General features: G+C 57.3%; 49 protein-coding genes and 1 riboswitch (1 of these 50 only partly in view). Of the genes, 27 read left to right on the top strand and 22 right to left on the bottom strand.

Features of this window, described 5'->3' with window-relative positions; genetic code table 11:
- From GS12_RS00435 to GS12_RS00365, 15 genes are all read left to right on the top strand, one after another.
- Positions 1–546, top strand: the 3' end of a protein-coding gene (locus GS12_RS00435) for a diguanylate cyclase (RefSeq protein ID WP_034943038.1). It extends 2,787 nt beyond the left edge of the window; only the last 546 of its 3,333 coding nucleotides appear in the window; the start codon falls outside the window, past its left edge; it ends in the stop codon at positions 544–546.
- A 62-nt stretch (positions 547–608) separates the two neighbouring features.
- Positions 609–1,961: a molecular chaperone gene (gene yegD / locus GS12_RS00430; protein WP_034943037.1), complete on the top strand. Its 1,353-nt coding sequence runs from the start codon at positions 609–611 to the stop codon at positions 1,959–1,961.
- Between the two features lie 159 nt (positions 1,962–2,120).
- Entirely contained in the window at positions 2,121–3,347 is a 1,227-nt protein-coding gene (locus GS12_RS00425) for an MdtA/MuxA family multidrug efflux RND transporter periplasmic adaptor subunit (protein WP_034915910.1), read from the top strand.
- A complete protein-coding gene (locus GS12_RS00420; RefSeq protein ID WP_034943036.1) occupies positions 3,347–6,457 on the top strand; it encodes an MdtB/MuxB family multidrug efflux RND transporter permease subunit in 3,111 nt (1,036 codons plus the stop codon). Before GS12_RS00425 ends, GS12_RS00420 begins: the two co-directional genes overlap by 1 nt.
- Entirely contained in the window at positions 6,454–9,519 is a 3,066-nt protein-coding gene (mdtC, locus tag GS12_RS00415) for a multidrug efflux RND transporter permease subunit MdtC (RefSeq protein WP_034943034.1), read from the top strand. The genes GS12_RS00420 and mdtC overlap by 4 nt, the downstream gene beginning before the upstream one ends.
- A complete protein-coding gene (mdtD, locus tag GS12_RS00410) occupies positions 9,519–10,919 on the top strand; it encodes a multidrug transporter subunit MdtD (RefSeq protein WP_034943032.1) in 1,401 nt (466 codons plus the stop codon). Before mdtC ends, mdtD begins: the two co-directional genes overlap by 1 nt.
- Positions 10,919–12,304, top strand: coding sequence for an envelope stress sensor histidine kinase BaeS (gene baeS / locus GS12_RS00405; RefSeq protein ID WP_034943031.1), 1,386 nt, complete (start codon positions 10,919–10,921; stop codon positions 12,302–12,304). The genes mdtD and baeS overlap by 1 nt, the downstream gene beginning before the upstream one ends.
- An 11-nt stretch (positions 12,305–12,315) precedes the next feature.
- The gene (baeR, locus tag GS12_RS00400; RefSeq protein ID WP_034915921.1) at positions 12,316–13,020 is read left to right on the top strand and encodes an envelope stress response regulator BaeR; all 705 of its coding nucleotides are present in this window, start codon (positions 12,316–12,318) and stop codon (positions 13,018–13,020) included.
- Positions 13,021–13,096: 76 nt separating this feature from the next.
- Positions 13,097–14,479 (top strand): prephenate-dependent tRNA uridine(34) hydroxylase TrhP, encoded by a 1,383-nt coding sequence (gene trhP / locus GS12_RS00395; protein ID WP_034943030.1) that lies wholly within the window; start codon positions 13,097–13,099, stop codon positions 14,477–14,479.
- Between the two features lie 240 nt (positions 14,480–14,719).
- Positions 14,720–15,622, top strand: coding sequence for a lipid kinase YegS (gene yegS / locus GS12_RS00390; RefSeq protein ID WP_034943029.1), 903 nt, complete (start codon positions 14,720–14,722; stop codon positions 15,620–15,622).
- Between the two features lie 199 nt (positions 15,623–15,821).
- Positions 15,822–17,036: a D-mannonate dehydratase ManD gene (manD, locus tag GS12_RS00385; RefSeq protein WP_034915927.1), complete on the top strand. Its 1,215-nt coding sequence runs from the start codon at positions 15,822–15,824 to the stop codon at positions 17,034–17,036.
- A gap of 18 nt (positions 17,037–17,054) precedes the next feature.
- Complete coding sequence (locus GS12_RS00380; RefSeq protein ID WP_034915928.1) at positions 17,055–18,065, top strand: Zn-dependent oxidoreductase; 1,011 nt, start codon at positions 17,055–17,057, stop codon at positions 18,063–18,065.
- A gap of 69 nt (positions 18,066–18,134) precedes the next feature.
- Positions 18,135–19,418 carry an MFS transporter gene (locus tag GS12_RS00375; protein ID WP_034943027.1) on the top strand — a complete coding sequence of 428 codons (1,284 nt, stop codon included), beginning with the start codon at positions 18,135–18,137 and terminating at the stop codon, positions 19,416–19,418.
- A 48-nt stretch (positions 19,419–19,466) separates the two neighbouring features.
- Positions 19,467–20,927: a mannitol dehydrogenase family protein gene (locus GS12_RS00370; protein WP_034943025.1), complete on the top strand. Its 1,461-nt coding sequence runs from the start codon at positions 19,467–19,469 to the stop codon at positions 20,925–20,927.
- Between the two features lie 98 nt (positions 20,928–21,025).
- Positions 21,026–21,712, top strand: a complete 687-nt coding sequence (locus GS12_RS00365; RefSeq protein ID WP_034915934.1) for a GntR family transcriptional regulator — start codon at positions 21,026–21,028, stop codon at positions 21,710–21,712.
- A gap of 125 nt (positions 21,713–21,837) precedes the next feature.
- Here GS12_RS00365 and thiD read toward each other — a convergent pair whose 3' ends face one another.
- Positions 21,838–22,638 carry a bifunctional hydroxymethylpyrimidine kinase/phosphomethylpyrimidine kinase gene (gene thiD / locus GS12_RS00360; protein WP_034943024.1) on the bottom strand — a complete coding sequence of 267 codons (801 nt, stop codon included), beginning with the start codon at positions 22,636–22,638 and terminating at the stop codon, positions 21,838–21,840.
- Entirely contained in the window at positions 22,635–22,808 is a 174-nt protein-coding gene (locus GS12_RS24565; protein WP_160279900.1) for a hypothetical protein, read from the bottom strand. Before GS12_RS24565 ends, thiD begins: the two co-directional genes overlap by 4 nt.
- 33 nt (positions 22,809–22,841) lie before the next feature.
- Positions 22,842–22,938, bottom strand: a riboswitch (TPP riboswitch).
- Positions 22,939–23,093: 155 nt separating this feature from the next.
- Here GS12_RS24565 and GS12_RS00355 point away from each other — a divergent pair.
- Positions 23,094–23,342, top strand: a complete 249-nt coding sequence (locus GS12_RS00355) for a hypothetical protein (protein WP_034943093.1) — start codon at positions 23,094–23,096, stop codon at positions 23,340–23,342.
- A 3-nt stretch (positions 23,343–23,345) separates the two neighbouring features.
- A complete protein-coding gene (locus tag GS12_RS00350; protein WP_034915938.1) occupies positions 23,346–23,768 on the top strand; it encodes a GNAT family N-acetyltransferase in 423 nt (140 codons plus the stop codon).
- Between the two features lie 8 nt (positions 23,769–23,776).
- Here GS12_RS00350 and pagP read toward each other — a convergent pair whose 3' ends face one another.
- A complete protein-coding gene (gene pagP, locus GS12_RS00345) occupies positions 23,777–24,403 on the bottom strand; it encodes a lipid IV(A) palmitoyltransferase PagP (protein ID WP_084089516.1) in 627 nt (208 codons plus the stop codon).
- Positions 24,404–24,568: 165 nt separating this feature from the next.
- Positions 24,569–25,681 carry an iron-sulfur cluster carrier protein ApbC gene (gene apbC / locus GS12_RS00340; protein WP_034915941.1) on the bottom strand — a complete coding sequence of 371 codons (1,113 nt, stop codon included), beginning with the start codon at positions 25,679–25,681 and terminating at the stop codon, positions 24,569–24,571.
- A gap of 86 nt (positions 25,682–25,767) precedes the next feature.
- Here apbC and metG point away from each other — a divergent pair, with 86 nt between their 5' ends.
- The 6 genes from metG to sanA all read left to right on the top strand — a co-directional run bounded on the left by metG (position 25,768) and on the right by sanA (position 32,786).
- Positions 25,768–27,870 (top strand): methionine--tRNA ligase, encoded by a 2,103-nt coding sequence (gene metG / locus GS12_RS00335; RefSeq protein WP_072016804.1) that lies wholly within the window; start codon positions 25,768–25,770, stop codon positions 27,868–27,870.
- 109 nt (positions 27,871–27,979) lie between these two features.
- Entirely contained in the window at positions 27,980–28,369 is a 390-nt protein-coding gene (locus GS12_RS00330) for a CidA/LrgA family protein (RefSeq protein ID WP_034915945.1), read from the top strand.
- Positions 28,362–29,054, top strand: coding sequence for a CidB/LrgB family autolysis modulator (locus GS12_RS00325; RefSeq protein ID WP_034943020.1), 693 nt, complete (start codon positions 28,362–28,364; stop codon positions 29,052–29,054). Before GS12_RS00330 ends, GS12_RS00325 begins: the two co-directional genes overlap by 8 nt.
- Positions 29,055–29,179: 125 nt before the next feature.
- Positions 29,180–30,064, top strand: a complete 885-nt coding sequence (cdd, locus tag GS12_RS00320; protein WP_034943019.1) for a cytidine deaminase — start codon at positions 29,180–29,182, stop codon at positions 30,062–30,064.
- A gap of 131 nt (positions 30,065–30,195) precedes the next feature.
- The gene (locus GS12_RS00315) at positions 30,196–31,893 is read left to right on the top strand and encodes an NAD-dependent malic enzyme (protein ID WP_034919246.1); all 1,698 of its coding nucleotides are present in this window, start codon (positions 30,196–30,198) and stop codon (positions 31,891–31,893) included.
- 161 nt (positions 31,894–32,054) lie between these two features.
- Complete coding sequence (gene sanA / locus GS12_RS00310; RefSeq protein WP_034915950.1) at positions 32,055–32,786, top strand: outer membrane permeability protein SanA; 732 nt, start codon at positions 32,055–32,057, stop codon at positions 32,784–32,786.
- Between the two features lie 41 nt (positions 32,787–32,827).
- On the opposite strand, the gene mglC is transcribed toward sanA, so the two are convergent.
- The 7 genes from mglC to GS12_RS00275 form a co-directional block, all read right to left on the bottom strand.
- On the bottom strand, positions 32,828–33,838 hold the full coding sequence (gene mglC, locus GS12_RS00305) for a galactose/methyl galactoside ABC transporter permease MglC (RefSeq protein WP_034915953.1): 1,011 nt from the start codon (positions 33,836–33,838) through the stop codon (positions 32,828–32,830).
- 19 nt (positions 33,839–33,857) lie between these two features.
- Positions 33,858–35,378: a galactose/methyl galactoside ABC transporter ATP-binding protein MglA gene (gene mglA, locus GS12_RS00300; RefSeq protein ID WP_034943018.1), complete on the bottom strand. Its 1,521-nt coding sequence runs from the start codon at positions 35,376–35,378 to the stop codon at positions 33,858–33,860.
- Between the two features lie 87 nt (positions 35,379–35,465).
- A complete protein-coding gene (gene mglB, locus GS12_RS00295) occupies positions 35,466–36,461 on the bottom strand; it encodes a galactose/glucose ABC transporter substrate-binding protein MglB (protein WP_034943017.1) in 996 nt (331 codons plus the stop codon).
- 310 nt (positions 36,462–36,771) lie between these two features.
- Entirely contained in the window at positions 36,772–37,812 is a 1,041-nt protein-coding gene (galS, locus tag GS12_RS00290) for an HTH-type transcriptional regulator GalS (protein WP_034943015.1), read from the bottom strand.
- Positions 37,813–37,961: 149 nt separating this feature from the next.
- Positions 37,962–39,125 carry a DUF418 domain-containing protein YeiB gene (gene yeiB, locus GS12_RS00285; protein WP_034943013.1) on the bottom strand — a complete coding sequence of 388 codons (1,164 nt, stop codon included), beginning with the start codon at positions 39,123–39,125 and terminating at the stop codon, positions 37,962–37,964.
- A gap of 9 nt (positions 39,126–39,134) precedes the next feature.
- Positions 39,135–39,800, bottom strand: a complete 666-nt coding sequence (gene folE / locus GS12_RS00280) for a GTP cyclohydrolase I FolE (RefSeq protein ID WP_034919247.1) — start codon at positions 39,798–39,800, stop codon at positions 39,135–39,137.
- 125 nt (positions 39,801–39,925) lie between these two features.
- A complete protein-coding gene (locus GS12_RS00275; RefSeq protein WP_034915961.1) occupies positions 39,926–41,062 on the bottom strand; it encodes a YbfB/YjiJ family MFS transporter in 1,137 nt (378 codons plus the stop codon).
- 117 nt (positions 41,063–41,179) lie between these two features.
- On the opposite strand from GS12_RS00275, the gene ptrR reads away from it, so the two are divergent.
- Genes ptrR through fghA form a run of 3 tightly spaced genes read left to right on the top strand, consistent with a single transcriptional unit; the run spans position 41,180 to position 44,085 of the window.
- Positions 41,180–42,070 (top strand): putrescine utilization regulator PtrR, encoded by an 891-nt coding sequence (gene ptrR / locus GS12_RS00270; protein ID WP_034943010.1) that lies wholly within the window; start codon positions 41,180–41,182, stop codon positions 42,068–42,070.
- A gap of 35 nt (positions 42,071–42,105) precedes the next feature.
- Positions 42,106–43,230 carry an S-(hydroxymethyl)glutathione dehydrogenase/class III alcohol dehydrogenase gene (locus GS12_RS00265; RefSeq protein ID WP_034915966.1) on the top strand — a complete coding sequence of 375 codons (1,125 nt, stop codon included), beginning with the start codon at positions 42,106–42,108 and terminating at the stop codon, positions 43,228–43,230.
- A 12-nt stretch (positions 43,231–43,242) separates the two neighbouring features.
- A complete protein-coding gene (gene fghA, locus GS12_RS00260; RefSeq protein ID WP_034915967.1) occupies positions 43,243–44,085 on the top strand; it encodes an S-formylglutathione hydrolase in 843 nt (280 codons plus the stop codon).
- Positions 44,086–44,117: 32 nt separating this feature from the next.
- On the opposite strand, the gene cirA is transcribed toward fghA, so the two are convergent.
- The 7 genes from cirA to GS12_RS00225 all read right to left on the bottom strand — a co-directional run bounded on the left by cirA (position 44,118) and on the right by GS12_RS00225 (position 52,128).
- On the bottom strand, positions 44,118–46,076 hold the full coding sequence (gene cirA / locus GS12_RS00255; protein ID WP_034943009.1) for a catecholate siderophore receptor CirA: 1,959 nt from the start codon (positions 46,074–46,076) through the stop codon (positions 44,118–44,120).
- 135 nt (positions 46,077–46,211) lie between these two features.
- Positions 46,212–46,988, bottom strand: a complete 777-nt coding sequence (locus tag GS12_RS00250) for an ABC transporter ATP-binding protein (protein ID WP_034943008.1) — start codon at positions 46,986–46,988, stop codon at positions 46,212–46,214.
- Positions 46,988–48,058 carry a FecCD family ABC transporter permease gene (locus GS12_RS00245; RefSeq protein ID WP_034943007.1) on the bottom strand — a complete coding sequence of 357 codons (1,071 nt, stop codon included), beginning with the start codon at positions 48,056–48,058 and terminating at the stop codon, positions 46,988–46,990. The genes GS12_RS00250 and GS12_RS00245 overlap by 1 nt, the downstream gene beginning before the upstream one ends.
- Positions 48,059–48,073: 15 nt before the next feature.
- Entirely contained in the window at positions 48,074–49,183 is a 1,110-nt protein-coding gene (locus GS12_RS00240; RefSeq protein WP_052118306.1) for an ABC transporter substrate-binding protein, read from the bottom strand.
- A 118-nt stretch (positions 49,184–49,301) separates the two neighbouring features.
- Positions 49,302–50,765: an amino acid permease gene (locus GS12_RS00235; RefSeq protein WP_034915975.1), complete on the bottom strand. Its 1,464-nt coding sequence runs from the start codon at positions 50,763–50,765 to the stop codon at positions 49,302–49,304.
- A gap of 124 nt (positions 50,766–50,889) precedes the next feature.
- On the bottom strand, positions 50,890–51,756 hold the full coding sequence (yieE, locus tag GS12_RS00230; RefSeq protein ID WP_034943005.1) for a DNA-binding transcriptional regulator YeiE: 867 nt from the start codon (positions 51,754–51,756) through the stop codon (positions 50,890–50,892).
- Positions 51,757–51,771: 15 nt separating this feature from the next.
- Positions 51,772–52,128: a YkvA family protein gene (locus GS12_RS00225; protein ID WP_231566767.1), complete on the bottom strand. Its 357-nt coding sequence runs from the start codon at positions 52,126–52,128 to the stop codon at positions 51,772–51,774.
- A 203-nt stretch (positions 52,129–52,331) separates the two neighbouring features.
- Between GS12_RS00225 and nfo the strand changes: the two genes are divergently transcribed.
- A complete protein-coding gene (gene nfo, locus GS12_RS00220; RefSeq protein WP_034943003.1) occupies positions 52,332–53,174 on the top strand; it encodes a deoxyribonuclease IV in 843 nt (280 codons plus the stop codon).
- 41 nt (positions 53,175–53,215) lie between these two features.
- Here the strand turns inward: nfo and fruA are convergent, their stop codons facing one another.
- The 4 genes from fruA to GS12_RS00200 all read right to left on the bottom strand — a co-directional run bounded on the left by fruA (position 53,216) and on the right by GS12_RS00200 (position 57,589).
- Complete coding sequence (gene fruA / locus GS12_RS00215) at positions 53,216–54,910, bottom strand: PTS fructose transporter subunit IIBC (protein ID WP_034915981.1); 1,695 nt, start codon at positions 54,908–54,910, stop codon at positions 53,216–53,218.
- 16 nt (positions 54,911–54,926) lie between these two features.
- Positions 54,927–55,865, bottom strand: coding sequence for a 1-phosphofructokinase (fruK, locus tag GS12_RS00210; RefSeq protein ID WP_034915984.1), 939 nt, complete (start codon positions 55,863–55,865; stop codon positions 54,927–54,929).
- Positions 55,862–56,995: a fused PTS fructose transporter subunit IIA/HPr protein gene (gene fruB / locus GS12_RS00205; protein WP_034943001.1), complete on the bottom strand. Its 1,134-nt coding sequence runs from the start codon at positions 56,993–56,995 to the stop codon at positions 55,862–55,864. The genes fruK and fruB overlap by 4 nt, the downstream gene beginning before the upstream one ends.
- A gap of 327 nt (positions 56,996–57,322) precedes the next feature.
- Positions 57,323–57,589, bottom strand: a complete 267-nt coding sequence (locus GS12_RS00200) for a YkgJ family cysteine cluster protein (protein WP_034942999.1) — start codon at positions 57,587–57,589, stop codon at positions 57,323–57,325.
- Between the last annotated feature and the right edge of the window lie 82 nt (positions 57,590–57,671).

The following is a 57,671-nucleotide window of genomic DNA, read 5'->3' as shown; positions in this document are numbered from 1 at the left end:
GAGTTTTTTCAACACTACGCGTCCGGGATGGTCAATAAGGCGCTGTCGGTGGTGTTGCCGCTTTCACCCCAGGGACTGCGCGACGAGACGTTAATTGATGAAGTCATTAACAACATAGATCGCATTGACCTGCCGGCGCAGCTGCTGCACTTTTCCATTGGCGCAGAGGCGCTGCTGACGGATATCGATAAACTTTCGCCGCCGGTGGCGCGTCTGCGTGAGGCGGGCTGCGGCATCGTACTCAGCGACGTTGGGCGAAACCTCGACGCCTTTAATCAGATGCCCGGGGAGATGATTGATTATCTGATCCTCAACCCGCAAATGACCGCCAACGTACACTTCAATCTGATGGATGAAATGATGGTGTCCATTATTCAGGGTCACGCGCAGCGCATGCACATACTGACCATTGCTGGCCCCATTGAGCTGCCCGTCGCGCTGAACACCCTGGCGAATATCGGCGTCGATCACGCCTGGGGCGAAGCAATAATGCCGCGTGAGCCGCTGAATGCGCTGCTTAATACCGGCTATTTTGCAATAAAATAGGTTGCTCTCACTGACCTCCCGGCCTAAAGTCCCTCCCTTTTTTAACGCTAACGGGGGAAAATATGTATATCGGTTTTGATTACGGAACGGCCAACTGCTCGGTTGCAGTGATGAAAGAAGGCGTCCCGACCGCCCTTCCCCTTGAGCAAAACGCCGCGCTGCTGCCTTCCATGCTCTGCGCGCCCACGCGCGAATCGGTCAGCGAATGGCTGTTTCGCCACCACCAGATCCCAACGCCAGATGCCGAAAATCAGGCGCTGCTGCGCCGCGCGTTGAGCGCCAATCGTGAAGAGGATATCGACGTTACGCCGGGGAGCGTGCGCTTTGGTCTTGACGCGCTGGCTCACTATATGGCCGATCCTGAAGACGTCTGGTTTGTAAAATCCCCCAAGTCGTTTCTTGGCGCGAACGGGTTGAAACCGCAGCAGATCGCCTTTTTTGAGGATCTGGTCTGCGCCACGATGCTGCACATCCGCCAGACGGCGGAGCGCCAGCTTGATGACGTCATCGATCAGGCGGTGATCGGCCGGCCGATAAACTTTCAGGGGCTGGGCGGCGACGAAGCAAACCGTCAGGCGCAGGGTATTCTGGCGCGCGCGGCGGGACGGGCGGGCTTTCGTGATATTGAATTTCAGTTCGAACCGGTGGCGGCCGGGCTGGATTTCGAAGCAACGCTACAAAAAGAGACGCGTGTACTGGTGGTGGACATTGGCGGCGGCACCACTGACTGTTCGATGCTGTTAATGGGCCCGGCCTGGCACGGCAAATCCGACCGCAGCGGCAGTCTGCTGGGCCACAGCGGCTGCCGGGTTGGCGGCAACGATCTGGATATCATGTTGGCGTTTAAAGAGCTGATGCCGCTGCTCGGCTGCGGCGGCGTCACGGGAAAAGGCACCGCCCTGCCGGTACTGCCGTGGTGGAACGCCGTGGCTGTTAATGACGTTCCGGCGCAGAGCGAATTTTACGCTGCCGCCAGCCGCCGGCTGATTGAAACGCTGATCCGCGACGCCGCCGCCCCTGAACAGGTCAGGCGGCTGCTCAGGGTCTGGCAACAGAAGCTGAGTTATCGCCTCGTGCGCGCCGCAGAAGAGAGCAAAGTCGCCCTCTCCGAACAGCATCAGGTCGGCAGCTCGCTGGCGTTCGTCGAGCAGGCGCTTTATGCAACCATTGACCTGCCGATGCTTGAGGCGGCGATTGCCCAACCGCTTGAACGTATTCAGGAGCAGGTGCAACTGGCGCTTGACGCCAGCGCCACGCGGCCTGACGTGGTCTATCTTACCGGCGGCAGCGCCCGCTCTCCGCTACTGCGGCAGGCGATTTCGGCGCAATTGCCGGCGATTCCGCTGGCGAGCGGCGATGATTTCGGCTCGGTGACCGCCGGACTGGCGCGCTGGGCGCAGGTGATGTTTCGCTGATTCGCTTTCTGAGCGGCGCTGAACGGCCATACTTACACCGGTTGAACAGTTATTCTTAATTCCTCCATTTTTGACTTGTTGAAAGCCGCTAAAATAGAGGACTTGCGGGTCACGTTGACCCACTGCGCGAAAATTTGCTATCGGAGAGCACATAACAATATGAATGCCGGGCGTCGTCCTCTGAAAATAATCCTTGTTCTCATCGTCTTTGCCTGTCTGGCTGGCGGTTACGCCTGGTGGCACAGCAGCCAGCCGTCGGAAAAAACCACCGAAGCGCCACGCGGCAAAGGCGGAAAAAGTGGCGGCCGACGCGGTGCGACGGGCGCCACGGTGCCGGTGCAGGCCAGCGCCGCCGTACGGCAGAGCGTGCCGGTCTTTCTCACCGGCCTGGGAACGGTGACCGCCGCCAATACGGTGACCGTGCGCAGCCGCGTGGATGGCGAGCTGATGGCCGTCCACTTTACCGAAGGCGAAGAGGTCAAGGCAGGCCAACTGCTGGCAGAGATCGATCCACGTCCTTACGAGGTGGCGCTGACGCAGGCGCAGGGTCAGCAGGCGAAAGATCAGGCCACGCTGGCCAACGCCCGCCGCGATCTGACTCGCTATGAAAAACTGGCGAAAACCAATCTGGTTTCACAACAGGAGCTGGATAATCAACGCTCGCTGGTTAATGAAACGCTCGGCACGCTGAAAGCCGACGAAGGCAGCGTCGCCAGCGCCCGACTCAATCTAACCTACAGTCGCATTATTGCGCCGGTCGCGGGCCGCGTTGGCCTGCGGCAGGTGGACGTGGGCAACTACGTGACCAGCGGCGACAGCAATGGTCTGGTCATTATCACGCAAACGCATCCGATTGATGTGGTATTCAGCCTGCCTGAAAATGATATCGCCACCCTGGTTGCCGCCAGAAAAAGCGGTCAACCGGTGCCGGTCGAGGCCTGGGATCGCGGCAACAGCACGCTGATCGCCAGCGGCGCGCTGTTAAGCATGGATAATCAGATCGATACCACCACCGGCACCCTCAGGCTCAAAGCGCGGTTCAGCAATACCGACGACGCGCTTTTCCCCAACCAGTTTGTTAACGCACGATTAAAGGCCAGCACGCTGAACGACGCAATCGTTGTTCCGGCGGCCGCGCTGCAAATGGGCAGTGAAGGCCACTTTGTCTGGGTGGTAAACGCCGAAAACAAAGTCAGTAAAAAATTGATCACCGTGGGTATGCAGGACAGCGAGAAAGCCGTGGTCAACGCCGGACTGAACGTCGGCGAACGCGTCGTCACCGATGGCACCGACCGCCTGACCGACGGCGCGACGGTTGAGGTTGTCGCGCCGCAGTCCATCCAGCCGGATGCCCGCGTGCAGCCAGCGAAAGGAGCACGTTCCTGATGCAGGTGAGCGCCGACGGCGGGCCGTCCCGCCAGTTTATTTTACGCCCGGTTGCCACCACGCTGCTGATGATCGCCATCCTGCTGGCGGGCTTTCTTGGCTACCGTGCGCTGCCCGTATCCGCCCTGCCGGAAGTGGACTATCCGACCATTCAGGTGGTCACGCTCTACCCCGGCGCCAGCCCGGATGTCATCACTTCGGCCATTACCGCGCCGCTTGAACGCCAGTTCGGGCAGATGTCCGGCCTCAAACAGATGGCCTCGCAAAGCGCCGGTGGCGCATCGGTGGTGACGCTACAGTTTCAGCTGACGCTGCCGCTTGACGTGGCCGAGCAGGAAGTACAGGCGGCGATCAACGCGGCGACGAATCTGCTCCCCTCCGACCTGCCCAATCCGCCCGTATACAGCAAGGTCAACCCGGCGGACCCGCCGATCATGACCCTGGCGGTCACCACCACCAGCATGCCGATGACGCAGGTTCACGACATGGTGGAAACGCGCGTGGCGCAAAAGATTTCTCAGGTCACGGGCGTCGGGCTGGTGACGCTTTCAGGCGGCCAGCGCCCCGCCGTCCGCGTTAAGCTGAACGCGCAGGCGCTGGCTGCGCTCGGCCTCGACAGCGAAACAGTGCGCACCGCCATCAGTAACGCCAACGTTAATTCGGCCAAAGGCAGCCTGGACGGCCCGCAGCGCTCCATCACGCTCTCGGCCAACGATCAGATGAAATCCGCCGAGGACTATCGCCAGCTCATCGTTGCCTGGCAGAACGGCGCGCCGGTTCGCCTGCGCGACGTGGCGACCATCGAACAGGGCGCCGAAAACGAGTGGCTGGGCGCGTGGGCCAACCGCCAGCCCGCCATCGTGCTCAATATTCAGCGTCAGCCGGGTGCGAACATTATCACCACCGCCGACAATATTCGTCAGATGCTGCCCGCCCTTACCGCTTCGCTGCCGAAGTCGGTGGAGGTGAAAATGCTCACCGACCGCACGACCAACATCCGCGCCTCCGTGCACGACGTGCAGTTTGAGCTGATGCTCTCTATCGCGCTGGTGGTGATGATCATCTATCTGTTTCTGCGCAACGTGCCTGCGACGATCATTCCTGCCGTGGCGGTGCCGCTGTCGCTGGTCGGCACCTTTGCGGTGATCTATTTCCTTGGGTTTTCCATCAACAACCTGACGCTGATGGCGCTGACCATCGCCACCGGTTTTGTGGTCGATGACGCCATCGTGGTGATCGAGAACATCTCGCGCTATATCGAAAAAGGCGAAAAACCGATGGCCGCCGCGTTGAAAGGCGCAGGTGAAATCGGCTTTACCATTATTTCCCTCACCTTCTCACTGATCGCAGTGCTGATCCCGCTGCTGTTTATGGGCGATATCGTCGGCAGGCTGTTTCGTGAGTTCGCGGTGACGTTGGCCATTTCGATTCTGATCTCCGCCGTGGTGTCGCTTACCCTGACGCCGATGATGTGCGCACGGATGCTCAGTGTGGAGTCGCTGCGCAAGCAAAACCGTTTCTCCCGCGCCAGCGAAGCGATGTTTTCACGCATTATTGCCGGTTACGGTCGTATTCTGCGCCGCGTCCTTAATCATCCGTGGCTGACGCTCGGCGTGGCGCTGACCACCCTGGTCATTACCGTACTGCTGTGGATTGCCATTCCAAAAGGTTTCTTCCCGCTTCAGGACAACGGCATCATTCAGGGCACGCTTCAGGCGCCGCAGTCCGTCTCCTATGCCAGCATGGCGCAGCGCCAGCAGCAGGTGGCGTCGATCATAATGAAAGATCCGGCGGTACAGAGCCTGACCTCATTTGTTGGCGTCGACGGCACCAATCCGGCGCTGAACAGCGGGCGACTGCAAATTAATCTTAAGCCGCTTGATCAGCGTGAAGATCGTATCCCGACGGTGATTGCGCGCCTGCAATCCGCCGTAGACAACGTGCCCGGCGTCAGTCTCTATCTTCAGCCGGTGCAGGATTTAACTATTGATACCCAGCTCAGCCGAACGCAGTATCAGTTTACGCTTCAGACCAGTTCGCTTGATTCGCTGAGCCTGTGGGTGCCGCAGTTGACCAGCAAACTGGCGACCCTGCCCGCCCTGAAAAACGTCAGCAGCGACTGGCAGGATCGCGGGCTGGAAGCCTGGGTTAACGTCAACCGCGACAGCGCCAGCAGGCTGGGCATCTCAATGGCGGACGTTGACAACGCGCTCTACAACGCCTTCGGCCAGCGGCTTATTTCTACCATTTATACCCAGGCCAGCCAGTATCGCGTGGTGCTGGAACACGACACCACCACCACGCCGGGCCTGCAAAGCCTGGACGGCATCCGCCTGAAAGGCAGCGACGGCGCGATGGTACCGCTCGGCGCCATCGCCACCATCGGGCAGCGCTACGGCGCGCTGGGTATCAGCCATCTTGATCAGTTCCCGTCGACCACCTTCTCTTTCGACGTCAGCGACGGCTATTCGCTGGAGCAGGCGGTTAACGCCATCAGCCAGGCGGAAAAGGATCTGTCGATGCCGACGGAGATCATGACGCGCTTTCAGGGCAGCACGCTGGCTTTTCAGGCCGCGCTCTCCAGCACCGTCTGGCTGATCGTGGCCGCCGTGGTGGCGATGTATATCGTTCTGGGCGTGCTGTATGAGAGCTTTATTCATCCCATTACCATTCTCTCCACGCTGCCGACCGCAGGCGTTGGCGCGCTGCTGGCGCTGATGCTGAGCGGCAATGAACTGGATGTGATCGCCATTATCGGCATTATTTTGCTTATCGGCATCGTGAAAAAGAACGCCATCATGATGATTGATTTTGCGCTGGCGGCGGAGCGGGAACAGGGCATGACGCCTTACGATGCTATCTATCAGGCCTGCCTTCTGCGCTTTCGGCCGATTTTAATGACCACGCTGGCGGCGCTGCTCGGTGCGCTGCCGCTGATGCTGAGCCAGGGCGTCGGGGCGGAACTGCGTCAACCGCTCGGTATTGCGATGGTCGGCGGGCTGATCGTCAGTCAGGTGCTGACGCTGTTTACCACGCCGGTTATCTATCTCCTGTTTGACCGCCTCGCGCATGCCACCCGCCGTCGCTTCAGCCAGGGGGCGCCGCAGTGAGATTTTTTGCGCTTTTTATTCACCGGCCCGTCGGCACTATTTTGCTGACGCTTGCCATCACCCTGGCGGGCGTGCTGGGTTTTCGTCTGCTGCCGGTGGCGCCGCTGCCGCAGGTGGATTTCCCGGTGATTGTTATTTCCGCCTCGCTACCCGGCGCCTCGCCGGAAATCATGGCATCATCGGTCGCCACGCCGCTGGAGCGCGCGCTGGGGCGTATTTCCGGCGTCAGCGAAATGACCTCCACCAGCTCGCTGGGCAGCACGCGCATCATTCTTGTTTTTGATTTTGACCGCGACATCAACGGCGCGGCGCGTGACGTGCAGGGCGCGATCAACGCCTCGCAAAGCCTGCTGCCCACCGGCATGCCCGACCGCCCGAAATGGCGAAAAATCAATCCCTCCGACGCGCCGATAGCCATCATCAGCCTCACTTCGGATAGCTGGACGCCAGGTCAGATGTACGATTACGCCTCCACGCAGCTGTCGCAAAAGCTGGCGCAGATTGAAGGCGTGGGCGACGTCACGGTCGGCGGCAGTTCGCTCCCGGCGGTGCGCGTGGCGCTGAATCCGCAGGCGTTATTTAACCAGGGCGTCTCGCTGGACGCAGTACGCGAAACCATTGCTAACGCCAACCAGCGCAGGCCGCAGGGCGCCATTGAAGATCAGCAGCAGCGCTGGCAGGTGAAAACCAACGACGAGTTGAAAACCGCGGCGGAATATCAGCCGCTGGTCATTCATCACAGCAACGGCGCGGCGGTACGGCTGAAGGACGTCGCGACGGTAACGGACTCGGTAGAAGACGTGCGCAACGCCGGGATGGCAAACGCCAGGCCCGCGATCCTGATGCTGATCCGTAAGCTGCCCGAAGCCAATATCATCGATACCATCGATCGCATTCGCCAACAGTTGCCCGAGCTGCGCGCAGGCATGCCTGCCGCCATCAACCTTGAGGTTTCGCAGGATCGCTCACCCACCATCCGCGCTTCGCTGGAGGAAGTGGAGCAGTCGCTGGCTATCGCCGTGGGGCTGGTGATCGCCGTGGTTTTTCTGTTCCTGCGCTCGGGCCGCGCCACGCTGATCCCCGCCGTGGCAGTACCGGTATCGCTTATCGGCACCTTTGCCGCCATGTACCTGTGCGATTTCAGCCTCAATAACCTGTCGCTGATGGCGCTGACCGTGGCGACCGGCTTCGTGGTGGATGATGCGATCGTGGTGCTGGAGAATATTTCGCGCCATGTCGAAGCCGGAATGAAACCGCTTCAGGCATCGTTGCAGGGCGTACGCGAAGTGGGCTTTACCGTGCTGTCGATGAGCATTTCGCTGGTGGCGGTATTCCTGCCGCTGCTGATGCTTGGCGGGCTGATAGGACGCTTCTTTAAAGAGTTTGCCGTCACCCTCTCTGTCTCCATACTGATTTCACTGGTTGTCTCACTGACGCTGACGCCGATGATGTGCGCACGGCTGTTGCGCGCGCGGCCTGCCTCTGCACAGCCGCGCAAGCGGCGCATCGGCAGCGTGCTGAACGGGCTACAGCACGCTTACGGCCGGTCGCTGAAGCAGGTGTTAAATTACTCGCGCTGGACGCTGCTGCTGTTCCTCGGCACCATCGGCCTGACCCTGTATCTTTACGTGGCCATTCCGAAAACCTTCATGCCGGAGCAGGATACCGGACGGCTGATGGGCTTTATTCAGGCGGATCAAAGCATCTCGTTCCAGTCGATGCGCAGCAAGCTGGAAGACTTTATGAAGATTGTACGCAGCGATCCGGCCGTAGAGAGCGTGGTGGGCTTTACCGGCGGTTCACGCACCAACAGCGGCTCGATGTTTATTTCGCTGAAGCCGCTCGGCCAGCGCAGCGAGAGCGCGCAGCAGGTTATCGCCCGGCTGCGGGTGAAGCTGGCGAAAGAGCCGGGTGCTAATCTTTTCCTGATGGCGGTGCAGGATCTGCGCGCGGGTGGACGCGAGTCCAGCGCCAGCTATCAGTACACGTTGCTGTCGGACAACCTTGACGATCTGCGCCTGTGGGAACCAAAGATCCGCAAAGCGTTCGCCACTCTGCCTGAACTGGCCGATATCAACTCCGATCAGCAGGACAATGGCGCAGAGCTGGCGCTCACCTACGATCGCGCAACCATGTCGCGGTTGGGGATCAGCGTTTCAGATATCAACAACCTGCTGAATGACGCGTTCGGGCAGCGGCAGATATCCACCATTTATCAGCCGCTGAATCAGTATAAAGTGGTGATGGAGGTGGATCCGCGCTATACCCAGGACGTCAGCGCGCTGGATTTGATGTATGTCCTTAACAGCGACGGCAAGGCCATTCCGCTGTCGTACTTTGCCCGCTGGCAACCGGCCAACGCGCCGCTTTCAGTCAACCATCAGGGGCTTTCCGCTGCGTCGACCATTTCCTTCAACCTGCCTGAAGGCGTCTCGCTATCTCAGGCATCGGCCGCTATCGATCGCAGTATGACCGCGCTCGGCGTGCCGAACAGCGTACGCGGTAGCTTCGCCGGCACCGCGCAGCTTTTTCAGCAGTCGCAGGGCAGTCAGATCTGGCTGATCCTGGGCGCTATCGCCACGGTCTATATCGTGCTCGGCATGCTGTATGAGAGCTACGTGCATCCGCTGACCATCCTCTCGACCCTGCCCTCGGCGGGCGTCGGCGCGCTGCTGGCGCTGGAGCTGTTTGGTACGCCGTTCAGCCTGATTGCGCTGATTGGCATTCTGCTGCTGATTGGCATCGTGAAAAAGAATGCGATTATGATGGTGGACTTCGCGCTGCATGCGCAGCGCAGCGGCCATCTCAGCGCGCGCGAGGCGATTTTTGAAGCCAGCCTGATGCGCTTCCGGCCCATTATGATGACTACGCTGGCCGCACTGTTTGGCGCGCTGCCGCTGGTGCTGGCCAGCGGCGACGGTGCCGAGCTGCGTCAACCGCTCGGCATCACTATCGCTGGCGGCCTGGTGATGAGCCAGCTATTAACCCTTTACACCACGCCCGTGGTTTATCTGTATATGGATAAGCTACGCCGCAAAAGAGGAATGGAGGCTGTTAGCTGATGAATACGCTCCCCGCCACCGTGCGCTGGCAACTGTGGATCGTCGCCTTCGGTTTCTTTATGCAGACGCTGGATACCACCATCGTCAACACCGCCCTGCCCTCTATGGCCCCCAGCCTGAACGAAAGCCCGCTGAATATGCACTCGGTGATCGTCTCCTATGTGCTGACGGTGGCGGTGATGCTACCGGTCAGCGGCTGGCTGGCCGACCGTTTTGGCGTACGCAATATCTTTTGTAGCGCGATTATTCTGTTCAGCATCGGCTCGCTGTTCTGTGCGATGTCGACCTCACTGGATCAGCTCATCGCCGCGCGCGTAGTGCAGGGCATCGGCGGCGCGATGATGGTGCCGGTGGGCCGCCTGACGGTGATGAAACTGGTGCCGCGCACGCAGTATATGGCGGCGATGACTTTTGTTACCCTGCCCGGCCAGATCGGCCCGCTGCTTGGCCCGGCGCTGGGCGGCGTGCTGGTTGAGTACGCCAGCTGGCACTGGATCTTCCTGATTAATCTGCCGGTCGGGCTGGCGGGCGCCGTGGCGACGATTATGCTGATGCAGAATCTGTCGCTGCCGCCGAAACGCTTCGATTTTCTGGGTTTCCTGTTGCTGGCGGCGGGCATGGCGACGCTGACGCTGGCGCTGGATGGTCAGCGCGGCTCAGGCATTCCACCGCTGCTGCTCTGTCTGCTGATCCTGACGGGCGTCTTTTCCCTGCTGTTCTATCTGCTGCATGCGCGCGGCAATGAAAAAGCGCTGTTCAGCCTGCGGTTGTTCGACAACCGGGTTTACACACTGGGGCTGCTGGGCAGCCTGGCGGGACGTATCGGCAGCGGTATGCTGCCGTTTATGACGCCGATTTTCCTGCAAATTGGCATTGGCTATTCGCCGTTTCACGCCGGATTGATGATGATCCCTATGGTGCTGGGCAACATGGGCATGAAGCGCATCGTGGTGCAAATCGTTAACCGTTTTGGCTACCGTAACGTGCTGACCGGCTCAACGTTTGCGCTGGCGGCGGTCGTGCTGCTGCTGCTGTTCGTGGCGATGATGGGCTGGAACCTGCTGCTGCCGGTGGTGCTCTTTTTCCAGGGGATGGTGAACGCCATTCGTTTTTCGGCGATGAATACGCTGACGTTAAAAGAGCTGCCTGACGACCTGGCGAGCAGCGGCAACAGCCTGCTGTCGATGGTGATGCAGTTATCAATGAGTATCGGCGTGACCGTCGCTGGCCTGCTGCTCGGCACCTTTGGTCAGCCGACACAGTCCGATGGCCTTCACCAGGCCTTTATCTACACCTGGTTATGTATCGCGCTGATTATCGCGCTGCCGGCGCTGATCTTCTTGCGGGTGCCCAATGATATCAGTAAGAACGTCGTGCTCAGGCGCAGGAGGAAACCCTGATGTTTGCAAAGCTGCGCATTGGCATTACCGCCAAGCTCTTCGCCGCCATATTCTCCACCTGCATGCTGGTGCTGATCACCATGCACTGGGGCGTACGCTTAAGCTTTGAGCATGGCTTTATTGACTACATCAAGAAGGGAAACGAGCAGCGGCTGAATATGCTCAGCGACGCGCTGGCCGATCAGTACGAGCAGCATGGCAACTGGGATTTTTTGCGCCACAATAACAAACTGGTGTTTCAGATCCTGCGCTCGCTGGAACAGAATCCCGATGCCAATAATCAGCTGCCGCCGCACGGCTGGCGCACGGCATTTTGGGTACTCGACCAGCGTTTCCATGTGATGATCGGCCCGCGCGATCCAATACCGCCGGAAGGGTCGCGGCGCAATATCACCCTCAGCGATGGGCGCGTGGTCGGCTGGGTGATCGGTTCACCGCCGGAGCGACTGACGCGCAGCGCCGATATTAACTTCGATCAGCAGCAGCGCAGAACCAGCTGGATCATCGTGGGCCTGACCATGCTGTTGGCGGCGCTGGTCACCTGGCTGATGTCGCGCGGCCTGCTGGCGCCGGTGAAACGGCTGGTCGAAGGCACGCATCGCCTGGCGGCGGGCGACTTTACCAGCCGGGTGCAGGCCAACAGCCGCGACGAACTGGGCAGACTGGGGCAGGATTTTAATCGTCTTGCCAGCACGCTGGAAAAAAATGAGAGTATGCGCCGCGCGTTTATGGCGGATATTTCTCACGAGCTGCGCACGCCGCTGGCGATCCTGCGCGGCGAACTGGAGGCAATTCAGGATGGCGTGCGCAAACTGACGCCTGAGTCCATCGTCTCGCTTCAGGGCGAGGTGGCGACGCTGACCAAGCTGGTGGATGATGTGCATCAGCTCTCGCTTTCCGACGAGGGCGCGCTCGCCTACCGTAAAAGCAATACCGATCTGGTGCCGCTGCTGGAGCTGGTCGCCGGAAACTTTACCGGGCGCTTCGCCGGTCACGGTCTGTCGCTGACGCTGAGGCTGCCCGAGCGTGCTGATATGTTTGGCGATCCCGATCGCCTGATGCAGCTCTTCACTAACCTGATGGAAAACAGCCTGCGTTATACCGATGCCGGCGGCGGCCTGGTTGTCACCCTGCTTTCACAGCCTGACAGCTTTATCATACAGTTTGACGACAGCGCGCCCGGCATTACCGACGCGCAGCGCCAGCAAATTTTTGAGCGTTTTTATCGCGCGGAAAGCTCGCGCAACCGCGCCAGCGGAGGTTCCGGGCTGGGGCTGGCCATTTGTCAGAATATCGTTGAGGCGCACGACGGCACCATCACTGCGCATCATGCTGATGCGGGCGGCCTGCAAATTGCGGTAAACTTACCGCTCAAGCATAACTGAAGCAGAGCGCTATGAACGAAACGCATGAACCGCTGATCCTTATCGTGGAGGACGAACCTAAGCTTGGCCAGCTGCTGGTGGACTACCTTCAGGCAGCAAACTATCGCACGCATCACCTGCTGCGCGGCGACGAAGTGCTGGCTTGGGTTCAGCAGACGCCGCCCGATCTGATCCTGCTCGATTTAATGCTGCCGGGCATGGACGGTCTGTCGCTGTGCCGCGAAATCCGCCGTACCAGTGAGGTGCCGATCGTAATGGTAACGGCGAAAACTGAAGAGATCGATCGCCTGCTGGGGCTGGAAATTGGCGCCGATGACTACATCTGCAAGCCGTTCAGCCCGCGTGAAGTGGTCGCCCGCGTCAAAACCATTCTCAAACGCTGCCTGCGCTCACCGGAAGAAGCACAAAAAAGCTCGCGACTGGTGGTGGATGAAGGCCGCTTTCAGGCAAGCTGGGAAGGCGATGCGCTGGATCTTACGCCCGCCGAGTTTCGCATGCTGAAAACGCTGGCGCAGGAACCGGGAAAAGTATTCTCACGCGAGCAGTTGCTCAATCACCTTTATGACGATTATCGCGTGGTGACCGATCGCACCATTGACAGCCATATCAAGAACCTGCGGCGCAAGCTGGAATCCCTTGATGCCGATCAGCCCTTTATCCGCGCGGTTTACGGCATGGGCTACCGTTGGGAAGCAGATGTGTGCCGCTTGATCTAGCGCAATTTACATTCCTGCGGGCAACTTCTACAATTCCCGCTCTTTTGCGAGGTTGCCCGTTCACACCGAGATACTCATGTTTAAACCCGAACTTCTCTCCCCGGCAGGTACGCTGAAAAATATGCGTTTCGCCTTCGCCTACGGCGCTGACGCGGTATACGCGGGCCAGCCCCGCTACAGCCTGCGCGTGCGTAACAACGAATTTAACCACGAGAACCTGGCGACCGGCATCAATGAAGCCCACGCGCTGGGTAAAAAGTTTTACGTCGTGGTGAATATCGCGCCGCACAACGCCAAGCTGAAAACCTTTATTCGCGATCTGCAACCCGTGGTTGAGATGGGGCCGGACGCGCTGATCATGTCCGATCCGGGCCTGATCATGATGGTGCGCGAGGCGTTCCCGCAGATGGATATCCATCTGTCAGTGCAGGCCAACGCGGTAAACTGGGCAACGGTGAAATTCTGGCAGCAGATGGGATTAACCCGCGTCATTTTATCGCGTGAACTTTCGCTCGAAGAGATTGCTGAAATTCGTCAGCAGGTGCCGGAAATGGAACTGGAGATCTTCGTGCACGGCGCGCTGTGCATGGCCTATTCCGGGCGCTGCCTGCTCTCTGGCTACATCAACAAACGCGATCCTAACCAGGGCACCTGCACCAACGCCTGCCGCTGGCAATATAACGTACAGGAAGGCAAGGAAGATACGCTGGGAAATATCGTGCACCAGCAGCAGCCGATCCCGGTGCGCCACGTTGAGCCCGTACTTGGCGAAGGTCAGCCCACCGACAGCGTATTTATGATTGAAGAAGCGTCGCGCCCCGGCGAATACATGACGGCTTTTGAAGACGAGCACGGCACCTATATCATGAATTCAAAGGATCTGCGCGCGGTCGCACACGTCGGGCAGCTGACGAACATGGGCGTCCATTCGCTGAAAATCGAAGGCCGTACCAAATCCCATTACTACTGCGCCCGCACCGCGCAGGTATATCGCCGCGCAATTGACGATGCGGTAGCGGGCAAGCCGTTCGACGCTTCGCTGCTTGAGACGCTGGAGTGCCTGGCCCATCGCGGTTATACCGAGGGCTTCCTGCGCCGCCACACGCACGACAGCTATCAGAATTACGAACGCAGCCACTCCGCCTCGGACAGCCAGCAGTTCGTCGGTGAGTTTACCGGCGAGCGTCGCGGGCATCTGGCGCAGGTTGAAGTGAAAAACAAATTCAGCGTCGGCGACAGTCTGGAAATGATGACGCCGCAGGGCAACGTGACCTTTCATCTGGCTGAGATGGAAAACAATAAAGGTCAGGCTGCACAGGTGGCGCCGGGCAATGGCCATATCGTCTGGATCCCGGTGCCGGAAGAGATTGATCTGGCCTTTGCGCTGCTGATGCGTAATTTCCCGGTCAGCCCCGCGCAGACTGATGAAAATGCCGCATTGGGACACCGCGTCTCATAATGTGACGGATATTAGAATTCGATCACACTCCGCAGGTCGTTTTCTCGTTATCATGCTGCCTGCTTACAATGAGTAATTCTAAACAGCAGCGTGATCTCGTACCACCTCCTTGGCCCGACCGGCTCCCCCGGTCGGGCTTTTCTTTTTCCGGTTTCGTCCATGCCTTAACCGGATGCTTTCAAATATGCTATAAATGATGCATCTCAGGCCCGTGCGGCCTGCACTAACCGGACAGACTCTATGGATAAACATTCGCTCACGCTGCTCATTCTGAACGGCAAAGGAGCAGGAAATGAAGCCCTGCGCGAGGCCATTGTCACGCTGCGCAGGGAAAATTTGCCCATTGAGGTTCGGGTAACCTGGGAATATGGCGACGGCGAGCGCTATGTGAACGAGGCCGTAGCGTTACAGGCCACAACGGTCGTGGCAGGCGGCGGCGATGGCACCATCAACGAAGTGGCCACCGCGCTGGCGGGCCTGCCTGAAGGACAGCGGCCGGTGCTGGGCATTATCCCACTCGGCACCGCCAATGACTTTGCCACCAGCGCGGGTATCCCTGAAACAATGGAGGCGGCACTGCGTCTGGCGGTGTTTGGCAAGGCACAGCCCATTGATTTAGCGCGCGTCAACCAGACGCGCTATTTTATCAATATGGCGACCGGAGGATTCGGCACCCGTATCACCACCGAAACGCCGGAGAAGTTAAAGTCCGCTCTTGGTGGTGTTTCCTATTTTATTCACGGCCTGATACGCATGGATGCACTGAAAGCAGATAGCTGTGAACTGAGCGGACCTGACTTTGCCTGGCAGGGCGACGCGCTGGTGATCGGTATCGGCAACGGCCGCCAGGCGGGCGGTGGTCAGCGACTTTGTCCCGCCGCGTTGATCAACGATGGCCATTTAGAGGTCAGCATCGTGACCTCCCGAGAACTTCTTCCGGCGCTGTTTAATTCAGTGATTGGCGGCGACGATGACAATCCCAATATTGTCCGCGCCTCGTTGCCGTGGCTTGAAATCCGTGCGCCTCATGAAATGACCTTCAACCTCGACGGCGAACCGCTCAGCGGCACTTCGTTCCACATTGAAGTGATCCCTGCCGCGCTCGCCTGCCGTTTGCCGCCCTCCTGTCCCCTGCTCGCTTAATTCCCCTATTCTCAGGGCCGTTCTTTAGCGGCCCTCACCCGTGACAAGGGCTGCATCAGCGCCACATTAAACATTAATTTAACAATCAACCCTTCTGACCAACAAATGTGATCGCCGTCGAACATTCAGCACGCCTTACTTGTATGGTAGTACGTCAAAGCGTAGGTTTATTTCATTGCTTCATATAAGGATCAAAGAGATGAAAATTACCCACGCTGAAGTCTTTGTCACCTGCCCCGGCAGGAATTTCGTGACGGTTAAAATCACCACCGACCAGGGTTTAACCGGTATTGGCGACGCCACGCTGAACGGCCGCGAGCTGCCGGTCGCTTCCTACCTGAAAGATCACGTTTGCCCGCAGCTGATTGGCCGCGATGCCCATCAGATTGAGGACATCTGGCAGTTCTTCTATAAGGGCGCCTACTGGCGGCGCGGGCCGGTGACCATGTCCGCCATTTCGGCGGTAGATCAGGCGCTGTGGGACATCAAAGGTAAAGCGGCCAATATGCCGGTTTACCAGCTTCTGGGCGGCGCCTCGCGTACCGGCGTGATGGTTTACTGTCATACCACCGGCCACAGCGTGGATGAAGTTATTGACGACTATGCCAGACACAAAGAGATGGGCTTTAAGGCCATTCGTGCGCAATGCGGCGTACCGGGCATGAAAACCACCTACGGCATGGCGAAGGGTAAAGGCCTGGCCTACGAACCCGCTACGAAAGGCAACTGGCCGGAAGAACAGCTCTGGTCAACAGAGAAGTATCTCGACTTCACGCCGAAGCTGTTTGAAAAAATCCGCGACAGGTTCGGCTTCGAAGAACATCTGCTGCACGATATGCACCATCGCCTGACGCCGATTGAGGCGGCACGCTTTGGTAAAAGCATCGAGGATTCACGCCTGTTCTGGATGGAAGATCCCACGCCTGCCGAAAATCAGGAGTGCTTCCGTCTGATCCGTCAGCACACCGTCACGCCGATTGCCGTTGGCGAAGTATTCAACAGCATCTGGGACTGTAAGCAGCTGATCGAAGAGCAGCTGATCGACTATATCCGCACCACCATTACTCACGCCGGCGGCATTACCGGCATGCGCCGTATCGCCGATTTCGCCTCCCTTTACCAGGTGCGCACCGGCTCTCATGGCCCGTCCGATCTTTCGCCGATTTGTATGGCCGCCGCGCTGCATTTTGATCTCTGGGTGCCAAACTTCGGCGTGCAGGAATATATGGGTTACTCCGAGCAGATGATGGAAGTCTTCCGGCACAACTGGACATTCGATAACGGCTACATGCATCCTGGCGACAAGCCAGGCCTTGGCATTGAGTTCGACGAGAAGCTGGCGGCGAAGTATCCCTACGAGCCTGCCTACCTGCCGGTTGCGCGCCTCGAAGACGGCACGCTGTGGAACTGGTAAAAGGACGAGGAGATCGCTATGAAAAGTGTGGTAATTGAATGTCCCGGCACGCTGACGCTTCAGGAGCGTCCGCTGCCTGAGCCGACAGCAGGTGAGGTGCGGGTGAAAGTTCACTATGCCAGCATCTGCGGTTCCGACGTGCATATCTGGCATGGACACAACCCGTTTGCGCGCTATCCGCGCGTTATCGGCCATGAGTTTTTTGGCCTGATTGATGCGGTGGGCGAAGGCGTCTCCCCGGCGCGCATCGGTGAGCGCGTCGCGGTCGATCCGGTCGTGAGCTGCGGTCACTGCTACCCCTGCTCCGTTGGCCGCCCTAACGTCTGTAGCGAGCTTCAGGTGATTGGCGTGCATCGTGACGGCGGCTTCAGCGAATACGCCGTCGCGCCCGCCGCCAACGCGTATCGCCTGCCGGAGAGCATTCCTGACCACTTCGCCAGCCTGGTGGAGCCGTTTACCATTGCGGCCAATATCACCGCCTTTCTTAAGCCGCAGCCCAATGACGTGGCGCTGATTTATGGCGCCGGGCCGATGGGCCTGACCGCCATTCAGGTGCTGAAAGGTGTCTACAACGTTCGTGAAGTGATTGTTGTCGATCGCCTCAGCGAACGGCTGGCGCTGGCGAAAGACAATGGTGCGGACCGGGTATTGGATAACAGTGAAATCCCGCTGGCGGCGCAGCTTGAAGGCATAAAGCCTACCATCATCATCGACGCCGCCTGCCATCCTTCTATTTTGAGCGAGGCCGCGGCCATCGCCTCACCGGCCGGACGCATCGGCCTGCTCGGTTTTTCCGGCGATGCCTGCACCATCACACAGCAGAGCCTGACCAGTAAAGAGCTGTCGCTGTTTACTTCCCGTCTCAACAGCCATCGCTTCCCGGCCGTGATTGAGTGGATGGAAAAAGGGCTGATCCACCCGGAAAAACTGGTAACCCACACCCTGCCGTTGAACGAGATTGAGCAGGCGATGACGCTGTTTGAAAAAGATCCCCGACGCTGCTGCAAGGTTATTTTAGCCATTAGTTAACACCAGACGCGCCGGCCTGCACGGCGCATAATTCCTTACCTCCTACGATAAATATAACGAGGCATAACTATGTTTAAGAACCTCCGCTGGACAATAGTACTGCTGCTGTTTTTCGTCTACATGATCAACTATCTCGATCGCGTCGCGCTGTCGCTGACCGTACCGATGATCGAGAAAGATTTAATGCTTAACGCCGAACAGTTCGGTCTGATCTTCGGTAGTTTCTTCTTCGGCTATGCGCTGTTTAACTTTATCGGTGGCCTGGCAACGGACAAATTCGGCCCGACCATCGTCATGGGCGTCGCGGTGGGCATGTGGTCGCTGATGTGCGGCTTTACCGCGCTGGCTACTGGTTTCTGGTCGATGTTGATCCTCCGCGTAATGTTCGGCATGGCGGAAGGGCCAATCTGTGCCTCGGCAAACAAAGCCATCAACGGTTGGTTCCCGAAAAAACAGGCGGCTACCGCAATGGGCTTCCTCAGTGCCGGTTCACCGCTGGGCGGCGCCGTAGCCGGTCCGATTATAGGTTACCTTGCCCTCGCCTTCGGCTGGCGTCCGGCGTTTGTGATCATCTGCGCAATCGGTATCGTCTGGATGGTGATTTGGTTCTTTATCGCGTCGGACAACCCGCTGAAAAGCCGTCGCGTCAGCGAAGAAGAGCGCACGCTGATTGCGTCATTGAAAGAAGAGCAGACCAGCCCTGAGGAAGAACTGTCCCATGCCGCACATGGACTTGGCTACTACCTGCGTCAGCCGATCATCCTGGTGACCGCTTTCGCCTTCTTCTGTTACAACTACATCCTGTTCTTTTTCCTGAGCTGGTTCCCGGCCTATCTGGTACAGGCGCATAACCTTGATATTAAATCGATGAGTATGACGACCATGATCCCCTGGATCGTCGGTTTCGTCGGTCTGGCGCTGGGCGGCTGGATTTCAGACAAAATATTCAACATCACCGGCAAACTGCTGCTGTCGCGCAAAATCGTGCTGGTGACCTCGCTGCTGGCGGCGGCGATATGCGTCGCGCTGGCGGGATCGGTAAAAGGTGTCTATCCGGCGGTGATGTTAATGTCGGTGTCCATCTTCTTCCTCTATATCACCGGCGCAATTTACTGGGCTATTATTCAGGACGTGGTACACAAAAGCCGCGTTGGCGGCATCAGCGGTTTTATTCATCTGATCGGCAGTGTTTCAGGTATTGTCGGCCCCATCGTGACCGGCTACATCGTGCATCATACCGGCAAGTTTGACAGCGCCTTTGTACTGGCGGGTGTTGTTGCCGCGCTGGGCGCGCTGCTGGTGCTGTTTGTTATCAAAAATCCGAAAACGCAAAACAAAGCGGTTTCAGTTTGAACATCACAGGGCGCGGCAGTCCGCGCCCTGGCTGAGAAAGGACACACTATGCTCTCATCTGAATACCCCGGTAACATTATTCGTCCCGATTATGACCGCAGCAAACTGCGCACTCGCATGGTGCACATCGGTTTCGGCGCTTTTCATCGCGCTCATCAGGCACTCTGCACCGATAAACTGGCCAGCGCGCATCAGAGCGACTGGGGCTACTGCGAAGTCAATCTCAACAGCGGCGAACTGATTCAGGCACTGAAGCAGCAGAACTACTGTTATTCCGTGGCGGAAATGGCCGATGAGCAGATATCACTCCGCGTTGTTGGCGTGATCACCGCCGCCCTGCATGGACGCTCAGACGGCATTGATGCGGTGATTGACGCGATGAGCCAGCCGGATATCGCCATCGTTTCCATGACCGTCACGGAAAAAGCCTACTGCCATGAGCCATCGAGCGGCAGACTGAACCTGACGCATCCCGCTATCGCGCATGATATTGCTCACCCCGATGCCCCTGATTCCCTGCCGGGTTTGATCGTCGCCGCGCTGCGTCGTCGTCGGGAGCGCGGGCTGCCGCCGTTTAGCGTCATGTCCTGCGATAACATGCCGGAAAATGGTCACGTGACCCGCAACGTGGTGATCGCTCTGGCAAAGCAGCAGGATACAGATCTGGCCGACTGGATCGGTGAAAATGTCACCTTCCCTTCCACGATGGTGGACCGCATCGTCCCGGCTATGACCGGGGAAACGCACGCGGTGCTGCGTGACAAACTGGGCTGCGACGATCCGGTTGGCGTGGCCTGCGAGCCTTTTTTTCAGTGGGTAATTGAGGACAACTTTGTCAGCGGCCGCCCCGCGTGGGAAAAAGCCGGTGCGGAGTTGGTCAGCGACGTGCTGCCGTATGAAGAGATGAAGCTGCGCATGTTGAACGGCAGCCACTCTTTTCTCGCCTACCTTGGCAATCTTGCCGGTTACCAGCACATCAGCGATTGTATGGCCGACACCCATTTTCGCACGGCGGCGCGTCAGCTGATGATGGCTGAACAGGCGCCCACGCTGCATACGCCCGATGTTGATTTGGCAGCCTATGCCGATTCGCTGATCGCCCGCTATGAAAATAGTGCCATTAAGCATCGCACCGCGCAAATCGCCAATGATGGCTCGCAAAAGCTGCCGCAGCGCTGGCTGGACAGCATCCGCTGGCATCTGCGAAACGGTTCTGACTTTACGCTGCTCGCGCTGGGCGTGGCGGGATGGATGCGTTACGTCAGCGGCGTGGACGAGCACGGTGAACCGATTGAGATTAACGATCCTATGCGTGACAGGCTGGCGCAGATCGTTGCTGAGACGTCGTCAAATCAATCACGCGTGGCGGGTTTGCTGGCAGTGAATGCAATATTTGGTGAAGACTTGCCCACCGAGGGTAAATTTGTCGCCCGCGTTAATGATTTTTATCAGCAACTCACCACGCTTGGCGCAAAAGAAACGGTGAAACAGGCGCTATCGGCTGCCTGAGTCAATAAGCGCTGGCGCGCAGCCAGCGCGCTGTTTAGACTGAGGCTTTTATGCATTGTGCGGCTGGCTCAGGCCATCCGCTATACGGATATCGCCCAATGTCGATTGCCTATGTTATTACCGCTACCGAGCCGGTAAATCAGCAGATTTATCGCTTCCTGCGACAGGATATTGTGACCTGCGCTATTCCGCCCGGCTCGCTGCTGTCGGAAAAAGAGGTTTCCTCACGGTTCAGCGTATCGCGCCAGCCGGTGAGAGAAGCCTTTATCAAGCTGGCGGAAGCCGGACTGGTGCAGGTGCTGCCGCAGCGTGGCACCTTTGTGCGTAAGATCTCCGCGCAGCGCGTGGCGGATGGCCGTTTTATACGCGAAGCCGTCGAGGTGGCGGTAATACGCCGCGCTGCGCTGGAGGCAGGCGCAGACTCGCTTGCCAGCCTCGAGCATAATCTTCAGCTTCAGCGAATGGCCGCATCGCGTCACGACAGTCAGGCTTTTCTGCTGCTGGATGACGACTATCATCGGCTGATTGCGCAAAGCATCAACTGCGAACTGGCGTGGGAGACGGTGGAGAACATTAAAGCGGCAATGGATCGGGTGCGCTTTTTGACCCTGAGTAAAGTTTCTCCGCCGGAGAGTCTGATTCAGCAGCATGAAGAGATTTATCATGCGCTGCTCGCCAGAGATGCCGATGCGGCTGAACAGGCACTGCGGCGCCATCTTCAGGAGATGATTTTCTCCATTACCCCTATTGCCGAGCAAAACAGCGAATGGTTTGAGCAGTCCTGACCTGCTCCCGGTGAGAAGCAGGTCAGCGACCGTCAGACAACAGTGGCGACTTTGACCATCAGCCTCACGCATGATGCAAACCGGTAATTCTCTTTTTCAGAACGTTCCCGACTGAAAAAGTGTCGCTACCACCATTGCCAGAAGTGGTGAACCGGGCCGATGCCGCTACCGACTTCCAGCGAATCCGCCTGCGTCAGCGCGCCCTGTAGCCAGGTTTTTGCCTCCTGCACCGTTGATTCCCAGTTGCTGTGGCGGGGACGCAGCGCCGCCAGCGCCGCAGAGAGCGTACAGCCGGTGCCGTGGGTGTTGTTTGTCGGCACGCGTGGCGCGCTGAAACGCTGCTCCCTGTCATGCGTAAACAGCCAGTCGGGGCTTTCTGCATCGCTCAGGTGCCCGCCCTTCATCAGTACCGCCTGGCAGCCCAGCCGGAGCAGCGCGATGCCCTGTTGACGCATCTCCTTTTCATTCTGTGCCGGTGAACAGCCCAGCAGCGTGGCGGCTTCAGGCAGATTTGGCGTGATCAGTGAAACCATCGGCAACAGCCTGTCACGCAGCGTCGCCACGGCGCGCGGAGAAAGTAACGCATCGCCGCTTTTTGCCAGCATCACCGTATCCAGCACGATCCATGGAACCGCCGCGCTTTTAAGGCTTTCTGCCACCGTTTCAATGATGCCGCTCTCCGCCAACATGCCGATTTTAATGCTGTCGATACGCACGTCATCCAGCACCGAGGCGAGCTGCGCCGCCACGAATTCGGCATCGATATAGCGAACTGCCTGTACGCCGTGGGTATTTTGCGCCACCAGTGCCGTTACCACGCTGGTGCCATAGGCGCCGAGCGCGGAAAAAGTTTTCAGATCCGCCTGAATACCCGCGCCGCCGCTGGGATCGGTTCCGGCGATGGTCAATGCATTGATACGTTTCATCGCGTTACCTCCATGCACAGCGTGCAGAAGAATGCCAGAGAGAAAGCGTAAGATATCAGTAACCGGTTGTTGGTAAAGGTCTGCATTACGTTACGGGTCAGGGAACGTTGATGATACTGCGCGAGAGAGGCGGCGGCGTCAGCCGCAAGGACGGTGTGAGGTTGGATCATACATACTCCCAACCGGCGATCAAGAAGGCGATGCGCTCAGGCATCTGACTTCCCTCCGCTGGCATTATCCAGTTCAGGTTCAACGGGTATTTCTCAGCCTTCGCGTGGAAGGGCACCCCGAGTCAGGTGGTAAACAGACTACTGGTCTGCTCGCCAGACAGTAAAGCAGATTGCAGAACGCGTTGTACAGCACTGCACCGTCGCCTGATGCTAATTTTTACTATCCTCTGCCAATCCGCTACCCTGTTCAGCATCAGGCCGAAAGCGAAGCCGATGGAAGAAACGATGATAAGACCTCTTAACGAACAGTACGGCATCAGCCTGGCCGCGCTGCGCATGCTGCACTATCTGGAACAGATCGCCCGCGGCGATCGCACATTTTCGATTCGTGATACCACGCTGAATCACCGTTGCAACGTGACGCCGCCGGATAACTTTGCCTTACTGGATCAGCTATTTGAAGCCGGTAAGATCGATTATGACTATCGCGGCACCGGCATTGATGGTGAGCGCTACGTCATGCTGGTGGGATAAACGATGCACATTCGCCGCTTTACCGAAGACGACCGCCCTTTTCTGCGCACGCTTTTTCTGGCCTCGCGCAAAGCGAACTGGCGCTGGCTCGATGACAGCGACTGGCGGCTGGAAGACTTTGACCGGGTGACGCTGGGGGAGCGGGTCTGGGTGGCCGAGCAGGACGGCCGCCGTCTTGGCTTTGCCGCCGTGCTGCCTAATGATAATTTTCTGCACAGCCTGTTTATCGATCCTGACTGTCAGCGCCAGGGCGTTGGCAGCGCGCTGCTGAATGCAGTGCAGGAAAAATTCACCTCAACGGGCGCGCTGAAGTGCCTCAAAGCCAATGAGGCCGCGACCGCGTTCTATCAGCGCCACGGTTGGGAGATTGTTTCCGATGGCGAAGCCGAACACGGCGCGTACTGGCTGATGCACTTTGTGCGTTAAGTCCCGTTTTAAAAGTGATATTTCAGCCAGGCGAAAAAGACGTTTCCATTATTATAAGTGCCCGGAATATAGGTCATTTGCAAATCCAGATTGCCGTATCCCACCGCTGCCAGCGGCAGTACAGCGGGCACAGGAATGTATTTCCAGTTATCGCGCGCGGTAAAACCGGCGGTATAGCCTGCTCCCCAGTGAAATTTGTCATCCGCTAACGGCCGCCAGGTGGCCACCCAGCCGTAACCACCAAAGGGCTCCCACTTGTTGAAAGAGTCTTTAAACGCCATCAGATAGAGACCATGCCAGTTACCTTTCTGGTCGTAGCGCGAAACGCCGCCACCGGCTCCCCAGGGGCGCTCGTTATATTTCTCGATATGTTCGTCATCGTAAGTCCAGCGGTTATGCCAGGTGATCGCCGGCAGGTAGATGTCGCCGCCCTCAGACTGTTGCCAGGTTTGCGCAACGTTATCGCTGAACGTATTCCAACTGTTTTTAATCTTTTGTGAAACGGTGGCTGAATGCGCAGAAAATGTCCCGCCGATCAGAAGTGCAATTGAAAGCGCGAAACCACGCTGCGCATCTCTTACCCTCTTCTTATGGAGGATGTGCGGCGTTAAACGCCTCAATCTTGCCGCTGTCATGAATATGTATCCCCGGATATTTTAAAGCGGCTGATAATAAGGACCGAAGTATAAATATTCAATGAACGACACGGTGGTCAGCGCAGGCAGAGGATAAAAAAGCAAGCTGGCCGCCGCGATTGGGCGGCCTGAAGATGGGAACGATCAACGATCCCGTTTTTCATACTAAAGCGCGCGGAAGGAGATATCGTCCGGGATCACCTCACCCTGCCAGTAGATCTGCGCGGCGACCGCACCTGCCAGATCGCGGTAAAGCTGAGTAAACTCGCTCTCCGGGCGACGCACCACCGTCGGCTGCCCGTCGTCCAGATCTTCCCGTACGGTAATGTGTAACGGAAGCTGCCCCAGCAGACGCGTATTATATTGCTGAGCAAGTTTCACTGCCCCGCCGCTGCCGAAAATCGGTTCGTGATGTCCACAGTTGCTGCAAATATGCATGCTCATGTTCTCTACAATTCCCAGCACCGGCACGCTGACCTTTTCAAACATTACGATGCCTTTGCGGGCGTCAACCAGCGCAATGTCCTGCGGCGTGGTCACCACCAGCGCGCCGGTGACCGGTACGTTCTGCGACAGCGTGAGCTGGATATCGCCGGTGCCCGGCGGCATATCCAATACCAGATAGTCCAGGTCCGGCCACAGCGTTTCGTTAAGCAGCTGCATCAGCGCTTTGCTGGCCATCGGGCCGCGCCAGACCATGGCGTTATCATCGGTCACCAGATAGCCGATAGAGTTGGTCGCCAGGCCGTGCGACATAATCGGTGCCATGTGCGTGCCGTCCGGCGAACTCGGGCGCTCACTCCGCGTACCGAGCATGTCCGGGATCGAAGGGCCATAGATATCCGCATCCAGCAGGCCGACCTTCGCGCCTTCAGCCACCAGCGCCAGCGCAAGATTCACCGCCGTGCTGGATTTTCCTACGCCGCCTTTGCCGGAACTGACTGCGATGATGTTTTTTACGCCGTTTACGCCGGGCTGATTTTTTACGCGCTTCATGGTCGCCACATCGTGGTTAAGGCGCCAGCTGATGGCCGTGGCGTGGGTTAAACGCAACAGTTCGGCGCTGGTCGCTTCCTTCAGCGCCTCAAAGCCGCTGCGCCAGACAAACGGCATCATCAGGTCGATATGCAGCGTATTATCCATCATGGCGCAGTGATGCAGCGACTTCAGCGTGGTCAGATTGTGCTTCAGCGTGGGATGTTCAAACGTGGTCAACACGCCCATCACCATAGCGCGCAGCGCTTCCGGCGAATGTTGCCCGGCAGAGTGAGAGGTCATCCTGGCTCCTTCTTTTTTCGATAAGTTCTGTACCGCACAGCATATCAGATGCGGCGGCGGCCGGATGCGAAAATCAACAGTAGAACATTTACCCGGACAGCACACTCGGTTACCATCTAGACCCTTTCTTTAACAGGTATGAGCTAAGTCTTACTATGACTCAAGTCGCGAAAAAAATATTGGTAACGTGCGCACTGCCGTACGCAAACGGCCCTATCCATCTCGGTCACATGCTTGAACACATCCAGGCGGACATATGGGTGCGTTACCAGCGAATGCGCGGCAACCAGGTTTACTTCATCTGCGCGGATGACGCCCACGGCACGCCGATTATGCTGAAAGCTCAGCAGTCCGGCATTGCCCCCGAGCAGATGATTGCCGAAATGAGTCAGGAGCATCAGACCGACTTTGCTGGCTTTAATATCAGCTATGACAACTATCACTCAACGCACAGCGATGAAAATCGCGAGCTGTCCGGGCTGATCTACACGCGCCTGAAAGAGAACGGTTTTATTAAAAACCGCACCATCTCTCAGCTTTACGATCCTGAAAAAGGCATGTTTCTGCCGGATCGCTTTGTGAAGGGTACTTGTCCGAAATGCAAATCCGCCGACCAGTATGGCGATAACTGTGAAGTGTGCGGCGCGACCTACAGCCCGACGGAGCTGATCGAACCCAAATCGGTGGTATCGGGCGCCACGCCGGTGATGCGCGAGTCGGAGCACTTTTTCTTCGACCTGCCAGCCTTCAGCGACATGTTGCAAGCCTGGACCCGCTCCGGTGCCCTACAGGAGCAGGTGGCGAACAAGATGCAGGAGTGGTTTGAGTCGGGCCTGCAACAGTGGGATATTTCCCGCGATGCGCCCTACTTCGGCTTTGAAATTCCGAACGCGCCGGGCAAGTATTTTTACGTCTGGCTGGACGCGCCAATCGGCTACATGGGCTCCTTTAAAAATCTGTGCGATAAGCGCGGCGACATTGATTTTGACGCCTTCTGGCAGAAAGATTCTGATGCCGACCTTTACCACTTTATCGGCAAAGATATCGTCTACTTCCACAGCCTGTTCTGGCCGGCGATGCTGGAAGGCAGTAATTTCCGTAAGCCGACCAATCTGTTTGTACACGGGTATGTGACGGTGAACGGAGCCAAAATGTCGAAATCGCGCGGCACCTTTATTAAAGCCAGCACCTGGCTTAATCATCTGGACGCCGACAGCCTTCGTTATTACTACGCCGCCAAGCTCTCCTCGCGTATTGATGATATCGACCTGAACCTGGAAGATTTCGTGCAGCGCGTGAACGCCGATATCGTAAACAAAGTAGTGAACCTTGCCTCACGCAACGCCGGTTTCATCACCAAACGCTTTGACGGAAAACTTTCTGCCGAACTGGCCGACCCTGCGCTGTATAAAACCTTCACCGACGCCGCAGCCGGTATCGGCGAAGCCTGGAGCAACCGTGAATTCAGCCGCGCGGTGCGCGAAATCATGGCGCTGGCTGATGTGGCCAACCGCTACGTTGACGAACAGGCGCCGTGGGTCGTGGCGAAACAGGAAGGCCGCGACGCCGATCTTCAGGCAATTTGTACCATGGGTATCAACCTGTTCCGCGTGCTGATGACCTGGCTGAAGCCCGTGTTGCCGAGCCTGAGCGAACGCGCTGAAGCGTTCCTGAATCAGCCGCTGAGCTGGGACGAGATTGAACAGCCGCTGCTGAACCACACGCTTTCTCCTTTCAAAGCGCTGTATAACCGTATTGAGATGGATAAGGTTAATGCGCTGGTTGCCACCTCCAAAGAGGACGCCGCAGCCGCGAACAAACCCGCCCTGACCGGCCCGCTGGCCGACGATCCGATTCAGGAAACCATTACTTTTGATGACTTCGCCAAAGTGGATATGCGTATCGCGCTAATCCAGAACGCCACCTTTGTGGACGGCTCCGATAAGCTGCTGAAGCTGACGCTGGATTTAGGGGGCGAAACGCGCCAGGTATTCTCCGGCATTCGTTCTGCCTATCCGGACCCGGCGGTGCTGATTGGCCGTCACACGGTAATGGTGGCAAATCTCGCGCCGCGCAAAATGCGCTTTGGACTGTCGGAAGGCATGGTGATGGCGGCGGGCCCTGGCGGTAAAGACATTTTCCTGCTCAGCCCGGACAGCGGTGCACAGCCGGGTATGCAGGTAAAATAACCGGCGACATCAAAAAAACAGGGCGACTTTTCGCCCTGTTTTTTATCGTGAAATGTGACACACAACACGTCCCGACGTATGATTAGCATTCAGCAAACAGGAGCTTATCATGCGTACCGCGCTGTCGGTTCTCTGGCGCTATCTTCGCGCCTTTATCATTATCTATCTCGCGCTTTTTGTCGGTAACGGCCTGGCGGCCCTGCTGCCGGTGACCATCCCCGGCAGCATTCTCGGTATGCTTATTCTTTTTATCCTGCTGGCGATACGCATCATTCCCGCGCAGTGGGTGAAGCCCGGCAGTCATCTGTTGATCCGCTATATGGCGCTGCTTTTTGTGCCGATAAGCGTTGGCGTGATGAGCTATGTGGACGTGCTGACCGCCCAGTTTGGCCCGATTGTCGTCTCCTGCACCGTCAGCACGCTTATTGTGCTGGTCACCGTCGGTTTCTGTTCTCAACGGCTGCACGGCGGACTGCCTTCAGGAGCGAAAGATGAGTGATATCTGGTGGTCGCTGCCGCTGACGGTCGCGGTTTTTTTTGCCGCCCGGCGGCTGGCGGCAAAGGTGAAAATTTCGCTGCTTAATCCGCTGCTGATTTCAATGGCGGTAATTATTCCGCTGCTTCTGCTGCTCAACCTGCCCTACGCGCGCTATTTTCAGGGCAGCGCAATGCTTAATCAGCTCCTTCAGCCCGCGGTAGTGGCGCTGGCGCTGCCGCTCTATGAGCAGATTCATCAGATCCGCGCGCGCTGGAAATCAATTATCGGCGTCTGCTTTATCGGCAGTCTGACGGCGATGGTATCCGGCACCGCCATTGCGTTGTGGATGGGCGCAACGCCGCAAATCGCCGCGACCATTTTGCCCAAATCGGTCACCACGCCGATTGCTATGGCCGTCTCCGCCACGCTGGGCGGCGTACCGGCGATCAGCGCAATCTGTGTGCTGATCGCGGGCGTACTGGGCGCGGTCTTTGGTCATATGCTGTTAAATTTACTGAAAATTCGGGCAAGGGCTGCGCGCGGTCTGGCGATCGGCAATGCCTCGCATGCGCTGGGCACCGCGCGCTGTGCGGAGATCGATCTTCAGGAGGGCGCGTGGAGTTCGCTGGCGCTGGTGCTTTGCGGCATTATCACTTCACTGCTGGCGCCGTTTGTTTTTCCATTGCTGCTTCAGCTCTGGGGCTGAACTTGCGATAAGTCGCGCAATGTTTGCATCTCTTTCATGAATTGCACTGCTAATGTGATTAAAATCACATACAACCGTGACACGGGCCGCCAGAATAGGCGGCCGAACATGCCAGAGAGGCCGATATGCACCCACGTTTTCAACCGGCGTTTACCACGCTGCCCGCGCCGTTGCAAAGTGCGCTGCATCCGATAGTGGATGCCGATGACTTTCCCGCTTTTTTTTCTCCTGAGCAGGTAGATGCTCTTCAGAAGGCCACCGGCCTTGACGTGCATGCGTTGTCCTTTGCGCTGCTGCCGCTGGCCGCAGCCTGTGCGGTTGCGCCGCTCTCTGGTTTTAACGTCGGCGCGCTGGCGCTCGGCAAAAGCGGACGCCTCTATTTTGGCGCTAATATGGAGTTCTCCGGCGCCACCATGCAGCAAACGATACATGCTGAACAAAGCGCGATAACCCATGCGTGGCTGCGCGGTGAGCCCTCGCTGACGTCCATTACCGTTAACTACACACCCTGCGGCCACTGCCGCCAGTTTATGAACGAACTGAACAGCGGCACCGCGCTCGGCATTCATCTTCCGGGCCGTAAACCCGCCACGCTGGGCGATTATCTGCCGGACGCCTTCGGCCCGCGCGATCTGGCCATTGAGACATTACTGTTGGACAACGTCGATCATGGCGTGCCTCTCAGAGGCGATGCGCTGACACGCGCGGCGCTTCGGGCCGCAAACCGCAGCCACGCCCCGTACACCCAGGCATGGAGCGGGGTGGCGCTTCAGGCAGAAAACGGCGACATTTTCGCCGGTTCCTACGCGGAGAACGCCGCGTTCAACCCCAGTCTGCCGCCGCTTCAGGCCGCGCTGATCCTGCTTAACCTGGCGGGGCATAATTTGTTCACCCTTCAACGCGCCGTGCTGGCGGAAGCGCCGGAGGGCAAAGTGGTGCAGCGCCAGGCCACCGTCGCCACACTTCAGGCGCTGGGCTGCGGCAATATCACCACCGTTCCGCTGGTTTAAATAGTTACATTACCTCCGCTTTTCAACGAAGATCCCAGCTTTTGTTATAGCTTGTTAACAAAAGCTGTACTTTCAGACGATTTATTTTAGGATTGCCACACGACATCCCGCTTCGAATGAGTATTGACCGCATGGAACTCGAATACGAAAGTAAACGATCGCTCTATATCCCTTACGCTGGCCCTATCCTGCTGGAATTTCCGCTATTGAATAAAGGCAGCGCTTTCTCCGTGGAAGAGCGTAACGATTTCAACCTTAATGGCCTGCTGCCCGAAACCGTGGAAACCATTGAAGAGCAGGCCCAGCGCGCATGGCGTCAGTTCCAGGAATTCAAAAACGATAACGACAAACACGTTTACCTGCGAAATATTCAGGACACCAACGAGACGCTGTTTTACCGCCTGCTGGATAATCACCTTGAAGAGATGATGCCGATTATCTACACCCCAACCGTGGGTGCGGCGTGCGAGCATTTCTCGGAAATCTATCGCCGTGCGCGCGGTCTGTTTATCTCCTATCCGAATCGCGCAAACATTGAAGACATGCTGCAAAACGCCACCAAACAAAACGTTAAAGTTATCGTGGTGACCGATGGCGAACGTATTCTTGGCCTGGGCGATCAGGGCATTGGCGGCATGGGCATTCCCATCGGTAAGCTCTCGCTCTATACCGCCTGTGGCGGCATCAGCCCGGCCTATACCCTGCCGGTGGTGCTGGACGTCGGCACCAATAATCAGCAGTTGCTGAACGATCCGCTTTACATGGGCTGGCGTCACCCGCGTATTACCGGCGAAGAGTATGAAAGCTTCGTCAACGAATTTATTCAGGCGGTAAAAAGCCGCTGGCCAAACGTGCTGCTTCAGTTTGAAGATTTTGCACAGAAGAATGCGATGCCGATCCTGGAGCGCTATCGTGATGAAGTGTGCTGTTTTAACGATGATATTCAGGGCACGGCGGCCGTTACGCTCGGCACGCTGATTGCCGCCAGCCGCGCCGCAGGCAGCCTGCTGCGTGAACAGACAGTGGTCTTTCTTGGCGCGGGTTCCGCGGGCTGCGGCATCGCTGAACAGATTATCGCGCAGATGAAATCAGAAGGCCTGAGTGATGAAGAAGCACGTGCTCGCGTGTTTATGGTCGATCGTTTTGGTTTGCTGACCGATCGTCTGCCTAATCTGCTCAATTTCCAGAGCAGGCTGGTGCAGAAAAGTGAAAAGCTGGCGAACTGGGACGTTGAGTCGGAATCCCTCTCTCTGCTTGATGTGGTGCGCAACGCGCGCCCGGATATTCTGATCGGCGTCTCCGGCCAGCCGGGGCTGTTCAGTGAAGAGATCGTGCGTGAAATGCACAAGCACTGCGCACGCCCGATTGTGATGCCGCTTTCCAACCCCACATCGCGCGTTGAAGCCACGCCGCAGGACATTATGGCCTGGACCGACGGCGCGGCGCTGGTGGCAACCGGCAGTCCGTTCTCCCCGGCGCACTGGAAGGATAAAATTTATCCTATCGCGCAGTGCAACAACTCCTATATCTTCCCTGGTATCGGTCTTGGCGTCATTGCGTCCGGCGCCGTCCGCGTGACCGACAGCATGCTGATGGCCGCAAGCCGCGCGCTGGCCGACTGCTCGCCGCTGGTTAACGATGGCGCAGGCCCGGTATTGCCGGAGGTGAAAGATATTCAGGGCGTCTCGAAAATCATCGCGCTGGCAGTGGGCAAAGCCGCACAGCTGGCGGGCGTGGCCGTTGTTACCTCGGAAGATGTGCTCTCCGCATCGATTGCCGCCAATTTCTGGCTGCCGCAGTATCGTAACTATCGTCGTACATCAATTTGATGTGTGATTATCGGGCACAAAGGTGCCCGATACCTCCTTCTTCCTTCCCTCTCTTTTCCTGCGTGAAAAGCCGCCATCCGCGATGACTGCCGCTTGCTTCACCACGCCGGGTAAAGTAGCCTTGAGCCATCTTTTTTCTGCGAGTCTGAGCAGCATCCGGCATGATAAAACGCGTGATATCAGGGTTGATAATCATCATATTATTGATGATGGGGACCGCGCTTGCCCTTGATCGCTGGATCGGCTGGAAAACCGCGCCCTACGTTTATGATGACCTGAAGGCGCTGCCGCATCGTCAGGTCGGCGTTGTGCTTGGCACCGCTAAGTATTACCGCACCGGCGTGATCAATCAGTATTACCTCTATCGCATGCAGGGCGCGCTTAACGCCTATAACAGCGGGAAAATTAACTACCTGCTGCTGAGCGGCGACAATGCGCAGCAAAGTTATAACGAACCGATGACCATGCGACGCGATCTGATTGCGGCAGGCGTTGCGCCTGCGGATATCGTGCTCGACTATGCCGGTTTCCGCACGCTGGACTCTATCGTCCGTACCCGCAAAGTGTTTGATACCAACGACTTTATTATTATCACCCAGCGTTTTCACTGCGAGCGCGCGCTGTTTATCGCCCTGCATATGGGGATTCAGGCGCAGTGCTATGCCGTACCTTCGCCAAAAAACATGCTGAATATTCGTGTGCGTGAAGTGGGCGCGCGGTTAGGCGCGCTGGCGGATTTATATTTACGGAAACGTGAACCGCGTTTTCTCGGGCCGCTGGTGCCCATTCCCGCCAGTCAGTCGGTGCCGGAGGATGCGCAAAGCTATCCTGCGGTTACGCCGGAGCAGTTGCTTGAACTGCAACAGAAGCTGAAACCGCGCGACGCGCAATAAAAAAGGCCAGGCATTGCCTGGCCACGATAACCACGAAAGCGTTATTTCTTACGTGCGTACTTCAGCGAATCCAGCGCCACGGCAAAGATAATGATGCCGCCCTTAATGATGTACTGCCAGTAAGGGTTCACCCCGATATAGGTCAGACCGTAGTTGATAACGGTGAAGATTAGCACCCCGGTCACCACGCCAGCCACCGTGCCCACGCCGCCGGCAAATGACACGCCGCCAACCACACAGGCGGCAATCGCATCCAGCTCGTACATAAAGCCCAGGTTGTTGGTTGCTGAGCCGATGCGGCCTGCTTCGAGCATCCCGCCAAAAGCGTAGAACACGCCGGACAGCGCATAGATCAGGATCAGGTTGAAGTTTACGTTCACGCCTGACACTTTCGCCGCTTCAGGGTTGCCGCCGATAGCAAAAATGTTTTTACCAAAGCGGGTTTTATTCCACAGCACCCAGACGAAAAATATCGCGATGGCGGCGTAGAAGGTGATGTAGGAGAGTTTGAAATCGCCGAGACGAATAAAGCCCTGGGCAAAGGTTGAGAACTTCTCATCAAAACCGGCAATAGGCGACGCGCCCACGTAGTCGTAATAGAGCGAGTTGATGCCATAAACGATGATCATGGTACCCAGCGTGGTGATAAACGGCGTCACCTTCAGGTAGGCGATGATCAGGCCGTTAACCAGGCCGATAATACCGCCGATGATGCACACCGTCAGGATCACCAGTGGGATCGGCACGGTATTCATATCAGGAAAGACTTTGTTGGCATTGTCCATTGCCTGTAGCAGCGTGGCGGCAACCACCGCCGCCAGACCTACCTGGCGTCCCGCAGAAAGATCGGTGCCCTGGGTGACAATCAGTCCCGCCACGCCGAGCGCAATAATAATACGGACGGATGACTGGGTTAAAATATTACTTAAGTTCATTAGACTTAAAAAAGTGGGGTCCTGGAAGATAATGATTGCCAGCAGCACCAGCAATACAACGTATATCCCGCCCTCTTTTAACCAGGTGAGCGCATTCTTTTTATTTACAGCATTCATGGTAACAGCCCTTACCCTATTAAAGATGCAACGATGCCAAACGTAAGATTTCGTTCTGCGTAGTCGTTTTCGTTTCAACAATACCTGCAACCATGCCGTTACTCATTACCAGTATCCTGTCGGTAATACCTAAAAGCTCCGGCATCTCAGAAGAAATAATGATGATGCCTTTCTCTCTTTTCGCCAGCTCGGAAATTAACTGATAAATTTCAAACTTGGCGCCCACATCAATGCCGCGCGTCGGTTCATCAAGCATCAGTATTTCAGGCTGGGTTAACAGCCAGCGACCAATAATCACTTTTTGCTGGTTGCCGCCCGACAGTGAGCCAATGGAGGTGCGATGTCCCGGTGTTTTAACCCGCATGGAATCGATAACCCATTGGGTATCGCTTTTCATCCGGCTGTTATCCAACAATCCGAGGCTGTTTTTATATTTACGAATATTGGAAATGAGCGAGTTAAAACCGATATCCAGAAACGCATAAATACCGGTCGCGCGGCGTTCTTCGGTCACCAGCGCAAAGCCGTGATTAATGGCCTCGTTGGCGCTGTGATTATTAATCGCTTTGCCGTGCAGCTTAATGGTGCCGCCAGACTTTTCACGAATGCCGAACAGCGTTTCCACAATATCGGTACGCTTCGCGCCCACCAGCCCTGCCACGCCGAGGATCTCGCCTTTGCGCAGGTCAAACGAAATATCGCGTATCGACGGCTGGCGCAGTGAGGTTAAGTTGCGAACCTCAAGAATGGTTTCGCCCGGCACGTTGCTTTTATCCGGGAAGCGCTGATTCAGTGAACGCCCCACCATCATGGCGATGATCCTGTCCATATCCAGCCCTTCCAGCGGCTGGGTGGCGATCCACTGCCCGTCGCGCAAAATCGTAATTTCATCGCAGAGCTGGAATATTTCTTCCATCTTGTGCGAGATATAAACGATGCCGCAGCCGCGCTCTTTCAGTTTACGGATAATAGTGAACAGATGGTTCACCTCTCTTTCCGTTAATGAAGAGGTTGGCTCATCCATAATGACGATTTTCGCGTCATAGGAGAACGCCTTGGCTATTTCCACCATCTGCATTTGCGAAACCGACAGCGTAATAACTTTGTCACGCGGATCAATATCAATATCCAGCTCGTCAAAAATGGCTTTGGTATCGCGGTACATTTTGTCCTGATCGACAAAAAAACCTTTACGTGGATAACGTCCCAGCCACATGTTATCCATTACCGTGCGCTGTAAAACCAGGTTGAGTTCCTGATGCACCATTGATACGCCATTTTCCAGCGCTTCTTTGGAGCTTTTGAAATCAATCTCATTGCCCTGAAAAACAATGCTCCCCGCATCTTTACTGTAAATGCCAAACAGGCATTTTAATAACGTGGATTTACCCGCGCCGTTCTCGCCCATCAGGGCATGAACTGAATGAGGGCGAATTTTTAAATTCACGTTGTCCAGCGCTTTGACGCCGGGAAATGACTTGCTGACGCCAGTCATCTCCAGCAGATATTCACGCTGAGTCTGCACTTTATCGCTGCCCATAATTCTACCTGGCTAAACGTGGCATATTATCGGGCCGCCCGCAGGCGGGCCCGTAAAGGGGCGCGATCGCGCCCGTAAACATCGTAATTACTTAGGTAACTCAGACAGATTATCTTTATCCACCGGCACGTAGGCTACGCGTACCACTTTCCCGTCCAGTTTGTAGTCGGTGCCTTCGGTGGCAGGTTTACCGTCCGCCAGGTTTTTGGCCATCTGGAAAGTAGCGCGCGCCTGGTTTTTCGCGTCATTCAGCACCGTACCGGCCATTGCGCCTGATTTCACCATCGCCAGCGCTTCTGGCAGCGCATCCACGCCAAACACCGGTACACTGGCTTTATTATGCGATTTCAGCGCTTCAACTGCGCCCATCGCCATGGCGTCGTTATTGGCGATAACCACTTCAATCTTGTTACCGTTCGGGCCAGACAACCACGCGTCGGTTTTATCTTTAGCCTGTGCGGTATCCCACATGGCGGTATCCATATGCAGCTGCTGAGTTTTGATACCGTCTTTGTTCAGGGTTTCGATAACATATTTGGTACGCGCTTCAGCATCAGGATGGCCCGGCTCGCCTTTCAGCAGCACGAACTGGATCACGCCGTCTATATTCAGATCCCAGGCCGGCGTGGCTTTCCAGTGTTTTTCAATCAGCTCGCCCTGCTTAACGCCGGACTCTTTTGAATCGGTGCCGACGTAATAGGCTTTATCATAGCTGGCCAGCGCTTTCGCGGTCGGCTCTTTATTGAAGAAGACAACAGGAATGTCGTTGGCTTTCGCTTTGCTGATCACCACTGCGGCGGCAGCCGGATCAACCAGGTTAATAGCCAGCGCCTTCACGCCTTTCGCGACCATAACGTCAACCTGATCGTTCTGGGTGGACTGGCTGTTTTGAGAGTCATTCATCAGCAGTTGAACGCCGCTGCTGTTTTTTGCTTCTTTCTCAATATCTTTACGCACAACGGACATAAAGTTGTCATCGTATTTATAGATGGTCACGCCGATACGGGTATCAGCGGCGTGAGCCGTTGCGCCAAAAATCATGCTGGCAGCCAGGGCAGTGAGCGTGAAAGCCTTCTTATTCATGGTATCTCCGGTTTTAAGTAGGGTCGTACTCAGCACCGCGCCCGTTAACCAGGCGAGACGCTAATTTACCGGCGAGGCAGTAAGGTTAAGATAACGTTACGCAAAGCCGTTTAATTGTTAAAACAATGCCCGACTTCCCTGTACGGTAACGCTTCCAGAATGCTGTGAAATAAACCGTTTCATGAGCAGTGCAACGGGCGGTTCAGGGGGGCTGAACGGCGTTACATCATGTTTCACCCTCATTGAGTCGCTGCAATCATAGAGAAGACGATGTTAATTAACTGTGAATTTACTCACAAATTGAAAACGGTTACACCGCAGAATCGCTTGGGTTAGTGACTGCCGCCACACTTTGGCAGATCGCCACGGAATGGCGACGCACCAGCGTCGGCATAAAACAGTGCTGCGCGGTGTCATCAAGCAGTCCGGCAGCGCCCATTAATGCCAGCTCAGTCGCTGTTTTTGCCATTGAAACAATGGGATAGCGAACCGTCGTCAGTTGCGGGTCGGTATAGCGGGAAATAGGAATGTCATCAAAGCCAATGACGGACATTTGCTGCGGCACCGCAATGCCGTTGTCCTTCAGCGCCGCCAGCGCGCCTGCCGCCATGCTGTCGTTGTAGGCAAACACTGCGCTGAGGTGCAGATTACGCCCCAGCAGCTCAACCATCGCCGCCTCGCCGCCCTGCATATCGGGTTCGGCGCTGGCCGTCCAGCTTTCCGGCGGGTTAATGCCCTGCCCCACCAGCGCCTGCTTCCAGCCGCTGCGCCGCTGCTCCACGTCCTCAATCGGATGGCTGGATCCCAGAAAACCAATTCGCTGGTGTCCCTGCTGTTGCAGCATGCGCGTCGCCATCAGCGCACCGCTGATGTTATCCAGACAAACGCAGCGATGCGGGAAACCCGGAATGATACGGTTTATCAGTACCATGCCCGGCACCTGCTGCATCAGCGCGCTGAGTTCGCTATCACCCAGCGCCTTGGCATGCACCACCAGCGCGCTGCACCGTTGGCGGATCAGCACTTCGATGGCGTGACGCTCTTTATCCGCCTGATGATAGGAGTTGTTGATAAGCACATGTTTTTGCGCGAGCTGCGCAACGGTGTCCACCGCTTTGACCAGCGCGCCGAAGAAGGGATCGGAAACGTCCATGACCACCACGCCGATGGTATCGCTGACCTGCGTTGCCAGCGCCTGCGCGTTGGCGTTGGGCCGGTAGCCAAGCGAGTCGACGATTTTCAGCACCATGTCACGCGTGTCCTGCGTCACGGCGGCGCTGTTGTTCAGCACGCGCGATACGGTTGCAACGGAAACGCCTGCGGCGCGGGCCACATCACGGATGGTAATCATCAGCGATTACCTTTGATTAAAATTTGCATAGCCCTTCCAGTCACACAGTGTCTGGCGGCTATTCTGGCAGGGGTTTGCAGGTTACTGCGTGAATCACGTCACAATCATGAAAACGGTTACATACAATTCTGCAACCTTTGTGATGCCGGTCATCTTCCGCCTGAGGCTGCTTCTGACGGTTTGCCGCCGCCCAGCACCGTCAGCCGGCGCCACAGCCACTCCACCGGGCCCTGACGAAAGTAGCGCAGCCAGAGCACGGAGAAAAGCAGATTTATGGCCCAGACCAGCGGCACGACGGCCAGCAGTTGCAGGCGGCTCAGCGTATTAAACCAGCCGAAGACATTGAACAGCAGCGTACACAGCAACGTTTGCAGCAGATAGTTACTGAGCGCCATGCGTCCGACGCAGCTTACCGCACGGGTGATTTTGAACTGCGCCAGCGTTGGCCAGAAGCCAAAACAGAGCGCGGCATAGCCAATGGCCTGAAGCGGCGCGCTCAGCTCACGCGGCACCTGAAGGAAAAAGGCGCTCCAGCGGTAATCCCAGCCGGTGGCCCATTGCAGATAAATAGCAGGAATATTGATAATCCAGGCCAGCGGGATCAGCAGCGCTGCCGCGCGCCGGTAGTGCTGAATGCCCCAATTGCCGCGCAGCCAGCCGCTGCGCATCAGCGCGCCGCCGATCATCATCAGCCCTGCCAGTTGCCAGCCGTACTGTGCGGCCAGCCCCAGCAGGCCTGAGGAGAAGAGCTGTAAGCGATTTTGCACTGCCTGCCAGCCGCCCTGCGTTTTCCACAGGGTTTCGTACTGTACTTCAGCAAACCCGGGCTGCCAGGCGCTGTTCGCCTGATGGCCTGATGAGAGCCCCAGCAGCACCAGAACGGCGGTGCCGACCAGAAACAGTAACACGCCCGTGTTGAACAGCTGGCGGGAGGAAGGAACATCGCGGATCATCCGCCACGCCACCAGCCCAATCAGACCGTAGTCGAAGAGGATATCTCCTTCCCAGAAAAAAATGCCGTGCAGCAGGCCCAGCAGCACCAGCCAGGTCAGACGCGCCTGGAGCCAGCGTTTGCCGCGCGGCAGCAGCATCTGCAAACCCGCGCCAAACAGCAGCGCAAACAGGGAGAGGAATTTCAGTTGGGCAAGCAGATCGAGAACCGCCCACGTCAGGGCATCGGGCAGTGAGGCCGCGCCCTGCCAGGCGGGATTGAGATAGGCCGCGTGCGGCTGACCAAAGGCGACAATGTTGAGCAGCAAAATCCCGGTAATGGCCAGCCCGCGAATAAAATCCAGCGTATCAATGCGCGGCATCGGCGGCGATCAGACGTGACGAACCGCGCGTAAAAATTCCTGGCGCGTGTTCTGGCTCGACTTGAACAGCCCGCCCAGCGAGGTGGTGGTGGTGGCGCTGGTGGCGTCACGAATGCCGCGCGCCTTCACGCAGTAGTGCACCGCATCAATCGACACCGCCACGTTGTTGGTGCCAAGCAGCGTTTGAAGCGCCAGTAAAATTTGCTGGGTCAGACGCTCCTGCACCTGTGGGCGGGAGGAGAAAAACTGCACAATGCGGTTGATTTTTGACAGGCCAATCACCTTATCCTTCGGGATATAGGCAACGGTCGCCTTACCATCGATTATCACAAAATGGTGTTCGCAGGTGCTGGTCAGGGTGATGTCACGTACCGTCACCATCTCATCAACCTTCATTTTGTTTTCAATCAGGGTGATTTTTGGAAAGTTAGCGTAGTCGAGGCCGGAAAACACCTCATTCACGTACATTTTAGCGATACGATGCGGCGTTTCGGCCAGGCTGTCATCGTCCAGATCGAGGTTAAGCAGCTGCATGATTTCCGTCATGTGTTCAGCGATCAGGCGCTTACGGGTTTCATCATCCAGCTCGCGCGCGGGTGCGCGCAGCGGGGTTTCCAGCCCACGGGCGAGCAGCGCTTCGTGAACCAGTGCAGCTTCCTGACTTAACGTAGCCATGGCGATATTTTCTCCGGCAGGTGACACGCCCGTACTCATAGGAACGGGCAAAATTCTGAGGCGCTATTTTGGAACACAATCTGGCGTTAATCCAGTGAATCCCTGTCAATTGCCATGAAACAGTTTCACGCTGCCGCCGCATCGCGTCGCCAGACCAGCGCGCCCGCAACCACCAGCGCCGCGCCTGCAATCCACAGCGCCGGTTCAAGCCGGTGGGTCAATGCTGTTGAAATAGCAGACAGCATCGGCCCCACCAATTGCCCTACCGCATAGCCGGTGGTCAGCAGGCCCGCCATGTAACGCGTGTGCAGCGGCGCCAGCTCGCGACCGTACAGCAGGGAAAGCTGTACCGCGCAGAGAAAGCCACCGCCGATCAGCGCCGCTCCCAGCGTCAGTCCGGCGATCCCCGGAATTATATCGGCGCAAAATACACCCAGAGCCTGCGCCCAGAGCACGATCGCCAGCCGCGTGTTGGCGTGACCGTAGTGCCGCGTCAGGATCACCAGGCCAATGCCGATTACCGCCGCGCCGCCGAAAATCGGCCAGATAAACTGTGCAAAAAGACTGCCCGGAAAACGTTCGGCAGCCATTTGCGAAAGGAAAGTTGCGGGCAATATATAGCCAAAGCCCGCCAGACTGTAGCTCCAGACCAGTTTTTTCAGGCCCGGCGTCAAAACCAGCGGTTCAGGCGCGGTTTCGGGACGGTGAAGCTCGCCTTTGCGCGGGAGGTTGCGCGCCACCAGCGCGACCAGCGCCAACGCCAACAGTCCGTAGGCACACCATGCCCACGCCGCGTTAATGCTGTACTTATGCAACAGCACCGCCAGCATTCCGCTAAGAAAAATACCTGTGCCCGGCCCGGCAAAGACCGCCGCGCTCATTTTTGTCCGCCCCAGCCGGTGCAGTTGTTCATTGCTCCAGGCGGCTACCAGCACCATTGCCCAGCCGCTGGCCCAGCCGATAAAAAAGCGGATGGCGCCATGCAGCCAGGGGCCGGAGGCCGCCGCCGACAGCAGCGTCAGCGCCACCGCGCCCCACAGCCCGACCTGAAGCCGCCGCTCGACATGCCGCGTCGTGCGCATCGCATTCCATGAGCCGCAGAGATAGCCGAGGTAGTTAAACGCCGCCACCACGCCCGCGCTGGTCAGTGAAAGCTGATGCTCGCCGATCATCAGCGGCACCTGTGGCGTGAAGGCGAATCGTCCAATGCCCATTGCCACTACAAGGGTGATAAACGCGGTGAGCGCCACGCGAAAAGCCATAGTGATTTCCTTGTTTTTATAAGCAGGTGTTAACCAATAGTTGCCTCAATCATGGCGCATGGTTAAACTGACGAAAAGTGAATAATAAACAACACTTTATTCCCTGAAAGAGAATACATGGATCTGACTCAGCTAAAAATGTTCTGCGCAGTCGCCGAAACCGGCTCGGTGATCCGTGCGGCAACGCAGCTGCACCGCGTGCCCTCGAACCTCACCACTCGCCTGCGCCAGCTGGAGCAGGAGATGGGCTGCGACCTCTTTATTCGTGAGAAGCAGCGTCTGCGTCTTTCCCCGCTGGGCCATAACTTTCTTAACTATGCACGGCGCATTCTTGCGCTGAGCGAGGAAGCGCTGAGTATGGCGCACAGCGGCGAACCCGGCGGCCAGTTCGCGCTGGGTGCGATGGAGAGCACCGCCGCCGCCCGCCTGCCCGATCTGCTGGCCGCCTGCCATCAGCGCTACCCCACAATGGTCATCTCGCTGATTACGGATACCTCCAGAGAGCTTATCCAGCGCGTACGTCAGGGTTCGCTGGCAGCGGCGCTGGTGGACGGGCCGGTGCTGGCCGAAGAACTCAACAGCTGCATTGCGTTTCAGGAGCAGATGGTGCTTATCTCCAGCCCCGAGCGGCCGTCCATTGCACAGCCTGCCGACGCCGAAGGCTACACGCTGTTTGCCTTCAGGTCCGGTTGCTCTTACCGCCTGCGCCTTGAAAACTGGTTCCGCAGCAGCGGCGTCGAGCCGGGACCGGTCAGGGAAATTCAGTCTTATCATACCCTGCTTGCCTGTGTTGCCGGTGGCGCGGGACTCGCGTTATTACCCGAATCCGTGCTTGCGCTGATGCCGACGCAGGCGCGCTTTAAACGGCATGCCCTGCCCGACGACGTTAGTGAGGCAACCACCCGCCTCATCTGGCGCCGCGACGCGTTTACCCCCAACGTTGAAGCACTCAAGTACCTGATCATTGCGCAACGCGACAATGAGCCAGCCAGTGAAACTGGTCCATAATGACTATTAACCCCCGAAACATGAAAGAGAAGACGATGGAAATGATTAAAACACGTGCCGCCGTGGCCTGGGCCGCCGGCGAACCCCTGAAGATTGAAGAAGTGGATTTAATGCCGCCGCAGAAAGGCGAAGTGCTGGTGCGCATTGTCGCCACCGGCGTGTGTCATACCGATGCCTATACGCTGTCAGGCAAAGATCCTGAAGGCGTTTTTCCGGCGATTCTGGGCCATGAAGGCGGCGGCGTGGTGGAAGCGGTCGGCGAAGGCGTGACCAGCGTGGCGGTCGGCGATCACGTGATTCCGCTCTACACGCCTGAATGCGGCAAATGTAAGTACTGTTTGTCTGGTAAAACCAACCTTTGTCAGGCGATCCGCACCACGCAGGGCAAAGGTCTGATGCCGGACGGCACCACGCGTTTCTTTAAGGACGGCAAGCCGATTTTCCACTATATGGGTACCTCCACCTTCTCGGAATATACCGTGGTACCGGAAATTTCGCTGGCAAAAATCAGCAAAGAAGCGCCGCTTGAAGAAGTTTGCCTGCTGGGCTGCGGCGTGACCACCGGCATGGGCGCGGTGATGAACACGGCAAAAGTGAAGGAAGGCGATACCGTGGCCATCTTCGGTCTGGGCGGCATCGGCCTTTCGGCAATCATTGGTGCGCGGATGGCAAAAGCCGGACGCATCATTGCCATTGATATCAATACCAGCAAGTTCGATCTCGCCACTAAACTGGGCGCTACCGATCTGGTGAATCCAAAAGATTACGATAAGCCGATTCAGGAGGTCATTGTCGATATGACCGACGGCGGCGTGGATTTCTCGTTTGAGTGCATCGGCAACGTCAACGTGATGCGTTCCGCGCTGGAGTGCTGCCATAAGGGCTGGGGCGAATCGGTAATTATTGGCGTGGCGGGCGCGGGCGAAGAGATTTCGACCCGTCCGTTTCAGCTGGTTACCGGCCGCGTCTGGCGCGGATCCGCATTTGGCGGCGTGAAGGGCCGCTCGCAGCTGCCTGGCATCGTTCAGCGCTATATGGACGGTGAATTCCAGCTTAATGATTTCATCACTCATAACCTGCCGCTGGAAGAGATTAATGACGCCTTCGACCTGATGCATGAAGGAAAGTCGATTCGCTCCGTGGTGCACTTCAACAAATAATCGGGAGGATGGATGGCATCATCGCTGGAACTTCTGGAAGAACATCGTCTGTTTGGCGGCTGGCAGCAGCGTTACCGTCACCGTGCAGACACGCTGAACTGCGATATGACGTTCAGTATTTTCCTGCCCGCACCAAAAAATGACACCCCGCCTGCGGTGGTGTGGTTTCTGGCGGGTTTGACCTGCACCGACGAAAATTTCGCCACCAAGTCCGGCGCGCAGCGCGTTGCCGCTGAGTTGGGGCTGGTGCTGGTAATGCCGGATACCAGCCCGCGCGGCGAAGGCGTGGCGAACGATGAGGGCTACGATCTCGGTCAGGGCGCGGGGTTTTATCTCAATGCCACCCGGGCACCGTGGGCCGCGCACTTTCACATGTATGACTACCTTAGCGAAGAGCTGCCGACGCTGATTGCGGATAACTTTCACGTCAGCGAGCGCCAGGCGATCATGGGACACTCAATGGGCGGTCACGGCGCGCTGATGCTGGCGCTGCGCGCGCCAGAGCGCTTTGTTTCCGCCTCGGCCTTTGCGCCCATCGTCAACCCGGCCGACGTGCCGTGGGGCCGTAAAGCGTTCAGCGCCTATCTGGGCGATTCAGTGGAAACCTGGCTGCCTTATGACAGCTGCTGGCTGATGCGTCAGGCGAAAGCAGCGGTGCCGATGCTGATCGATCAGGGCGACAGCGATCAGTTTCTTGCCGATCAGCTTCATCCTGAACGGCTGGAAGAGATTGCCAGAGAGAAAGGCTTTCCGCTCACCGTGCGTATTCAGCCAGGGTACGATCACAGCTACTTTTTTATTTCCAGCTTTGTGGAAGACCATCTCCGTTTCCATGCAGAACACCTTTCTGCTTAAAAAATTAAGGCCGGTTATCCGGCCTTTTTTATTCAGAAGCTGTAATCAACTGCCGCAAAATAGCGGCGACCGTCTTCATTAAAGCCATAGCTGTCGCGGTTCAGATCTTTGTCGCCGACATTCTGCACGCCCGCCCTTACCTTCACGGCTTTACTGGCCTGCCAGCTCCCTCCGCTATTCCACACCACGTAGCCGCCCGGCGTCAGGCCATCGTCTTTCAGCGTACGGCGCTCGCCAGAATAGTTCGCCTGAACGTAGAACGCCCAGTCTGCCAGCGGCGACCAGTCCAGCGTGCCGTTAGCGGTATGCAACGGCAGCGTCTCCAGCGGTTTATTGCCGCCGCCGCTGCGGTCGCGCCCATCGGCATAGGTATAGTTCAGCGTCAGTTTCCAGGCAGGAGAAATCGGAATTTTCAGCTCGGTTTCAACACCGTTGATACGCGCCCGGTTGACGTTGTAATAGTGAAATACCGGTTTGCCATTTTCAACGCCCACGAAGTTACTGTAACCCGGCGCGTCAGTAAGCGAGGCGGTGCGGGCGATATCAATGCGATCCTTTACCCTGGTCTGAAAGGCGGTAAGGCTGGCGATAACGCCGTCGAACGCGCCCTCGTCGCCATGATAGTAAAGGCCCAGTTCGACGCTTTCGCTGGTCTCCGGTTTAAGATCGCTATTACCGATGATTGTACAGGAACCGCGACAGGACGCCGTTTTCCAGTCAGGGCTCAGTTCCAGCAGCGACGGCGCCTTAAAGGCATTGGCCCAGCCGCCCTTCAGCGTGACAGTCTCACTGGCGTTATAGACCAGATAGGCGCGGGGGCTCCAGCGATCGCCGTAGGTTTCATGCTTGTCCATGCGCACGCCGCTGGTCAGCGACAGCGAATCCAGCATCTGCCACTCGTCTTCAACGAACAACGCATACTGGCTGGCCGATGTCCGCCCGCTGCCCTGAAGTTTCACCGAATCTGCCAGCCGATCGTGACGAAGCTCGCCGCCGACGATCAGCAGTTGACGAATGTCTCCCAGCGGCAGGATCAGCTTTCCGTCCAGCGACTGGTTGGTGGAAACCAGGTCGCCGTCACTGATGACGTTCTCAAGGCGGTCGCCGTAAAAGCGCAGTTCGGTCTGGCTCCAACCCCAGCGCCCGTTATGACTGAGCGAGTAGTTTTGGCGCTCAAGCCGGGTTTTATCCAGCGAGTCGGAATCGCGATCCTGACGGTCGAAGCCGTAGCCGACGGCGAAATCCTGCGTTTCCGAAGGCGTGAGCGAGAATTCGACATCGGCGTTGCGTGCGCTGTAGCCCTCAATACGCGGCGTCCAGCCGGTGGCTGAGGTGGAAGACGACTGCTGCGCATCTTTACCGCGCCTGCCCAGACTGCCGTAAGTCTTGATGCTAAGCACATCATCTACCAAAGGCCCGCTGGCAAAAAAGTTACCGTTGTGGCTGTCGCCGCGGTCACGGTGCGACTGGAAGGTGGTGTCCGCACTCAACGTTCCGTGCCAGGCCTTGCCCGTTTGTCGGGTAATAATATTGATCACGCCGCCCAGCGCATCTGAGCCGTACAGCGATGACATCGGCCCACGCACCACTTCAATCCGCTCGATGGCGTCCACCGGCACCCAGTTAAGGTCGTAGTCGTTGTGGCGGAAAACGGCATGGCGGGAGTTGACCCTTTTGCCGTCGATAAGGATGAGGGTATAGCTGCTGTCCAGCCCGCGCAGGCCGACGCCTTTACGGTTATCGCCTTCGCTGATGAGCTGTACGCCCGGCACGTCTCGCAGTACATCCTTCAGATTTTGTACCGGTTTTCGTTTGAGATCTTCAGCGGTGATCACGCTGATGCTGGCGGGGGCGTCTTTCAGATTTACCTCTACTGCCGATGCGGTAACCACCAGCGTATCCTGCTGCCTCTCCTCAGCGTGAGCCGTTAAGATGAATACAGAAACGGAGGTATAAAGACCATAGCGTACAAATGTGTTCAACCTGAACATACTCTCTCCTTGAGGCGCATTTATAGTTAAAGGGTATTTTGCCCACACTAAAACAGCAGAACGTTTTCTGCTTAATTAACCTGGATAATTATTCGGGCAGTATTGCGCTGCCCGTTATGCTGTTATTTGACAGAATCAGAAAGTCGGTTCGGCAACCAGACCATCAATTAATACCTGGGGTTTCCCCTGCGAACAGCGCTCAATGCGCCCCCGCACACCATAGACTTTCGCCAGCGTTTCCGGGGTAATCACGTTTTCCGGCTGGCCATCAGCAATAAGTTCTCCATTTTGCAGCATTAATACGTGGTCACCATGACGCAGAGCGATATTAATATCATGTACCACCACCACCGTAATAATATTGCGCTGCTGTGTTTCCCGTCGAATTAACGACATAACGTGAAACTGATAATTTAAATCCAGCGCGCTCAGCGGTTCATCAAGTAATAACAGCGCCGGACGACGAATAAGCGATTGCGCCAGACCGACCAGCTGTTTTTGTCCGCCGGAGAGCTGATCGAGATAGCTCAGCGCCAGGTGCTCAATGCCGAGCCGCTTCAGCAGGGCCATAACGTCTGACTCGCTGCCCTGATTGCCCGACGCGCGCTGAGCAACAATAATCGATTCCAGCACGTGCAGGTGGACACCCGCAGGCAGCGACTGCGGCAGATACACCACGCGATCGGCGCGCTGCGCAAACGACAGCGACATCAGATCTTCGCCGTTGAGCCGCAGTTCGCCACGGCCGCTATTCAGCCCGGCGATGGCACGCAACAGCGTCGACTTACCACAGCCGTTCGGCCCCAGCAGCACCGTTATTTTTCCGGCAGGCAGCAGAGGCACGTTAAGATCGCGGATCACCTCACGCTTCGGATAGCCTGCCTGGAAATGAGCAAGGGATAATCCTTCCATCAGATGCTCCCACGATGGCGCAAAATAATGCTCAGGAAGAAAGGCACGCCCACCAGCGAGGTGACGATGCCGACGGGGACGATAACGCCCGATACCAGGTTTTTCGAGACGATAGAGGCCAGCGACAGCACCAGCGCACCGGTCAGCGCGCTGGCGGGCAGATAGTAACGGTGATCTTCGCCGAAAATCAGACGGGCGATGTGCGGCGCAACCAGACCAATAAAGCCAATCGGGCCAACGAAGGCCACCGCCAGCGCGGAAAGAATGCTGATGCGCAACAGCGTGGCGAGACGCAGGCGACGCACGTCGATACCAAAGCTGAGCGCACGATCTTCGCCGAGCCGCAGCGCCGTAAGCTTCCACGAACTCATCATCGACAGCGGTGCCAGAATGGCGAACGCAATTAGCAGCACGCCCAGTTTCTCCCAGGAGGCGCGCGCCAGGCTGCCCATCGTCCAGAATACCAGCCCCTGCAAGGTATCTTCGCTGGCGATAAACTGCATCATTGATACCAGCGCGTTAAAGGTAAAAACCAGCGCGATGCCAAACAGCACCACGCCGGAGGTTGCTACGCGCGTCCAGCGGGTGATGCCGTCGAGCATCAGCGCGGCGAACAGCGCAAAAACAAAGGCGTTGGCCGAAATAAACCACTGGTCGGCAATACCAGGAATGCCCAGCCCCAGCACAATGGCCAGCGCGGCGCCGAACGCCGCCGCCGACGAGACGCCGAGCGTAAACGGACTAGCCAGCGGGTTATTCAGAATGGTTTGCATCTCCGCGCCTGCCAGCCCCAGCACCAACCCCACCATCACCGCCATCAGCGCATAAGGCAGGCGAATATCCCAGACGATCACCCGCGTTCCCGCATCCACGCTCTCCGGCGAAAGCAGCGTCTGCCAGAGCGTGCTGAGCGACAGGCCGGACGGACCCAGGGTGAAGTCCAGCACCAGCGAGGTAAAAATGGCCAGCAGCAGTACGCCGATCATCAGTAAGCGATAGCGCAGCAGCCGATGGTAACGCACCATAATGGATGCATCGCCGGTTGTCGCTGGCGGAGAAGAAACGTGCATGAGTAATACCTGCTGTTATTTTGCCGACATCCAGTATGTGCCCGTTGGCTCTACCGCCAGAAACTGCCGATAGAGCTGCGCTTCCGTTACGGCAGGATCGAGATCGGCGAATTTTTCGGGATAGAACCACGTGGCGAAGGCCTGGATCGCCAGGATGTTATAAGGCGAGTTGTAGAAATTATGCCATATTGCCCAGGCGTGCCCCGCTTTTACCGCCTCCAGATCACGGATCCCCTGTCGTGAAAGCGCAATCGTCAGGCTCTGCTGCGCCTGCTGCGGCGTCACCTGCGCGCCCAGTTGAATCCCCGGCGCGGTGCCAGGTGCTTTACCGCCGCTGGCAATATACACATTTGGCTGGCTGGCGATAACTTTTTCGAGGTTTACCGTGCCCAACGGGCCAGGCAGCAGATCCCGCGCGATATTGTCGCCCCCGGCCAGATCGATAAAGTCACCCATATTTCCTTTACCGGCAGAGCCGCAGCACTCGTCCCGCATCCCCGCGTGAAGTTCAATAAAGACCTTTGGCTTATCGGCGGCGGCAATCGCCTGAGTAATATCCGTCACCCGCCGGAGGTTTTGTTGATAAAAATCGATATAGCTTTCCGCCTGCTGCTCCCGGTGCAGGACTTTGCCCAGCAGGCGCATACTTGGTACGGTGTTTTTAAGCGGCGCCGTGCGAAAATCGACAAAAACTACCGGCACGCCGGCGCGCTCAAGTTGATTAACCAGCTCGCTGTGCCTGCCCGGCCCGTGTCCGGCCAGGCCAAAGACGGCAATATCCGGATTGAGCGTTAGCACTTTTTCCGGGCTGATGCTGTCGGCAGACGTGTGGCCGATGAGAGGAATATCATCAATTTTGGGGAATTTTTTGCGGTACTGCGCGTAGGTTTGCGTATCCAGCTTGCGGAAGTCGCCCTGCCAGCCAACGATACGATCCAGCGGCTTCTGCCCTTCCAGCAGCGAGAGGGCGTAAAACAGTCGTCCTTCTCCCAGCAGAATGCGATCCACCTTTTCAGGGACAGTCACCTCGCGTCCGGCAATATCGGTTACCGTGGCGGCCCAGCCGTTACTGATGGCGAGTGAGAAAAACACTAAAAGACATTTCACTATCGATCCGTTGAACATCGTTGCCTGCTCCATAGCGTCAAAAAGTCACGCCCGAGACAATAACGAAAGTGATAATAATTATCAATACTGTTTTCATAAAAAAAAGGCGCACGACGCGCGCCTTTGATTGCATCGCCTATTTTGTATCAGGAAACTGCATGTCCTGATATTTCACAAAACGGGATTTTTTAGTCAGCTTGTAGCCAAACCAGATGACTAAAAACAGCGGGATGCCGATGTAGGTGGCCGCTACCGCATACCAGTCAATGCGATCTTCAAGGAACGCCTGATAGTTCTGCCCAAGGGTGATGATCAGACAAAGAATGAAGGCGAAGATCGGGCCGAGCGGGAAGAAACCGGACTGATAAGGCAGGTCTGACAGATCGCGCCCCTGCGACACGTAACCGCGACGGAAACGATAGTGGCTGACCGCGATGCCCAGCCAGGCAATGAACCCGGTCATGCCGGAGGTATTCAGCAGCCACAGATAGACCGTCTGATTACCAAACATAGAACTGAGGAAACAGAGCGCCGCCACCACCGTGGTGGCATACAGCGCGTTGCGCGGAACGCCGCCTTTGGAAAGCTTGCCGAAGAGGCGTGGCGCTTTGCCTTCCCGCGCCAGGGTAAAGAGCATGCGGGTTGAGGCATACATGCCTGAGTTGCCTGCCGAGAGCACCGCGGTCAGGATCACCGCGTTCATCACCGCCGCAGCGGAGAGCAGTCCGGCATGCTGAAAGACCAGCGTGAACGGGCTGACGCTGATATCTTTCACGTCATTACGCAGCAGGTTGCTATCGGTATAGGGAATAATCAGGCTGATCACCAGGATCGCAAAGACGTAAAACAGCAGGATGCGCCAGAACACCTGCCGCACCGCGCGAGGGATATTTTTTGCCGGCTCTTCCGACTCACCGGCGGCGATACCAATAAGCTCGGTGCCCTGAAAAGAGAAACCGACGATCATCGCCACGCCAATCATCGCGGAGAATCCTCCTGCAAACGGCGCGTCGCCGATCTGCCAGTTATGCCAGCCCGCACCTTCGCCGCCGCGCAAAATGCCGACGATCATCAGTACGCCCACGCCGATGAAGATAATGACCGTGACCACTTTAATCAGCGAGAACCAGTATTCCGCCTCGCCGAAGCCTTTTACTGAAATGTAGTTAAGCAGGAAAATCAGACAAAGAAACAGCGCGCTCCAGATCCAGCCGGGCGTGTCCGGGAACCAGTACGTCATCACCAGCTGCGAGGCGACGAGATCGACAGCGATGGTTACCGCCCAGTTGTACCAGTAGTTCCAGCCCAGCGCGAAGCCAAAACCTTCTTCAACATAGTTTGCGCCGTAGGTAGAAAACGAACCTGAAACGGGCATAAACGCCGCCAGTTCACCAAGGCTGGTCATCAGAAAATAGACCATCAAGCCGATCAATATATAAGAGAGCAGCGCGCCGCCCGGCCCCGCCTGAGAGATCGTCGCGCCGGAGGCGACGAACAGGCCCGTACCGATAGAGCCGCCAATGGCGATCATGGAGAGGTGGCGCGCCTTAAGCTCGCGTCGTAGCGCAGGCTGTTCTGTTGTTTTTGTGTCCTTAACCATCTTGAAATGCTGTGTCCTGGGTAAAATAAGGCGCGATTGTAGCAAACTGCTTCCTGACGGGTAGTGATTCCGCCCCGTTATAAGATAGCTTCATGATCGCCGCGCAATTATAAGTTTTGCGCCGTTATTCCGTGCAATAGCTAAGGAATCTCAGCAGAGATTTGGAGAGATGTTTCTGACGGTGGTGAATACGATAGAGCGTGCGTTTAAGCGGCGGCAGCGGGATGCGGACTTCGCGAAGCGTGCCCACCGCCAGTTGCTCCTCAATCACGCGGCGCGACAGGCAACTGATGCCCATGCCGTGCCGCACAGCGTGTTTAATGGCTTCCGAGTTGCCTAACTCCAGCGCCAGCCGAAACGGCGGCAGGTGGGAAAGCAGCAAATAATCAACGATTTCACGCGTGCCGGAGCCGTGCTCGCGCAGGATCCACGACGCGGCGGCGAGGGAATCCAGCGTGACCGGCTGCCGGAAAATCGTTGCATCCGGCGCGGCAAAAACCACCAGTTCGTCCTCCAGCCACGGTTCGCTAATCAGCCCGGTCATATGGCTTGGCCCTTCTATCAGACCGATATCAACGCGAAAATCCGCTACCGCGTTAATCACGTCCTGGCTGTTGCCTACGCTTAATTCGAGCGGCAGTTCAGGAAAATCGCTGCGCCAGCGGGCAATCATGCCGGGCAGCAGATAGTTGCCGATGGTGCTGCTGGCGAACACGCGTAGCGCGCCGTTATCCTCACGGAAAAGCTGCTCGATCTCAGTGGCCTGTTCCAGTAACGCCACCGCGCGCGGATAGAGCAGCCGCCCGTGCTCATTAACTATCAGCCGTTTACCTACGCGATCAAAAAGCTGTACGCCAAGCTGCCCTTCCAGATCCGCCAGCGCAGCGCTCACCGCCGACTGCGACAGTGACATAACCTGTGACGCCTGGGTGGTGGAGCCGCTTTTCAGCACTTCGCTGAACACCTCAAGCTGTCGTAACGTGATATGCATTGTTCTTGTACCTCACTAACGCCAGATAAGGTAAACGGTCAGCGCCAGCCACAGCAGGATAAATAAGCCCACCATCGTCAGCGGTGTAAAACGCCTGCCCTTTCCTGGCCGCCGAGTGGCCCGGGCCTCGCTGGCCCGCTTCACCTCCGCAGGCAGCAGCCGAATCAGCAGCGCGATGCCGCCTGGCACGATAACCGCATCATCCAGCAGACCAACAAACGGAATGACATCGGGTATAAGATCGACAGGACTTACGGCATAGACGCCAAGTCCGGCGGAGAGCAGCTTGATCCAGCCCGGCGTAAGCGGGTTACGACAGGCATACCACAGCAGCAGCACGTTTTTATTAAAGAATCCCAGCCATCGACGCATTCGCCTGAACATGCCTTCTCCTATTACTTATTCTGGTTAATTATAAATATATAATCAATTTCACTTTTAAACCATCTTTACGCGTACTGCCAGCACGACGCCGGGACGTTTGCTCTGAGTGGCGCTAAGCTTTGTTGTGATAAACACGCCGTTTATGGTTATCATTGCCGCTTACGTTCTGGTGCCCTGACAGGAGAAACGGCATGAAATACATTGGTGCTCACGTCAGCGCCGCAGGCGGCGTGGATCAGGCGGTGCTTCGCGCCCACGAGCTGGACGCCACGGCGTTTGCATTATTTACCAAAAATCAGCGACAGTGGCGCGCTGCCGATCTGAGCGACGCGGTGATTGACGCCTTCCGTACCGCCTGTGAAAAATATCATTATAACGCCGGACAAATTCTTCCCCATGACAGCTATCTGATCAACCTCGGCCATCCGGTCCGGGAGGCGCTGGACAAGTCGCGCGAGGCGTTTCTTGATGAAATGCGCCGCTGCGAACAGCTTGGGCTGGCGCTGTTGAACTTCCATCCGGGCAGCCACCTGCATCAGATTGACGAAGATCAGTGCCTGAAACGTATCGCCGAGTCGATCAATATCGCGCTGGAGAAAACGCATGGCGTGACGGCGGTCATTGAGAATACCGCCGGACAGGGTAGCAACCTCGGCTTTCGCTTTGAGCATCTGGCCGCGATCATCGACGGCGTCGACGACAAGTCCCGCGTCGGCGTCTGCATTGATACCTGTCATGCGTTTGCCGCGGGTTACGATTTACGCAGTGCGGAAGCGTGCGAAAAAACCTTTGATGAGTTCTCGCGTATCGTGGGCTTTGACTACCTGCGCGGCATGCACCTTAACGATGCCAAAAGCGAATTTGCCAGCCGCGTCGATCGCCATCACAGCCTCGGCGAAGGCAATATCGGAAAAGCGGCGTTTAGCTGGCTGATGAAAGACCAGCGTTTTGACGGCATCCCGATGATTCTGGAAACGGTAAATCCGGATATCTGGAAGGATGAGATAGCCTGGCTGAAGGCTGAGCAGGCATAAAAAAAGCGCGGGCAACCGCGCTTTTTTCTTTCTGACGTTATTTATGCTTTTACGGCTTCCACTTCGGGGCGTTTCAGTACGGCATAGGCAAGGCCCGCCACAACGGTTCCCACCACAATCGCCATCAGGTAACCCAGTACTGGCGTAATCGCGCCAGGGATCAGCAGGACGAACAGCCCGCCATGCGGCGCCATCAGCTTCGCGCCCACCGCCATCGAAATGGCGCCGGTCAGCGCACCGCCAATGATACAGCAGGGCAGAACGCGCATCGGATCGCGGGCGGCAAACGGAATTGCCCCTTCAGAGATAAAGCACAGGCCAAGCACCAGCGCCGCTTTGCCGCCTTCCTGCTGGCCTTTATTGAATTTCTTACGCGCCACCAGCGTCGCCAGTCCCATTGCCAGCGGAGGAACCATGCCCGCCGCCATGATCGCTGCCATCGGCGCGTAGGTTTGGGAACTCAGCAAGCCAACGCCAAACGCATACGCCACTTTATTGACCGGGCCACCCATGTCGGTACACATCATACCGCCGAGGATCGCGCCCAGCACTACCGCGTTCGCCGTCCCCAGGTTAGCCAGCCAGTGTGTCAGCCATGTCATGATCCCGGCAACCGGTTTGCCGACCACGTAAATCATCAGCAGGCCGGTAATCAGGCTGGCCACCAGCGGAATAATCAGGATAGGTTTTAGCGCTTCCATACTTTGCGGCAGCCTGACCTTCGAGCCGATCAGCTTCGCAGCGTAACCGGCTATGAAGCCCGCAATGATACCGCCAAGAAAGCCTGCATTGATGCTGGTGGCGATCATACCGCCGATCAAACCCGGCGTCAGGCCGGGACGATCGGCAATGGAGAAAGCGATAAAGCCCGCCAGCACTGGCACCATCAGCGCAAAGGCGCTGCCGCCGCCGATCTGCATCAGCGCCGCGGCCAGCGTGCCCTGCTCTTTAAATGCCGTAATACCGAACGCGAAGGAGAGCGCAATGCTCAGACCGCCCGCCACCACCATTGGCAGCATGTACGATACGCCGGTCAGCAGATGACGATAGGCGCCAGACCCCTCTTTTTTCTCGCTGCCCTGCGGCTGGCTGCCGCCTTTCGGCTGATAAGGGCGCGCTTCCGCAACCGCTTTATCCAGCTCCTGCGCCGTTTTCTTCAGCGCCAGACCGGTTGAGGTGCGATACATCGGTTTACCGGCAAATTTCGCCAGATCCACGTCGATATCTGCCGCCACAATCACCAGATCGGCTTCCGCCACCTCTTCCGGCGTAATGGCATTGCCTGCGCCTACGGAGCCGCGGGTTTCAACTTTCACCCACCAGCCGCGTTTTTTGGCTTCAGCATCAATCGCTTCCGCCGCCATGAAGGTGTGCGCGACGCCCGTCGGGCAGGCGGTAACGGCGACGATGCGCTTCATCCCTGACGGCGCGGCCGCAGGGCTGGCAACCGCAGCCGTTGGCGCGGGTGCATGCCAGGGTTTCGCTTCGCTCTGTGCTTTCGACAGCACGGCATCGGGCTGGCGAAGAAGCTGTTCGATATCCGCCAGGTAAATTGCCTTACCGTTCAGGCTGGCATCGTTCGGCATATTTTTGCCTGCCACGATAACCTGATCGGCGTCAGCGACGTTGTCTGTAAGGGTGATGCCAAGGCCGCCCGCCGCCGCGGTAGCCATATTTTTTGCCAGATAGCCCGTTGCCAGCCCCAGCGAAGAATCTATTATCAGCAGCGTTTTCATTGTACCTCTCCTGCTGTCAGTTAAAGGGTTCCAGCTTGACGCGCGCCATCATTGCGGCCAACTGGGTACGATCGGTAACGCCTACGTTGCTCTGGCTGACCGCCAGGGCTGCCACAGCCGTGGCAAGTCGCAGCGTGTGCTCGCTGGACTCGCGCATCAGCAGGCCGTAAATCAGCCCGCCGACCATTGAATCCCCTGCGCCAACGGTGCTGACCACTTCGCATGCGGGAGGTTTGGCGATCCATTCACCTGAAGCGTTTACCCACAGCGCGCCTTCCGCGCCCAGTGAAATGACTACGTGGGCGATGCCCTGCTCGCGTAGCGCGTGTGCGGCCTCAATGACGTCCTGTAATGTGGGAAGTTTGCGACCGGCCCAGATTTCCAGCTCACGGCGATTGGGTTTAACCAACCACGGCGCCGCCTTCAGACCCGCCACCAGCGCCTCGCGGCTGCTGTCAAAAATGATGCACGGGCAATGGGTTCGCAGCGCGCTCATCCATTCGGTGAACGCATCTGGCGCCACGCCTGCCGGAAGACTGCCGCTGACGCAGACCATGTCGAACTGACCGAGCCAGGTCAGCGAGTCGGTGGTGAAGCGTTCCCAGTCCTGACCGGTAACCTCAAAGCCGGAGAAATTCAGGTCGGTCACTTCGCCATCTTTTTCCGTCAGCTTAACGTTGATGCGGGTGCGTCCTTCAACCACCTGAAAGCGGTTGGCGATGCCCAGCTCGCTGAACAGATGCTGAAAGCCGTCCTGATTCTCTTTACCGAGAAATCCGCCAACGGTGACATCGATGCCTAAATCTTTCAGCACCTTCGCCACGTTAATGCCTTTACCCGCCGCGTGAAGGCCGGTGGTTTTCACCAGGTTAACCTCACCGCGCTCGATTTCCGGCGTGTAACCTACCAGGTCGTAAGCCGGGTTTAGCGTAATGGTGGCAACGCGTCTGCTCATGCTGCCCCCTCGCCAAGACCGCCGGCGATGGCCGCGCCGATGGCGTCCAGCGCCGCGCGGGCATCCTCGCCGCTGGCGGTAAAGCGCAGGCGATGGCCTTTTTTCACGCCCAGCGCCACCACTTTCATCAGGCTGCGGCCGTTCGCCGGTTTGCCGCTACCGTCCAGATTGATGACGCTGACGTCGCAGTTGAACTGCTTGATCACGCTGACCAGCGCCGTGCCCGGACGGGCATGCAGACCATGTTCGTTGCGAATGGTGAACTCTTCCGTCAGCGTGTCGGCCTGTTCGGTGACCTCGCTGGTGAGCAGCGCCAGAATGCCTGCCGCATCGGCACTCAGCAGACGATCTGCCTGCTGTTTGATCAGAAGATCGCTCAGGTAGTTGAGGACAGTCAGTGGACGATCGTCGGTGACCGAAACCGTGACCAGCAGCGCGGCTTTCTCGCCCTCAACCTCAAAAGGCGTTACGCTGCGACTGACGGCCACCGCGCTGCCAAGGTTGCCTTCGGTGCTGTCGCTCAGCCAGATGCCCTGCCCCAAATTGAGCGGACGTGAGGTGATAACCCGGCTGACAAACGCCGCATCGACCGCGCCCGCCTGCTGTAAACGGCCCGCGTTCAGCGCCTGAAGCGTCATCAGATCGCCGGCCGCAACGTCCGTTGTAATCAGCGACGTATCGAACTGAAATTCGCCGCCCTGTTTTTCGCCCATCAGCAGGCTGCGCAGCGTCTCTGCCGAGTCCGTGGTTTTCAGCGATTCGGCCACGCTGTCATCGCTGAGAACGTGCGTAAGCTGACGCAGCAGCGCGAGGTGCTCATCTGATTTTGCCGCAATACCAATGACCACATAAGCGGTCTGGTCGTCGCCCCAGGCAATACCCTGTGGAAACTGATAAACCTGTACGCCGGTTTTCAGCACTAAATCACGGGTGTCGGTGGTGCCGTGCGGAATAGCAATGCCGTTACCTAAATAGGTTGAGGTTTGCTGTTCGCGCGCAAGCATGCCGTTGACGTAGCCTTCGCCCACGTTACCGGCACGCGTTAGCGCGGCGGCAACCTGACGAACGGCATCCTCTTTGTCCCCGGCGGCTGCGCCAGGATGGATAGCGGATAATTCAAGCTGGAACATAGTTCTCCTCGCTGCCGAAATTGAATCGTTTCAGCTAAGTTGAGAAAAAAAGCGTCATCTGGTGCTGGCAGAGCCGGAGAGATAACGCTGAAACGTTTCAATTAGTGTGTTCCTCTTCCCTCTGCCGACGCAAGTTTTAGCGAAAACGACGTAGTAAATTTTTGACGACACGCACACTTTGTTACGTTAAGCACATAAATTAACGGCTGAGTGGGTTCAATGCTGAAGGAGCGCTGAAGGAGGATGAGGATGGCTTCGTTGTGCTGAAAGCAGGTTCAGCGGAATAACAGTGACGGGCGCTCACAAGGCCGCCAGCCTTTAACTGGCTTAGTTAACGCTTCCGGGCGCCGTTTGACGCTCAAGATCCAGCAGATAGGTCATTGCTGCTTCGCTACTGGTGCCGCACATCTCCGCATCAGGCATCAGGCTGGCACAGACGGCGGGTCGCAGGGGTGATAAGAATATTTTGCAGCGGCGCTGCTCGTCGAGTTGAATACACGGCGTATTGGCAGGCTTGCCTTCAGGCATGCCGGGGATCGGTGTCGAGATTGAGGGCACGATACAACAGGCACCGCAGGCCGCACGGCATTCCATCTGGCTTACCTTTCATGGCAAAACGCGACAATAGCAGCCGGATTGATGAAATACTATCCTTATACTCTGGACATTTCCCTCG

The organism is Erwinia oleae (assembly GCF_000770305.1).
Taxonomy (GTDB): Bacteria; Pseudomonadota; Gammaproteobacteria; order Enterobacterales; family Enterobacteriaceae; genus Erwinia; species Erwinia oleae.
The sequence above is the reverse complement of the archived record's forward strand: the minus strand, read 5'-3'. Positions and strand labels throughout refer to the sequence as shown.

Bases quoted from the DNA above. Each gene is read 5' to 3' on its own strand.
- GS12_RS00355 (WP_034943093.1), top strand. From the start codon at position 23,094: ATGATAAGACCTCTTAACGAACAGTACGGCATCAGCCTGGCCGCGCTG.
- sanA (WP_034915950.1), top strand. From the start codon at position 32,055: ATGATAAAACGCGTGATATCAGGGTTGATAATCATCATATTATTGATG.
- cdd (WP_034943019.1), top strand. From the start codon at position 29,180: ATGCACCCACGTTTTCAACCGGCGTTTACCACGCTGCCCGCGCCGTTG.
- GS12_RS00265 (WP_034915966.1), top strand. From the start codon at position 42,106: ATGGAAATGATTAAAACACGTGCCGCCGTGGCCTGGGCCGCCGGCGAA.
- GS12_RS00325 (WP_034943020.1), top strand. From the start codon at position 28,362: ATGAGTGATATCTGGTGGTCGCTGCCGCTGACGGTCGCGGTTTTTTTT.
- GS12_RS00240 (WP_052118306.1), bottom strand. From the start codon at position 49,183: ATGTTCAACGGATCGATAGTGAAATGTCTTTTAGTGTTTTTCTCACTC.
- GS12_RS00370 (WP_034943025.1), top strand. From the start codon at position 19,467: ATGCTCTCATCTGAATACCCCGGTAACATTATTCGTCCCGATTATGAC.
- yeiB (WP_034943013.1), bottom strand. From the start codon at position 39,125: ATGCCGCGCATTGATACGCTGGATTTTATTCGCGGGCTGGCCATTACC.
- fruA (WP_034915981.1), bottom strand. From the start codon at position 54,910: ATGAAAACGCTGCTGATAATAGATTCTTCGCTGGGGCTGGCAACGGGC.
- fghA (WP_034915967.1), top strand. From the start codon at position 43,243: ATGGCATCATCGCTGGAACTTCTGGAAGAACATCGTCTGTTTGGCGGC.
- GS12_RS24565 (WP_160279900.1), bottom strand. From the start codon at position 22,808: ATGATCCAACCTCACACCGTCCTTGCGGCTGACGCCGCCGCCTCTCTC.
- GS12_RS00420 (WP_034943036.1), top strand. From the start codon at position 3,347: ATGCAGGTGAGCGCCGACGGCGGGCCGTCCCGCCAGTTTATTTTACGC.
- mglB (WP_034943017.1), bottom strand. From the start codon at position 36,461: ATGAATAAGAAGGCTTTCACGCTCACTGCCCTGGCTGCCAGCATGATT.
- yegD (WP_034943037.1), top strand. From the start codon at position 609: ATGTATATCGGTTTTGATTACGGAACGGCCAACTGCTCGGTTGCAGTG.
- ptrR (WP_034943010.1), top strand. From the start codon at position 41,180: ATGGATCTGACTCAGCTAAAAATGTTCTGCGCAGTCGCCGAAACCGGC.
- GS12_RS00200 (WP_034942999.1), bottom strand. From the start codon at position 57,589: ATGGAATGCCGTGCGGCCTGCGGTGCCTGTTGTATCGTGCCCTCAATC.
- folE (WP_034919247.1), bottom strand. From the start codon at position 39,800: ATGGCTACGTTAAGTCAGGAAGCTGCACTGGTTCACGAAGCGCTGCTC.
- GS12_RS00245 (WP_034943007.1), bottom strand. From the start codon at position 48,058: ATGCACGTTTCTTCTCCGCCAGCGACAACCGGCGATGCATCCATTATG.
- yegS (WP_034943029.1), top strand. From the start codon at position 14,720: ATGGATAAACATTCGCTCACGCTGCTCATTCTGAACGGCAAAGGAGCA.
- GS12_RS00425 (WP_034915910.1), top strand. From the start codon at position 2,121: ATGAATGCCGGGCGTCGTCCTCTGAAAATAATCCTTGTTCTCATCGTC.
- GS12_RS00365 (WP_034915934.1), top strand. From the start codon at position 21,026: ATGTCGATTGCCTATGTTATTACCGCTACCGAGCCGGTAAATCAGCAG.
- apbC (WP_034915941.1), bottom strand. From the start codon at position 25,681: ATGACCTCTCACTCTGCCGGGCAACATTCGCCGGAAGCGCTGCGCGCT.
- thiD (WP_034943024.1), bottom strand. From the start codon at position 22,638: ATGAAACGTATCAATGCATTGACCATCGCCGGAACCGATCCCAGCGGC.
- manD (WP_034915927.1), top strand. From the start codon at position 15,822: ATGAAAATTACCCACGCTGAAGTCTTTGTCACCTGCCCCGGCAGGAAT.
- fruB (WP_034943001.1), bottom strand. From the start codon at position 56,995: ATGTTCCAGCTTGAATTATCCGCTATCCATCCTGGCGCAGCCGCCGGG.
- GS12_RS00250 (WP_034943008.1), bottom strand. From the start codon at position 46,988: ATGGAAGGATTATCCCTTGCTCATTTCCAGGCAGGCTATCCGAAGCGT.
- mglA (WP_034943018.1), bottom strand. From the start codon at position 35,378: ATGGGCAGCGATAAAGTGCAGACTCAGCGTGAATATCTGCTGGAGATG.
- GS12_RS00235 (WP_034915975.1), bottom strand. From the start codon at position 50,765: ATGGTTAAGGACACAAAAACAACAGAACAGCCTGCGCTACGACGCGAG.
- trhP (WP_034943030.1), top strand. From the start codon at position 13,097: ATGTTTAAACCCGAACTTCTCTCCCCGGCAGGTACGCTGAAAAATATG.
- baeS (WP_034943031.1), top strand. From the start codon at position 10,919: ATGTTTGCAAAGCTGCGCATTGGCATTACCGCCAAGCTCTTCGCCGCC.
- baeR (WP_034915921.1), top strand. From the start codon at position 12,316: ATGAACGAAACGCATGAACCGCTGATCCTTATCGTGGAGGACGAACCT.
- fruK (WP_034915984.1), bottom strand. From the start codon at position 55,865: ATGAGCAGACGCGTTGCCACCATTACGCTAAACCCGGCTTACGACCTG.
- yieE (WP_034943005.1), bottom strand. From the start codon at position 51,756: ATGCATATCACGTTACGACAGCTTGAGGTGTTCAGCGAAGTGCTGAAA.
- GS12_RS00350 (WP_034915938.1), top strand. From the start codon at position 23,346: ATGCACATTCGCCGCTTTACCGAAGACGACCGCCCTTTTCTGCGCACG.
- GS12_RS00315 (WP_034919246.1), top strand. From the start codon at position 30,196: ATGGAACTCGAATACGAAAGTAAACGATCGCTCTATATCCCTTACGCT.
- GS12_RS00375 (WP_034943027.1), top strand. From the start codon at position 18,135: ATGTTTAAGAACCTCCGCTGGACAATAGTACTGCTGCTGTTTTTCGTC.
- GS12_RS00380 (WP_034915928.1), top strand. From the start codon at position 17,055: ATGAAAAGTGTGGTAATTGAATGTCCCGGCACGCTGACGCTTCAGGAG.
- cirA (WP_034943009.1), bottom strand. From the start codon at position 46,076: ATGTTCAGGTTGAACACATTTGTACGCTATGGTCTTTATACCTCCGTT.
- GS12_RS00225 (WP_231566767.1), bottom strand. From the start codon at position 52,128: ATGCGTCGATGGCTGGGATTCTTTAATAAAAACGTGCTGCTGCTGTGG.
- mdtD (WP_034943032.1), top strand. From the start codon at position 9,519: ATGAATACGCTCCCCGCCACCGTGCGCTGGCAACTGTGGATCGTCGCC.
- pagP (WP_084089516.1), bottom strand. From the start codon at position 24,403: ATGACAGCGGCAAGATTGAGGCGTTTAACGCCGCACATCCTCCATAAG.
- nfo (WP_034943003.1), top strand. From the start codon at position 52,332: ATGAAATACATTGGTGCTCACGTCAGCGCCGCAGGCGGCGTGGATCAG.
- mglC (WP_034915953.1), bottom strand. From the start codon at position 33,838: ATGAATGCTGTAAATAAAAAGAATGCGCTCACCTGGTTAAAAGAGGGC.
- GS12_RS00275 (WP_034915961.1), bottom strand. From the start codon at position 41,062: ATGGCTTTTCGCGTGGCGCTCACCGCGTTTATCACCCTTGTAGTGGCA.
- GS12_RS00330 (WP_034915945.1), top strand. From the start codon at position 27,980: ATGCGTACCGCGCTGTCGGTTCTCTGGCGCTATCTTCGCGCCTTTATC.
- galS (WP_034943015.1), bottom strand. From the start codon at position 37,812: ATGATTACCATCCGTGATGTGGCCCGCGCCGCAGGCGTTTCCGTTGCA.